This is a genomic window from Paenibacillus pabuli, from assembly GCF_039831995.1.
GTDB lineage: Bacteria > Bacillota > Bacilli > Paenibacillales > Paenibacillaceae > Paenibacillus > Paenibacillus pabuli_C.
Genome location: NZ_JBDOIO010000004.1, coordinates 1,325,921 through 1,383,591, shown reverse-complemented (window position 1 = coordinate 1,383,591; position 57,671 = coordinate 1,325,921). Strand labels below are relative to the sequence as shown.

61 protein-coding genes and 1 riboswitch (2 of these 62 running past the window's edge) are annotated in these 57,671 nt (G+C 46.8%); of the genes, 7 read left to right on the top strand and 54 right to left on the bottom strand.

Annotated elements, in window-relative coordinates; genetic code table 11:
- The 24 genes from ABGV42_RS25875 to ABGV42_RS25760 form a co-directional block, all read right to left on the bottom strand.
- Window positions 1-1,245, bottom strand: partial view of an ATP-binding protein gene (locus ABGV42_RS25875; RefSeq protein WP_347384287.1) — the 5' portion only. Its footprint begins 240 nt before the window's first position; the window shows 1,245 of its 1,485 coding nt (coding positions 1-1,245); it begins with the start codon at window positions 1,243-1,245; its stop codon lies off the left edge, out of view.
- Complete coding sequence (locus ABGV42_RS25870; protein WP_017687664.1) at window positions 1,214-1,930, bottom strand: response regulator transcription factor; 717 nt, start codon at window positions 1,928-1,930, stop codon at window positions 1,214-1,216. Before ABGV42_RS25870 ends, ABGV42_RS25875 begins: the two co-directional genes overlap by 32 nt.
- 141 nt (window positions 1,931-2,071) lie before the next feature.
- Window positions 2,072-3,334, bottom strand: a complete 1,263-nt coding sequence (gene ccsA / locus ABGV42_RS25865) for a cytochrome c biogenesis protein CcsA (RefSeq protein ID WP_347384286.1) — start codon at window positions 3,332-3,334, stop codon at window positions 2,072-2,074.
- Entirely contained in the window at window positions 3,331-5,004 is a 1,674-nt protein-coding gene (resB, locus tag ABGV42_RS25860; protein WP_347384285.1) for a cytochrome c biogenesis protein ResB, read from the bottom strand. The genes ccsA and resB overlap by 4 nt, the downstream gene beginning before the upstream one ends.
- A 14-nt stretch (window positions 5,005-5,018) precedes the next feature.
- Window positions 5,019-5,546: a redoxin domain-containing protein gene (locus tag ABGV42_RS25855; RefSeq protein WP_347384284.1), complete on the bottom strand. Its 528-nt coding sequence runs from the start codon at window positions 5,544-5,546 to the stop codon at window positions 5,019-5,021.
- 132 nt (window positions 5,547-5,678) lie between these two features.
- Window positions 5,679-6,428, bottom strand: coding sequence for a pseudouridine synthase (locus ABGV42_RS25850; RefSeq protein ID WP_095290531.1), 750 nt, complete (start codon window positions 6,426-6,428; stop codon window positions 5,679-5,681).
- A 228-nt stretch (window positions 6,429-6,656) separates the two neighbouring features.
- On the bottom strand, window positions 6,657-7,475 hold the full coding sequence (locus ABGV42_RS25845) for a S1 family peptidase (RefSeq protein WP_347384283.1): 819 nt from the start codon (window positions 7,473-7,475) through the stop codon (window positions 6,657-6,659).
- Between the two features lie 66 nt (window positions 7,476-7,541).
- Window positions 7,542-8,075: a spore maturation protein gene (locus tag ABGV42_RS25840; RefSeq protein ID WP_095290528.1), complete on the bottom strand. Its 534-nt coding sequence runs from the start codon at window positions 8,073-8,075 to the stop codon at window positions 7,542-7,544.
- A gap of 7 nt (window positions 8,076-8,082) precedes the next feature.
- Window positions 8,083-8,688: a nucleoside recognition domain-containing protein gene (locus tag ABGV42_RS25835; RefSeq protein WP_431523696.1), complete on the bottom strand. Its 606-nt coding sequence runs from the start codon at window positions 8,686-8,688 to the stop codon at window positions 8,083-8,085.
- Between the two features lie 93 nt (window positions 8,689-8,781).
- On the bottom strand, window positions 8,782-9,972 hold the full coding sequence (locus tag ABGV42_RS25830) for a D-alanyl-D-alanine carboxypeptidase family protein (protein ID WP_347384282.1): 1,191 nt from the start codon (window positions 9,970-9,972) through the stop codon (window positions 8,782-8,784).
- A 133-nt stretch (window positions 9,973-10,105) separates the two neighbouring features.
- Window positions 10,106-10,591, bottom strand: a complete 486-nt coding sequence (gene ytfJ / locus ABGV42_RS25825) for a GerW family sporulation protein (RefSeq protein WP_347384281.1) — start codon at window positions 10,589-10,591, stop codon at window positions 10,106-10,108.
- A 192-nt stretch (window positions 10,592-10,783) separates the two neighbouring features.
- Window positions 10,784-11,503 carry a DUF2953 domain-containing protein gene (locus ABGV42_RS25820; protein ID WP_347384280.1) on the bottom strand — a complete coding sequence of 240 codons (720 nt, stop codon included), beginning with the start codon at window positions 11,501-11,503 and terminating at the stop codon, window positions 10,784-10,786.
- Window positions 11,504-11,695: 192 nt separating this feature from the next.
- Window positions 11,696-12,361, bottom strand: a complete 666-nt coding sequence (gene scpB / locus ABGV42_RS25815) for an SMC-Scp complex subunit ScpB (protein WP_347384279.1) — start codon at window positions 12,359-12,361, stop codon at window positions 11,696-11,698.
- A complete protein-coding gene (locus ABGV42_RS25810; RefSeq protein ID WP_347384278.1) occupies window positions 12,330-13,130 on the bottom strand; it encodes a segregation and condensation protein A in 801 nt (266 codons plus the stop codon). Before ABGV42_RS25810 ends, scpB begins: the two co-directional genes overlap by 32 nt.
- A gap of 102 nt (window positions 13,131-13,232) precedes the next feature.
- Window positions 13,233-13,700, bottom strand: a complete 468-nt coding sequence (gene ribH / locus ABGV42_RS25805; RefSeq protein WP_095290516.1) for a 6,7-dimethyl-8-ribityllumazine synthase — start codon at window positions 13,698-13,700, stop codon at window positions 13,233-13,235.
- A gap of 87 nt (window positions 13,701-13,787) precedes the next feature.
- Window positions 13,788-15,026, bottom strand: coding sequence for a bifunctional 3,4-dihydroxy-2-butanone-4-phosphate synthase/GTP cyclohydrolase II (locus tag ABGV42_RS25800; RefSeq protein ID WP_347384277.1), 1,239 nt, complete (start codon window positions 15,024-15,026; stop codon window positions 13,788-13,790).
- Window positions 15,027-15,065: 39 nt separating this feature from the next.
- Complete coding sequence (gene ribE, locus ABGV42_RS25795; protein WP_347384276.1) at window positions 15,066-15,734, bottom strand: riboflavin synthase; 669 nt, start codon at window positions 15,732-15,734, stop codon at window positions 15,066-15,068.
- 46 nt (window positions 15,735-15,780) lie between these two features.
- On the bottom strand, window positions 15,781-16,884 hold the full coding sequence (gene ribD / locus ABGV42_RS25790; protein WP_347384275.1) for a bifunctional diaminohydroxyphosphoribosylaminopyrimidine deaminase/5-amino-6-(5-phosphoribosylamino)uracil reductase RibD: 1,104 nt from the start codon (window positions 16,882-16,884) through the stop codon (window positions 15,781-15,783).
- A gap of 361 nt (window positions 16,885-17,245) precedes the next feature.
- Window positions 17,246-17,408: riboswitch (FMN riboswitch) on the bottom strand.
- A gap of 155 nt (window positions 17,409-17,563) precedes the next feature.
- Window positions 17,564-17,995, bottom strand: coding sequence for a peptidylprolyl isomerase (locus tag ABGV42_RS25785; protein ID WP_175395555.1), 432 nt, complete (start codon window positions 17,993-17,995; stop codon window positions 17,564-17,566).
- 216 nt (window positions 17,996-18,211) lie between these two features.
- A complete protein-coding gene (lysA, locus tag ABGV42_RS25780; RefSeq protein ID WP_347384274.1) occupies window positions 18,212-19,543 on the bottom strand; it encodes a diaminopimelate decarboxylase in 1,332 nt (443 codons plus the stop codon).
- A 104-nt stretch (window positions 19,544-19,647) separates the two neighbouring features.
- Window positions 19,648-21,315 carry a spore germination protein gene (locus ABGV42_RS25775; RefSeq protein ID WP_431523678.1) on the bottom strand — a complete coding sequence of 556 codons (1,668 nt, stop codon included), beginning with the start codon at window positions 21,313-21,315 and terminating at the stop codon, window positions 19,648-19,650.
- 26 nt (window positions 21,316-21,341) lie between these two features.
- Window positions 21,342-21,770, bottom strand: coding sequence for a stage V sporulation protein AB (locus ABGV42_RS25770; protein WP_347384273.1), 429 nt, complete (start codon window positions 21,768-21,770; stop codon window positions 21,342-21,344).
- Window positions 21,751-22,407, bottom strand: a complete 657-nt coding sequence (locus ABGV42_RS25765) for a stage V sporulation protein AA (protein WP_347384272.1) — start codon at window positions 22,405-22,407, stop codon at window positions 21,751-21,753. Before ABGV42_RS25765 ends, ABGV42_RS25770 begins: the two co-directional genes overlap by 20 nt.
- 460 nt (window positions 22,408-22,867) lie before the next feature.
- Window positions 22,868-23,719: an AraC family transcriptional regulator gene (locus ABGV42_RS25760; RefSeq protein ID WP_347384493.1), complete on the bottom strand. Its 852-nt coding sequence runs from the start codon at window positions 23,717-23,719 to the stop codon at window positions 22,868-22,870.
- Between the two features lie 150 nt (window positions 23,720-23,869).
- On the opposite strand from ABGV42_RS25760, the gene ABGV42_RS25755 reads away from it, so the two are divergent.
- Complete coding sequence (locus ABGV42_RS25755) at window positions 23,870-24,820, top strand: EamA family transporter (RefSeq protein WP_347384271.1); 951 nt, start codon at window positions 23,870-23,872, stop codon at window positions 24,818-24,820.
- Window positions 24,821-24,890: 70 nt separating this feature from the next.
- Here the strand turns inward: ABGV42_RS25755 and sigF are convergent, their stop codons facing one another.
- The 11 genes from sigF to ABGV42_RS25700 all read right to left on the bottom strand — a co-directional run bounded on the left by sigF (window position 24,891) and on the right by ABGV42_RS25700 (window position 33,902).
- Window positions 24,891-25,646, bottom strand: a complete 756-nt coding sequence (gene sigF / locus ABGV42_RS25750; RefSeq protein WP_095290500.1) for an RNA polymerase sporulation sigma factor SigF — start codon at window positions 25,644-25,646, stop codon at window positions 24,891-24,893.
- 11 nt (window positions 25,647-25,657) lie between these two features.
- Complete coding sequence (gene spoIIAB / locus ABGV42_RS25745; protein WP_347384270.1) at window positions 25,658-26,113, bottom strand: anti-sigma F factor; 456 nt, start codon at window positions 26,111-26,113, stop codon at window positions 25,658-25,660.
- The gene (gene spoIIAA / locus ABGV42_RS25740; protein ID WP_036663380.1) at window positions 26,110-26,463 is read right to left on the bottom strand and encodes an anti-sigma F factor antagonist; all 354 of its coding nucleotides are present in this window, start codon (window positions 26,461-26,463) and stop codon (window positions 26,110-26,112) included. Before spoIIAA ends, spoIIAB begins: the two co-directional genes overlap by 4 nt.
- Before the next feature lie 143 nt (window positions 26,464-26,606).
- Window positions 26,607-27,728, bottom strand: a complete 1,122-nt coding sequence (locus ABGV42_RS25735) for a D-alanyl-D-alanine carboxypeptidase family protein (RefSeq protein WP_347384492.1) — start codon at window positions 27,726-27,728, stop codon at window positions 26,607-26,609.
- A 665-nt stretch (window positions 27,729-28,393) separates the two neighbouring features.
- The gene (locus ABGV42_RS25730) at window positions 28,394-29,218 is read right to left on the bottom strand and encodes a purine-nucleoside phosphorylase (RefSeq protein WP_347384269.1); all 825 of its coding nucleotides are present in this window, start codon (window positions 29,216-29,218) and stop codon (window positions 28,394-28,396) included.
- A 183-nt stretch (window positions 29,219-29,401) separates the two neighbouring features.
- Window positions 29,402-30,292 (bottom strand): tyrosine recombinase, encoded by an 891-nt coding sequence (locus ABGV42_RS25725; RefSeq protein ID WP_347384268.1) that lies wholly within the window; start codon window positions 30,290-30,292, stop codon window positions 29,402-29,404.
- A 74-nt stretch (window positions 30,293-30,366) separates the two neighbouring features.
- Entirely contained in the window at window positions 30,367-30,609 is a 243-nt protein-coding gene (locus ABGV42_RS25720; protein ID WP_347384267.1) for a DUF4227 family protein, read from the bottom strand.
- A 155-nt stretch (window positions 30,610-30,764) separates the two neighbouring features.
- On the bottom strand, window positions 30,765-31,232 hold the full coding sequence (locus tag ABGV42_RS25715) for a Fur family transcriptional regulator (RefSeq protein WP_024630961.1): 468 nt from the start codon (window positions 31,230-31,232) through the stop codon (window positions 30,765-30,767).
- A 107-nt stretch (window positions 31,233-31,339) separates the two neighbouring features.
- Window positions 31,340-31,969: a stage II sporulation protein M gene (gene spoIIM, locus ABGV42_RS25710; RefSeq protein WP_127537951.1), complete on the bottom strand. Its 630-nt coding sequence runs from the start codon at window positions 31,967-31,969 to the stop codon at window positions 31,340-31,342.
- 131 nt (window positions 31,970-32,100) lie between these two features.
- Entirely contained in the window at window positions 32,101-33,315 is a 1,215-nt protein-coding gene (locus ABGV42_RS25705; protein WP_347384266.1) for an endonuclease Q family protein, read from the bottom strand.
- Between the two features lie 2 nt (window positions 33,316-33,317).
- On the bottom strand, window positions 33,318-33,902 hold the full coding sequence (locus ABGV42_RS25700) for an NUDIX hydrolase (protein WP_347384265.1): 585 nt from the start codon (window positions 33,900-33,902) through the stop codon (window positions 33,318-33,320).
- A 121-nt stretch (window positions 33,903-34,023) separates the two neighbouring features.
- Here ABGV42_RS25700 and ABGV42_RS25695 point away from each other — a divergent pair, with 121 nt between their 5' ends.
- Window positions 34,024-34,158 (top strand): Z-ring formation inhibitor MciZ, encoded by a 135-nt coding sequence (locus ABGV42_RS25695; RefSeq protein ID WP_347384264.1) that lies wholly within the window; start codon window positions 34,024-34,026, stop codon window positions 34,156-34,158.
- Window positions 34,159-34,288: 130 nt separating this feature from the next.
- On the opposite strand, the gene ABGV42_RS25690 is transcribed toward ABGV42_RS25695, so the two are convergent.
- On the bottom strand, window positions 34,289-35,422 hold the full coding sequence (locus ABGV42_RS25690) for a M20/M25/M40 family metallo-hydrolase (protein WP_347384263.1): 1,134 nt from the start codon (window positions 35,420-35,422) through the stop codon (window positions 34,289-34,291).
- A gap of 85 nt (window positions 35,423-35,507) precedes the next feature.
- Here ABGV42_RS25690 and prli42 point away from each other — a divergent pair, with 85 nt between their 5' ends.
- Complete coding sequence (gene prli42, locus ABGV42_RS25685; RefSeq protein WP_095290480.1) at window positions 35,508-35,609, top strand: stressosome-associated protein Prli42; 102 nt, start codon at window positions 35,508-35,510, stop codon at window positions 35,607-35,609.
- Window positions 35,610-35,634: 25 nt separating this feature from the next.
- Here prli42 and lipB read toward each other — a convergent pair whose 3' ends face one another.
- The 5 genes from lipB to lpdA all read right to left on the bottom strand — a co-directional run bounded on the left by lipB (window position 35,635) and on the right by lpdA (window position 41,516).
- Window positions 35,635-36,342: a lipoyl(octanoyl) transferase LipB gene (gene lipB / locus ABGV42_RS25680; protein WP_347384262.1), complete on the bottom strand. Its 708-nt coding sequence runs from the start codon at window positions 36,340-36,342 to the stop codon at window positions 35,635-35,637.
- 117 nt (window positions 36,343-36,459) lie between these two features.
- The gene (locus ABGV42_RS25675; RefSeq protein ID WP_347384261.1) at window positions 36,460-37,863 is read right to left on the bottom strand and encodes a dihydrolipoamide acetyltransferase family protein; all 1,404 of its coding nucleotides are present in this window, start codon (window positions 37,861-37,863) and stop codon (window positions 36,460-36,462) included.
- Between the two features lie 70 nt (window positions 37,864-37,933).
- A complete protein-coding gene (locus ABGV42_RS25670) occupies window positions 37,934-38,920 on the bottom strand; it encodes an alpha-ketoacid dehydrogenase subunit beta (RefSeq protein ID WP_095290475.1) in 987 nt (328 codons plus the stop codon).
- 2 nt (window positions 38,921-38,922) lie between these two features.
- Window positions 38,923-39,951 (bottom strand): thiamine pyrophosphate-dependent dehydrogenase E1 component subunit alpha, encoded by a 1,029-nt coding sequence (locus tag ABGV42_RS25665; RefSeq protein ID WP_347384260.1) that lies wholly within the window; start codon window positions 39,949-39,951, stop codon window positions 38,923-38,925.
- Window positions 39,952-40,091: 140 nt separating this feature from the next.
- Window positions 40,092-41,516, bottom strand: a complete 1,425-nt coding sequence (gene lpdA, locus ABGV42_RS25660) for a dihydrolipoyl dehydrogenase (RefSeq protein ID WP_347384259.1) — start codon at window positions 41,514-41,516, stop codon at window positions 40,092-40,094.
- Between the two features lie 232 nt (window positions 41,517-41,748).
- Between lpdA and ABGV42_RS25655 the strand changes: the two genes are divergently transcribed.
- Window positions 41,749-42,066, top strand: a complete 318-nt coding sequence (locus ABGV42_RS25655) for a DUF2627 domain-containing protein (RefSeq protein WP_347384258.1) — start codon at window positions 41,749-41,751, stop codon at window positions 42,064-42,066.
- Between the two features lie 161 nt (window positions 42,067-42,227).
- Window positions 42,228-42,575, top strand: coding sequence for a potassium channel family protein (locus ABGV42_RS25650; protein WP_347384257.1), 348 nt, complete (start codon window positions 42,228-42,230; stop codon window positions 42,573-42,575).
- Between the two features lie 8 nt (window positions 42,576-42,583).
- Here the strand turns inward: ABGV42_RS25650 and ABGV42_RS25645 are convergent, their stop codons facing one another.
- On the bottom strand, window positions 42,584-42,796 hold the full coding sequence (locus ABGV42_RS25645) for a hypothetical protein (RefSeq protein WP_347384256.1): 213 nt from the start codon (window positions 42,794-42,796) through the stop codon (window positions 42,584-42,586).
- Between the two features lie 177 nt (window positions 42,797-42,973).
- Here ABGV42_RS25645 and ABGV42_RS25640 point away from each other — a divergent pair, with 177 nt between their 5' ends.
- Window positions 42,974-43,567, top strand: coding sequence for a thymidine kinase (locus tag ABGV42_RS25640; protein WP_347384255.1), 594 nt, complete (start codon window positions 42,974-42,976; stop codon window positions 43,565-43,567).
- 179 nt (window positions 43,568-43,746) lie between these two features.
- Here ABGV42_RS25640 and ABGV42_RS25635 read toward each other — a convergent pair whose 3' ends face one another.
- Window positions 43,747-44,223, bottom strand: coding sequence for a hypothetical protein (locus tag ABGV42_RS25635; RefSeq protein ID WP_347384254.1), 477 nt, complete (start codon window positions 44,221-44,223; stop codon window positions 43,747-43,749).
- Between the two features lie 534 nt (window positions 44,224-44,757).
- Entirely contained in the window at window positions 44,758-45,396 is a 639-nt protein-coding gene (locus ABGV42_RS25630; RefSeq protein ID WP_347384253.1) for a hypothetical protein, read from the bottom strand.
- Window positions 45,397-45,598: 202 nt separating this feature from the next.
- Between ABGV42_RS25630 and ABGV42_RS25625 the strand changes: the two genes are divergently transcribed.
- Window positions 45,599-46,372, top strand: coding sequence for a FlxA-like family protein (locus ABGV42_RS25625; protein ID WP_347384252.1), 774 nt, complete (start codon window positions 45,599-45,601; stop codon window positions 46,370-46,372).
- Between the two features lie 91 nt (window positions 46,373-46,463).
- On the opposite strand, the gene ABGV42_RS25620 is transcribed toward ABGV42_RS25625, so the two are convergent.
- The 10 genes from ABGV42_RS25620 to ABGV42_RS25575 form a co-directional block, all read right to left on the bottom strand.
- A complete protein-coding gene (locus ABGV42_RS25620) occupies window positions 46,464-47,498 on the bottom strand; it encodes an NAD(P)/FAD-dependent oxidoreductase (RefSeq protein WP_347384251.1) in 1,035 nt (344 codons plus the stop codon).
- Window positions 47,499-47,652: 154 nt separating this feature from the next.
- Window positions 47,653-49,632, bottom strand: a complete 1,980-nt coding sequence (locus ABGV42_RS25615) for a helix-turn-helix domain-containing protein (RefSeq protein WP_347384250.1) — start codon at window positions 49,630-49,632, stop codon at window positions 47,653-47,655.
- A gap of 104 nt (window positions 49,633-49,736) precedes the next feature.
- Window positions 49,737-50,642 (bottom strand): GGDEF domain-containing protein, encoded by a 906-nt coding sequence (locus tag ABGV42_RS25610; protein ID WP_347384249.1) that lies wholly within the window; start codon window positions 50,640-50,642, stop codon window positions 49,737-49,739.
- Between the two features lie 97 nt (window positions 50,643-50,739).
- Window positions 50,740-51,606, bottom strand: a complete 867-nt coding sequence (locus ABGV42_RS25605; protein ID WP_347384248.1) for an EAL domain-containing protein — start codon at window positions 51,604-51,606, stop codon at window positions 50,740-50,742.
- A 274-nt stretch (window positions 51,607-51,880) separates the two neighbouring features.
- Window positions 51,881-52,696, bottom strand: a complete 816-nt coding sequence (gene spo0A, locus ABGV42_RS25600; RefSeq protein WP_347384247.1) for a sporulation transcription factor Spo0A — start codon at window positions 52,694-52,696, stop codon at window positions 51,881-51,883.
- A gap of 193 nt (window positions 52,697-52,889) precedes the next feature.
- Window positions 52,890-54,221 (bottom strand): SpoIVB peptidase, encoded by a 1,332-nt coding sequence (spoIVB, locus tag ABGV42_RS25595; RefSeq protein ID WP_347384246.1) that lies wholly within the window; start codon window positions 54,219-54,221, stop codon window positions 52,890-52,892.
- Between the two features lie 102 nt (window positions 54,222-54,323).
- Window positions 54,324-56,060: a DNA repair protein RecN gene (recN, locus tag ABGV42_RS25590; RefSeq protein WP_347384245.1), complete on the bottom strand. Its 1,737-nt coding sequence runs from the start codon at window positions 56,058-56,060 to the stop codon at window positions 54,324-54,326.
- A 53-nt stretch (window positions 56,061-56,113) separates the two neighbouring features.
- Complete coding sequence (gene ahrC, locus ABGV42_RS25585; RefSeq protein WP_095290448.1) at window positions 56,114-56,563, bottom strand: transcriptional regulator AhrC/ArgR; 450 nt, start codon at window positions 56,561-56,563, stop codon at window positions 56,114-56,116.
- A gap of 37 nt (window positions 56,564-56,600) precedes the next feature.
- A complete protein-coding gene (locus ABGV42_RS25580) occupies window positions 56,601-57,089 on the bottom strand; it encodes a hypothetical protein (protein WP_347384244.1) in 489 nt (162 codons plus the stop codon).
- 82 nt (window positions 57,090-57,171) lie between these two features.
- Window positions 57,172-57,671, bottom strand: the 3' portion of a protein-coding gene (locus ABGV42_RS25575; RefSeq protein WP_347384243.1) for a TlyA family RNA methyltransferase. The gene runs 346 nt beyond the window's last position; 500 of the gene's 846 nt are visible here — the last part of the coding sequence; the start codon falls outside the window, past its right edge — the gene reads right to left on this strand; its stop codon occupies window positions 57,172-57,174.

Here is a 57,671-nt window from a genome sequence, read left to right as displayed (position 1 = left end):
AATGGACGTGCGATGATCTCCAGCCAATGTGGCCGCAATAATGACATTTTTGTCGGGAGGTGTATGACGAAATGCATTATCAAGCAGATTGGTAAATACCTGCTCAAGACGATCCTCATCAGCCTGCTGAAGCATAATGGTAGGCAGATTACATTCAAAATGAAGCCGGATATCCTGTTCTTTAGAACGTACGGAAAATTTCCGATACACCCGCTCCAGAAGTTCCACTAGATCGACTTCCTTCATTGCCATGTCCGTATGCCCTGCTTCCATCCGAGCCAGATCCAGGAGATCCTTGACCAATCTGCCCATACGGAGTGACTCATCATGAATGACCTGAATCAATTCTTCACTTTCCTCGGGAGAGGCTGCCATGCCATCCAGAAGAGCTTCACTGTAACCTTGCATCATGGATAATGGTGTACGTATTTCATGAGATACATTGGCAACGAAATCACGACGCATTTTTTCCAGACGAACCTCTTCAGTCACATCACGCAGAACAGCAACCGCACCTCGAACCACGCTATCCGCATATAGTGGCGTCATCTGCACAGACCATACTCCCTGCTGTACATGTACATTCGAGCTCTGATCGCCGCCATGCTCCATAACCAGTTTAAACAAAGGAACCAGCGGTTCAGGAACATCCCGGGAAGACACATCCCCCTTATTTACTTCCTGCCCCTCTTCATCCTGGGCCCAATCGAGGTCACACCAAGCCTGCATGATCTTCTCCCCTGGAGGATTCGTCAGAATGACTTTACCTTCACCATCAAAGGTAACCACGGCATCGGTCATACTTCGAAGCACGCTTGCCAAGTGTTCCTTCTCATGGTTCAGGTTCCGAATGTTGTCCTCCAGTTGAGCAGCCATGTGGTTAAATGTGTTAGCCAGTTCTCCAATCTCGTCACTAGTCACCAGAGAGAGCCTTGTCCCATAGTTTCCTTTGCGGATCGCATTGGCTGCCTGAATCAACTGCTGCATCGGCTGAGTGATCTTCGTGAACAGAAAGAGGGCGAAGAATGTCGTCAAACTAAACCCGATGATACAGACATATGTGAACAGACGCTTGATGTCCCTGGATTCCGACTCCGCAAAATTGGTATCAATATACGGTAGCAAAAAAAGACCCAGCGCGATGAGCACACAGCCCACGAGACATATAATCGTAATCCATAACTTCCCGACCAGTGATCTCCAGAAATTGAAGCTATTTCGGTACTTCCAGTTTATAACCCACACCCCACACTGTCGTAATCATAGCCGCTGATTCAGGAGACACCTTGTTCAACTTTTCACGAAGACGCTTGACGTGCGTATCCACGGTGCGGAGATCACCGAAAAACTCGTAGTTCCAAACATCCTTGAGCAATTCCTCTCTGGAGAACACTTTGTCTGGAGAGGTCGCCAGGTAATGTAACAACTCGTATTCTTTTGGTGTAAGACTTATCTCTTCCCCGCCCGCAGTTACCCGGTGAGCGTCATGCTCAATAACCAGGTGAGGGAATACGATATTGTTGCTTGAATTGCTTTCTTTGGACAGATATGCAGTTGCAGAAGAACGACGCAGGATAGCCTTCACCCGGTAAATCACTTCACGTGGACTGAAAGGCTTCACCACATAGTCATCTGCCCCTACTTCAAACCCCTGAACACGGTTAATTTCTTCACCTTTTGCAGTCAGCATCAATACCGGGGTTGATTTCACCTGGCGCAGACGAGTGCACACTTCTACACCGTCCATGCCAGGCAGCATGACATCAAGCAAAATCAGGCCATAGTCTCCAGCTGTTGCTTTTCGCAATGCCGTCTCACCGTCTTCCGCTTCATCAATTTCATAGCCTTCTTTTTCAAGATACATTTTCAACAGTCTGCGGATTCGTTCCTCATCGTCCACGACCAGTATCCGGTTCTCATGTTCTGCCATTCCACTCCAGCCCCTTTGCAATAACTCCAATCACTTCTATTATGTTCGATCTGGCGAACAATATTTGAATGCCCACTTTTAACGCAGGGGCAACGCATGGTTTCATGGATTTTCTCCAAAACTTCGGCGAAACTGCCTAAACTAGTCGGCTCCTGCATAAGAATGCAGTCCGGCAATGATCAAGTTCACACCTACCAGCGTAAACATGACAACCAGGAATCCGAGCACGGCAAGCCAAGCAGATTTTCGGCCCTGCCACCCTCTGGATAAACGTAAATGCAGGTACACACTATAATAAAGCCATGTAATCAGTGCCCACACTTCTTTGGGGTCCCAGCCCCAGAAACGGCTCCAGGCAATCTGAGCCCAAATCATGGCAAAAATTAATGCCCCTAATGTAAATATCGGGAAACCGATGGCGATCGCACGATAACTGATTTCATCCAAATCATCAGCATCAATGCCGTCCAGCATAGGCTGTAGAGCTTGTCCGAGCGGTCTTCTTACGATTAATCGTACAATTCCGTACAGAATCAAACCTACAATCAATGACCAGACTACGGTATTCAGTTTGCGTCCGGCGTTAACTCCGTTCATCCAGGATGGTGTCTCAAGCAGAGGTTCCTTCATCCCAAGAAACGGTGTCATGCTCTCCACTTCACTCTGATAAGGTGCAAAAATAGGAGGCATGCGATAAATCACTTTCTCTATTGTACTATCTTCCTGTACCTCTGTGTCAATGCTGGCCGTTTTCTGGACAAAAACCGTCTCGTACCCCGAGGCACGAAAGGCAAATACTGTTCCAATAAAACCGACTACAACGACAATCGTAATGAGTGTGAACTCCACCCAGCCGCGCTGGCGTCTGGACGATTTGTCTTTGCCACTGAAATCGACGGTACGGAGCAAATACATGAAGCCTGCTGCAAAGCCAACGGCGAAGAATGCTTCACCAAGGGCAGCAAGGGTTACATGGATTTTAAGCCAAATCGACTGCAATGCAGGGATCAAAGGCTGTACTTCCTGTGGGAATACGGCGGCATACGCCATGATAATAATTGTAAGTGGTAATGCAAACAGTCCAAGCAAGGACTTGCGGTAGATGGCATATACTACAATGAATGCGACCATGATCATCATGGATAAAAAAGTCATGAATTCATACATGTTACTGACTGGGATGTGACCTGCTCCAGCCCAGCGTGTAAAAAAGAAAACGAAATGCGCGGCGAGTGCAACGATCGAAGCTATAAATGCTCTTTTCCCCCATCTGTCTACATGAGCCTGAGGATCTCGATTGCTCCACTTCTTGCCCATAACAGCAACAGCGTATAACAAAAATGCAGCACAGTACAGAAAAAAAGATACGATAAATGCGTCGCTGCTGAAATCCAATAAACTCATGCTTGGTTCCCCCCGTTATCCAACGACTTCTCATCCACTTCCAGATTCATCTGTTTTAACACGGCTGATACTTCACGTCTAAAGCCGAACCAGTTTTTGTTGGTGTGTCCTCCCAGCGTGAGCTGACCATCATCAATTCGGATCCAGATACGACGGTGATGCCAGTAGAAGCCCATGACCAGCCCCAGCATAACAATACCGGCTCCAACCCAGACAAAAGGCATTGCCTTATCTACACGGATATTCAGATAACTTACGGATTGTATGATATCGACTTTATCCATTCTGTCGACTTCAAGTTGCAGAGGAGTCTCTCCCCCTACCAGCTGCTGGTTAATCTCATCCTGTCTAAAACGCTGTTTATCCACCTGTTTTGCAAAATAAAGATATTGAATTCCTTCTTCAGGCAGCTCAGGTCCCTTAATCACAAATAAAAAGGCTGGTGCATTAGGTGAAGGCGATAAGGATTTGGGCTGACCATTCTCATCGAGTCCGAAATCCATGAACTTTTCTTTAACGGTAAGCGAATATGGACCTACCTCAAAGGTGGGCTTTGTATCCACCATGTCAATCTGGATTGAGCCGTACCTTTCTCCCGTTCTGGCATTTACCAAATCAGGAGTTACGGAACGAATGGTGGGTGTGAGGTCATAATCGAACTGATACGCTTTCAAACCATGATAATTCAATGGATGATTCACCCTTACATCATGTCTGGCAACCTCGTTTAATTGAGGTTTCTTCGACAGATCAGAGCAATCGGCGGTGCATTCATATAATACGACTTTGGTTTCAAACAATTTGGGAACAATTTTATTCAAGTTACGAAACTGTTCGGGAACTTCCTCTTCACTATAAAATTCAACATTAAACTGTTCATTTTTTAAATACATAGAGGTATTTGGGATTTTTTTAATCTCGCCTTCCGGAAAGGCAACATGTTCGTCCAAATTCAGGCCGGGAAGACCACGGGCCAAAACAGCCAGAAGAAAAATAATCAGACCAATGTGAATAACATAGGGTCCCCACCTGGCGAATCGTTGCTTCTCGGCCAGCAGTGCATTTCCCTCCGTATGCACACGATATCCTTTCTTCTTAAGGGGCGTAACCGCTTTCGTAATCCATTCTTCAGCCCCCTCTTCAATGGGACCTTGGTACACCAGACGCTGCCTCGTTAGAAACTGCATATGTTTGCGGATTTTTTGCTTGTTAAGTGCTTTGTAGAGCGGGAGCACCCGGTCTAGACTGCATATGACGAGTGAAGCCCCGATCATGACAAGCAATAGGATGAACCACCAGGATTCGTATGTATGGGACAGACCCAGCAAGTAATAGATATGGCCCAACTGTCCATAGGTTTCTTTGTAATACACAGATGGATCAATGTTAAGGAATGTACTCTCTTGAGGATAAATGGTTCCCAGCATGGAACCTACAAGGGTAAATACAATCAGATAGACCGCGATCTTCACGGATGAAAAAAAGTTCCACACACGATCAATGAAATTCGGGTTGCTGCGCTGAGAACGACGGGCCATGCCATCATAGCGCATTTCCAGAACTTCTTTCGATTTAGCCTCAGCTTCCTGCAGCGGCTTACCGCATGCTTCACACAGTACAGTACCGACCGGGTTCTGATGTCCACATTCACATTTGGTATTCTGGAACACGACTAGACCTCCTGTCAGGGCTGCTTCGCCAGTTGTGAAATTTGAGCGTCAAGCGTGTCCAAATCAAGTTGGCCGATATGAATGGTAGAGATTTTGCCAGTATTGGATACGAAGAATGTTGTAGGCATCGGAGAGATTCCGTAATCCCGAATGGAAGTTTTGTCCCGGTCGAGCATAATTGGAAAGTCCACGCCCACCTGACGAACAAAGTTATCCACGGTCATTTGATCTTCTCCAGCATTGATGCCGATAAATTGAACACCTTGATCTTTCCACTTGTCTGCTTGAGCTTGAAGCGCTGGCATCTCTTTCACACAGGGCTCGCACCATGTGCCCCAAAAATTGATTACCATGGCCTTACCTTTGTATTCTTCAGACGTATGCACTTGACCATCCAGGCCCAGCAATTCGAAAGAAGGAGCCTTGTCCCCTTCTTTCGGCTTGCCGTTCGAGCCGGATACCGATGTGGTGATCGCATATCCGCCCAACACCAGGATCAATAACAAAATGACGATTTGCACCGTTCTTCTTGATTTCCCCATGTGCTGCTCCCCTTTGCAGTGACTGACTCGTAATTGTTCATGGTCTCTCCCAACTGTGAACATCCTATGAACAATTATAGCGAATTTCGTCACAAAACTGCGGCGGTTTTATGAAAATTATGTGTCCTCACATTACCTTTTTTTCATTTTTTTGGCGGGTTCCGATTTTGCGAGTGTAATCAAGTTGTTGACTTCCTCTTTGGTCAGATTACGAGTCAGTCCCCGTTTCAGGTTTTGCAGCAAAATGCCACCAAACGAGATCCGTTTCAAGCGCGTTACCGGATGGTTAATCGCCTCGAACATACGTCTTACCTGACGGTTACGACCTTCGTAAATGGTAATGGAAATGACAGCTTCATTGTTGGCTGTGTCCACATCCTTATACTCCACTTCTGCCGGAGCCGTCATCCCGTCATCCAGCATAATGCCTGTCTTTAATTTCTCCAGAGCGGTACCATGCGGAACGCCTTTGACCGTTGCCAAGTACGTTTTGGGTACATGGTGTTTCGGGTGCGTCAGCAAGTGGGCGAACTCACCATCATTGGTCAAAATGAGCAGACCTTCTGTGTCATAGTCCAGTCGTCCCACCGGATATACACGCTCTTTGACACCTTTAAGATAGTCGGATACAATTTTCCGTCCTTCTGGGTCAGATGCACTCGTGATAACACCTTTGGGTTTGTTCAACATCAAATACACTTTCTTTTCACTGCGAATCGGCTTTCCATTAACCGTAATCATATCCTCTTCGGGGTTCGCTTTTGTACCCAGTTCGGTTACGACCTCCCCGTTAACTTCCACTTTGCCGGACAGGATCAGTTCCTCGCTCTTGCGGCGAGATGCAATACCTGCCTGTGCGATAATTTTTTGTAATCTTTCCATGTTTGTCATGTCACCTCACACTAATGATACCCATCAAGGCGGGAAATCACAAGGATAATCCAAGGAAAATGTAAACAAGAGGCGAGATTACCCTTTTTCTGCGGCTCTCTTGTGCATTTTCAAGTAAAAAAAGCCCACCTTCCCACTTCCTGAACTTGACAGGAAACAACGAAGATGAGCATTTTTAATTTTGTGAATATGTATATTCACTTGGCGAAATGACACAGGTTAACTGGTTACTTTGCCTGCGACTGCAACTTGTTTTTTGGCAGGTGATGTGGTGTCTTTGATAAAAGACTGCAATGTTTTCGACGTAATATAATAGGTTTTCCCGCCATATACAAACGTCATCATACCAATGACCCGATTATTCTGATCCAGAACAGGACCACCAGAATTACCTTGTGCCATGGCTTTCACAATACTCCCAATCCCTTTTTTGCCCGGCACATCCGAAGCTTGATTACTGTATACCCGGCTTTTGGCAATCGTATTATAGGTTGAAGGAAATTCTTCGTCAAGCAGTACAAGATCTCCAGCAGGATTTTTCGGGAATCCAATCGTATATACAATCTGGTTATCCCTCGCGCTTGCGAACGTAACCGGCTCTGCATCCATATCCTTGTCCAGCTTCAGTAAGGCCATGTCCGTTACGGGGTCTGTCTTGATAATCTTTGCTTTAATGGGACGTTCCAAGTGACCTGGACTCGCTACGGTTAAAGTACCTTCATCTCCATCCTTCAATTCAGCAAACTCCTGAATAACATGGTAGTTAGTAAGGACTTCATCCTTGGAGATCAGTATGGAGGTTCCCACATCGTAGTAAACCATATCCGGCTCATCCTGTTTGACCAGACGAACGTTCACCACAGGAAATGAATCCGCCGTGACGGCCATCTGTGCACGCAGTTGTTTGTCAAAGTAACCTGTAAAATGGATCGTACTCACTGCCTGAGCAGCTGCCATACCTGTCTGTCCAGCAAGCAAAGAAACGGCAATGATGCTTGACATCCCTAAGCGGAGCATTTGTTTTATCCTTTTATGCATTTCTCACTCTCCTCCTCCGCTACCATTCTAGCATATCTAGTATATCGGAAGGAGAGTCGTTATGTTTTAACCAAAAACAATCAAACAAATGGCCAGAGCGGCGATAAAGCCAACCAGGTCGGAAAACAACCCGACTTTGAGTGCATATCTCCCATTTCGTATACCAACGGCTCCAAAATATACAGTCAAAACATATAATGTCGTATCTGTACTCCCCTGAATCGTGGAAGCCATACGTCCGATCATGGAATCCGGGCCATATGTTTTGATCAGATCGGTTGTAAAAGCAAGGGAGCCTGTCCCGGTTAGCGGACGTAAAATGCCAAGTGGCAGCACTTCTCCGGGAACGCCCATCCAGGATACAAGCGGAGCGAACAGACTGATTACATAATCCAACGCCCCAGAAGCCCGGAAAACACTGATCGCTACCATCATGCCTACCAGATGCGGAATAATGCTGATCGCCGTGGAAAATCCATCTTTTGCTCCATCAACAAAGGATTCATACACCGGAACCTTTTTAGTAAACGCATATAATGGAACGAACGCGATAATAACCGGAATGGCCCAGACGGAAATCCAGTTGATGAAGGTTAACATGATGGACTCATCCTTTCATGCTGGAATTACCACTCTTCACTACACGTGGCGGTCTGTTTAAGGTCCTGTTCCTATACCAGCGATCTGCCATTATTGCAGCGAGTGTGGCGATAATGGTTGCCATCAGTGTGGTGCCGACAATCTCTGTTGCATTGGCTGAATGGTAGTTCAAACGAATGGCAATGAGGGTTGTCGGAATAATGGTTATACTTGCCGTATTCAGTGCAAGCAATGTACACATGGCAGGAGAGGCCGTTTGTTTATCAGGATTAAGCTCCTGAAGCTGCTGCATGGCCTTAATTCCCATAGGAGTTGCCGCATTTCCGAGACCAAGCAGGTTAGCACTCATATTGGATAGAATATAGCCCATCGCCGGATGATTCCGGGGGACATCGGGAAACAAAAAGGCAACGACCGGACCCAGCAGCTTGGCTATTTTGCCAAGTAACCCCGCATCCTCTGCCATTTTCATCATCCCCATCCAGAACACAAGCACACTAATTAATCCAAAACATACGGTTACACCCGTTGCTGCCCCATCAAAAGCCGCCTGGGTAACGACTTCAATATTCCCTTTCGCCGCTGCAAACCCAAACCCGACAACAATCATCATAAGCCAGATTACGTTAATCAAGACGTTAACCCTCCTCCGGAAGCACAGTTTGCATCATGTACCACGTTAACAATGCACTATGCTCCCTGATGATTATGGAGATAACAAATGACTGAGCACCGCCCGCCATGCAGTTGCCCATGTGGAAACTTCACCTACTACGCCACCCCATGCCTCATCTTCCGTCTTCGGCTCAGGGGGAATGTAGCTGCCTTTGCGATACACCGGGATTGAACCAATAAATTCCCCTTTAAGCTCCATATCAATGCGCCCAGCGAGGCCGAAGGACGGATCCATTTGCTCGTCTGTCTCATCGCTTCTGGCCTCTGTTTGATTGGTCATTAACACCAGCTTTTTGGTTACAGAAGACTTCTCACTCTCCGCAAGTGGATAAGCAAATCCACGTCCAGTAACAACGTCCGTGTTAGCCACGGGCTGCTCTTTTTTGGCTACCTCCACCAAAGGAAAATTCTCAAAACCAAAATCGAGCATGCGTGCATGATCATTCCAGTCATTGCCATCATTCAGCGTTACGGCTGCAAGCTGCTGTCCATTTCGGGTTGCGGAGCTAACCAGGCATCTGAACGCCTTTTTGGTATACCCGGTTTTCACCCCATCTGCGCCTTCATACAAACGCAGCATTTTGTTTTTATTGTGCCATGAGTACTCCCAACTCTCATTCGGATTAGGCGCCGACTTGTCCTCGGTAGCAACGATTCGTTTAAATACAGGATTGTGCAGCGCATAAGCCGTTAAACGGGCCAAGTCGTTGGCTGTGGAATAGTGTCCGTCTGCATCAAGACCGTGTGGATTCATAAAATGCGAATGGACAAGTCCGATTTCCTCTGCCTTTTTGTTCATTAACAATACAAAACCTTCTTCCGAACCTCCCACATGCTCGGCAATAGCAGAAGCGGCATCATTGCCTGATCTCAGCATCAAACCGTATAACATGTTTTCCAATGTCATCTCTTCTCCCAATTTGAGATACAGGGATGACCCTTCCTTGGCAAAAGCGGTTGGAGATACTTTCACTTTGTCATCAAGTTTTCCTTGCTCAATGGCGACGATTGCAGTCATGATTTTGGTCAAACTGGCTATGCGCAGTTCCTTATCCCCGTCCTTGCTGTATAGGATTCGTCCCGAAGTCACATCAATGAGCGCTGCACTCTGTGCATGGGTTGATGGGCCAGGGATCGTTCCTTGGGCTTCTACAGCCTGTGAAAAAGGCAGCAGAAGCAAGGGTACAAGCAAACCAATCATTACTTTCTTTAACATTCGCATCAATTCATTCCTCCGGGTCACTGGAATCTTGTACTAGCTTATGTTCGGACAACCTAAAGTATGTCCCATCCATTTAAAACAGCAAAAATCCCTATCACAAAGGTTCTGTGATAAGGGATCCAGATGTAACTGCTTAGCTGTAAGTGGTATGATCCGGTGTATTTTGTACGCCAGAGTTATCTTGTTGCGATGTATTACGCTGGAACATTCCCTGAATTCTGTCGAGAACATAAGGAGTAGAATCAATGAGTTTTTCAAACAGATGAGTAGAGTTATCCAGTGGTACGATGTGCACGCCTTGTTTTCCAACAACAAGGAAGGCAATCGGGCGGATCGATACGCCACCCCCACTGCCTCCACCGAATGGTGAAGCAACACTGGCCGAATGAGCACTCTCCGTCTTTGCACCAGGAACGGAGCTGCCTTCTTTGCTCTTTCCATCATTCACATGAAAATCGCTGCCTCCAGCGGCAAATCCGAAACCAACTTTACTGATAGGCAGAATAACTGTGCCGTCTGGTGTTTCTACCGCATCGCCAACAATGGTATTAACATCCACCATGGCCTTGATATTCTCCATTGCGGTTTCCATTAAGCCTTGAATTGGATGATCTGACATTTGAATTCCCTCCAGTTTCAATTTGAACTAGGTTTGATCTAACCATATCATCCCCAAACCTGAGCAGACTATGTAAGTCTCCGTGCAGTACAATCAAGGAAACACCACCCAACCATCTTGGAAGACACTTTACTATTTCAGAACAAAAGCAACCGAAATACAGTATATAACTGCGTTTATCCTCGATTAGCCTTAGCCTTGTTGCCCTTTCAGTTTTTGCTTGTGTCTGCGCCGTTGTTCCCGTAATATTCTCAGCCACATCCGCCATCCGCCATCCACTTCAAGAACCCGTGTCATCAGCCTCACTCCAGCCAGCATAACCGCCGTAATACGAATTTTCATTTTGCAATCCAGCTCCGTTTGAAACTCCATCTCATCTTCCCAAACAGGAACCACTTCAAGCATGGGCGTACGCTTAAATCGGATCTGATACGATAAGAACCCGATAATAATCGACTTGATGCTCCATACCCAGCCTGTGAGAATAGCCGTGTATGCGGCATCCCCGATGCCTATTCGGGTGGACCAGGACAGCTGGGTCATATGTACACGGCTTAGCGTTTCCTTAGCCCATATTTTGAGTGCATCCGTAGCCCTCATCATGACCTTTACGTCTTTTGCCCACTTTTTGACTTTACGTTTGTTTACACGCTCGTGCCCCTCTGCTTCTCCGTGCGTATGATTGACATGCTGTTCGGTTTTCACCAGGAAACCTTCTTTCATGTTACGAAAGACGATACTTGGTATTTCATAGTTAATTCGTACAATTCCGTAGAGGAGACGAACGTTAATCCGCGCGAAATCATCGCTTTTATGTTTACGGAACGTAAAATGCACATGAACATTCGAGATGAGAACAGCGGCAAGCAGCAGTGCGGCGAACAAGCCGATTCCTCCAAGCCAAATCCACACAGGCCTTACCTCCAAGCCCTCAATTCTTTACACGTCTAGTATGGCACTCTATATAGGAAAAAATTCACGGCTGACCTGAAAATTCCATTCTAGAATTCGAATTCCCTGCTTTGTTGAGGGATCATGGCATGAAAAAAAACCGCCACCTTATCAGGCACCGGTTTATCACTGTTTCTTATAACGATTCGATTTTTACGAGTCCAAATCCTCATCATGAACCGCATGGTTGTTGTCCATATTTTCGTGATCAAAATCATTCTGATCCGTGCTTCCCAAGTCCGCCTGTTGTCCATCCAGTTTGTTGAACAGCATTTGTGTCTCTTCTTCCAGATTCTCAGAATCTTCAAACAAGCCTGGTTCCGGAAGATCTTTAAGTGAAGCAAGGCCAAAATAGTCGAGAAACGACTTGGTTGTTCCATACAGTATAGGTCGTCCAATTGCCTCGGCTCGTCCTACTTCTTCGATCAGATCCTTGTTGACCAGTGTATGGATGGCCCGTTCGGATTTCACACCGCGAATCTCCTCGATCTCCACCCGTGTAATCGGCTGACGATAGGCCACGATGGCCAGTGTTTCAAGCGCAGCCTGAGATAACGAGGTTCTCGCAGGAGAGTATGCCAGCTTTTCAAAATAAGCAGCATGCTCCGGCAACGTCCCCAACTGGACCACTCCCGCAATTTTGAGGATTTGAACGCCTCGCCCCTGGTTCATGAAGTCAGCGATCATCTCCTCCACTGCATCAGACACCAGTTCCACCCGCTGATCCACGATCTCGGCAATTTGTTTGATGCTTAGACCTTCCTCTCCGGACAAAAAGAGCAGCCCCTCAATAATCGACTTCAATTTCGGAAAATCCATGATTCCTTGCTTCCCCTCTCCACTCCATAACGATATCCTCAAACATCCGCTCCTGGTAACAAACGATCTGTTTCATCTTCATCAGTTCCAGTACGGCCAGAAATGTGACAACAATCTCATGCCGATAAATCTGATCATCCAGCAATTTGGAAAATAACAACCTTCCTCCCGGCCCCATACTCTCCAGCGCCCCAATCACATCGCGTATTCGATCCTTCACCGAGATCTCATCGCGCTGAATTCGTGTAACCGTCGTACGCTTCTCTGCCTTACGCAGTGCCTTCTGAAAAGCTGCAATCAGATCCGAAGTATGCAAACCCTCTACCGGATTTGATTGGGTCTCCACAGGCATATAAGGCCTCAGGTCCTCGGGCTCTTTGGAGAAAATAAGGCTGCGTTCCCATTCGCGCTCATGCAGATGACGAGCTATTCCTTTGTATTTGCGATATTCTATCAGACGTGCAATCAGCTCCGCACGTGGATCATAATCTTCCTCTTCCATATAATCATAATCCTCAAAGTCTTCAATCACCGGTGGTTTGGGCAGTAAAAGTTTGCTCTTGATGGACAGAAGTGTTGCTGCCATTACCAAAAACTCACTCGTAATATCCAGCTCCAGTTCCTGCATCGAATGCAGATACGCCATATATTGATCGGTAATATCGCTGATGGGAATATCCTGGATATGAATTTCTGCCTTATCGATCAGATGAAGCAGCAGATCCAAAGGCCCTTCAAAAGTTTCCAGTTTATATGTAACTACCGTCACTAGACGAATCCTCCCGCCAGAAAAATACAAAACCCCGCTAAGCCGCCGGATTCGGTCTCCCGAATTCGTCTGCGCAAAGCAGGGCACTACATTAAATAAGCACTATTTTAGCTGTTTCGTCAAGTTCGCCATTTCAATTGCAGCCGTGGCAGCATCCCAACCTTTGTTGCCAGCCTTCGTCCCAGCACGTTCAATCGCCTGTTCAATATTCTCCGTTGTAACCAGACCAAAGATCGTAGGCACGCCCGTTTTGAGGTTGATGGCTGCTACCCCTTTTGCCATTTCGTTGCACACATAATCATAATGAGTTGTTGAGCCACGAATAACGGTTCCCAGTGTAATGACAGCATCATATTTGCCGCTCTCCGCCATTTTCTGCGCAATCAGAGGGATTTCGAATGCTCCTGGAACCCAGGCTACGTCCACTTCACTGTCCTGCACACCGTGACGTTTGAAAGCATCGAGTGCTCCACTGAGCAATTTGCTCGTGATAAATTCATTAAAACGTCCTACAACCACTCCATATTTTAAACCTTCCGAAACCAAATGTCCTTCAAAAAAGTTCGGCATTTAAGTCATCTCCTCTAATGTATAATAGTAATGTAATTAACCGATTATAGAGCATTCATTTTTCCATAAATTACATAAGCAGAAAGATTAGTTTTTCTCTTCGTTCTGTTCGATATCATCGAACTTCAACATATGCCCGAGCTTCTCCTGCTTGGTATGCAGGTAAAGTGTATTATCCTCGTTCTCTTCCATCTGGATGGGAACACGCTCCACCACTTCAAGACCATAACCTTCGAGGCCTTTGATTTTGCGGGGATTGTTCGTTAACAGACGAATTTGGCGAACCCCGAGATCCTTCAGGATCTGTGCACCTATGCCATAATCACGCAAGTCGGCGGCGAACCCCAGTTTGAGGTTGGCATCCACTGTGTCCAGGCCTTCTTCCTGCAGCTTATACGCTTTGAGTTTATTAATCAGCCCGATCCCCCGGCCTTCCTGTCTCATGTAGAGCAGAACGCCATTGCCTTCCTCATGGATCTGCTTGAGTGCTGCATCGAATTGCGGCCCACAGTCACAGCGATGGGAGTGGAAGACGTCGCCTGTAAGACATTCGGAGTGAACACGTACCAATACAGGTTTGGAAGAGTCGATTTCACCTTTGACCAATGCCACATGCTCTTTGTTGTCCACTGCATTCGTATATGCCACCGCTTGGAATTCACCAAAATCCGTCGGCATGCGGACAGCTACTTCACGTTGAACCAGCTGCTCTTTCTCATTACGGTAACGAATCATGTCCTGAATGCTAATCAGTTTCAGATCATGCTTGCGGGCAATCTCCTGCAGATCAGGAAGTCTGGCCATTGTGCCATCTTCCTTGATGACCTCACAGATTACGCCAGCAGGATAGGAACCGCACATGATGGCCAGATCCACAGCGGCTTCTGTATGCCCGGCACGGCGGAGCACTCCTCCGTCTTTGGCAATTAACGGGAACATGTGTCCCGGCTTGCGGAAATCACTGCTTTTGGCTTCCGGATCAATTAGTCCCTTCACCGTAATGGAGCGTTCATGTGCAGATATGCCTGTAGTTGTATCCTTGTGATCCACGGAAACCGTAAATGCCGTTCCATGGAAGTCCGTATTTTGCTGTACCATTGGTTTCAGATTAAGCTCATCCGCACGCTGCTGCGTAATCGGAACACAGACCAGGCCTCTGCCCTCGGTAATCATGAAGTTGATCACTTCAGGTGTAGCTTTCTCCGCCAGCGCGATAAAGTCCCCTTCATTCTCCCGATCCTCATCATCCACAACGATGACAGGTTTGCCGCGCATTAAATCGTAAATTGCTTCCTCTATGGGATCTAGTATAGATTGATCTGACATAAGTTCCCCTCCAGTCTCTCTTTAGAATCGTTGTCTTTGTTATGCAAAGCCGTGATTGGCCAAAAACTCTTCACTGATGCTTTTCGGTTTGCCGGCACCCGTTTCGGGATGCCCCTTGCCATACTGGAGCAGATGATCCACATATTTCCCCAAAATATCACATTCGATATTTATGGTATCTCCCGGCTTTTTCACTTGAAGCACCGTTTCTCCGATGGTATGAGGAATAATCGATACGGTAAACGAGGCTTGTGTCGTCTTGACCACAGTCAGACTTATGCCATCCAGCGTTACCGACCCTTTTGGAATCAAATATTTGAACAGTTCGTGGTCGTCCGGTTTAATTTCAAAAACAACCGCATTCTGATCACGTGTGATACTGCCAATAACTCCCGTGCCATCCACATGTCCTTGCACAATATGTCCGCCAAAACGTCCACCCGACTGCATGGCCCGTTCCAGGTTCACTTGGCTGCCTGATTGCAGCTGACTCAGATTGGTATGACGGTAGGTTTCAGGCATGACGTCTGCGGTAAATCCTCCGCTTTCCAGCGTCGTTGCCGTAAGACATACTCCGTTTACAGATACGCTGTCACCAATCTTCAAATCATCCATGATGGCGGAAGCTCCGATGTTCAGGACCAATGCTTCGCCTTTTCGACCGATACGCCGAATTTGACCGACTTCTTCCACCAAACCGGTAAACATGCCGCCGCCTCCTTAGGTTTATATCTTGCCTTGCACCTTCGCTCCGTTATTCAGGCCAGACAGGGATTCCGCCGATACTGATATTATCCCCAACTTGCTCGATTTCCAGCTGATTCAATTGAATGGCCTGACTCATACGCTCAACACCTTCAAATCGGAAACTTCCCGGTGTGTCATACCCGCCCACAATTTTCGGGGCAATAAACATCAACAGCCGATCGACCAATTTGGCTTCTAGCATAGCTCCATTCAACGTGCCTCCGCCTTCAAGCAGGATGGAGCCCATTTCTCGTTCCCCCAGCTTGCTAAGTGCACTCAGCAAATCCACACGAGGTCCAGGTCCACAGCGTATAATTTCCACACCGTAGGCTTCCAGACGCTCGGCGGCCTCAGGGCTCGCCTCATCGGTCGTAAGCACCCATGTTGGTGCAAGCCCGTCCTTGACCATTTTGGATCCTACAGGGAGACGCAGCTTCGAATCTACAACAATTCGCACAGGGCTGATCCCTTCCACTTGAAGACGGGTCGTCAGCTCCGGATTGTCTGCGATAACCGTATCTACGCCGACCATAATGCCCTGATGACGATGGCGGAGTGCATGTACGATTTCGCGCGCAGGCTCGTTGGAGATCCATTTGCTGTCTCCGCTGCGAGTCGCAATTTTGCCATCCAGCGTGGACGCCGTTTTTAAGGTGACAAACGGCAAACCGGTGGTAATGTACTTAATGAATTTTTCATTCATACGTCTTCCGCGATCGCGCAATATGCCAACTTCCACTTCAATCCCTTGTTGACGCAGCATGGTGATTCCTCTGCCGGATACCTGCGGATTCGGATCCTCACAACACACCACAACGCGCTTCACTTTCTCGTGAATCAACCGTTCGCTGCATGGCGGCGTTTTGCCGTAGTGGCTGCAAGGCTCCAGCGTAACATAGACTGTGCTGCCTTCGGCATCGCTGCCTGCCATATTCAATGCGTGCACCTCGGCATGGCCTGTCCCCCGCTTGAGGTGACTTCCCAGACCTACGACCCGGCCTTCTTTTACTACAACACATCCGACGACAGGGTTAATCCCCGTTTGTCCCTGTGCACGTTCTGCCATATCTAACGCAAGCCCCATATAAAATTCATCATTGATCATTTCCAAGTCCGGTCACCCCACGGTTAGAATCTTAAGTTATAGGCCTCCCTTCGAGCAGAGAGGCGGTTATACCATATCCAAAATAAAAAATCCCCACCCGAACAATCGTTCGGGCGGGGATGATGAGAGACATGTGTCACCAGCAGAATGTCATTGATACGTTTGCCAACAGCACTCCCCCATAATTCCATTTCAGGCAAGTGAAAGCAAACACATACCTAATGAACACAATGACAGGTAAAGAGCTTCTATGATGTGGCATATGTATGGAAACTGCCGGATAACCGACATTCCCTGCACAGAAATAAACCTCGCCTAATACTGTGCAGCAACGCATCTGCGGAATGCAGTCCGATTGGGACTGCATCCTCTCCTTCTCCCATCCAGACTATACTGTCGGTTCTGGAATTGCACCAGATCAGCCATCTGCCACAGGCAGACAGGTCACGGACTTTGCAAAAGTGCTGGATAGATACCCTCACAGATGCATCACCGCCGGTAGGGAATTGCACCCTGCCCTGAAGGATCGCTTTCGTTATTAATTGGATGTTAGCACTTTAACGTCAAAAAATCAATTGTTTTTTGTTCCTTTTTGTCACATACTAACTTTTAATAAGCAAAACCATACAAAAAAACCGCTTCGTTTTATAAACGAAACGGCCTTTTTTATTGATTAGGATAACAATTAAACTTCAACGACTTCAACTGTTTCCATTTTGTCGCGACCTTCGAAAGCATCTACGAACTCCATACCTTTGGTTACTTTACCAAATACGGTATGTTGTCCATCCAGATGCGGCTGTGGCTGGTAGCAGATGTAGAACTGGCTTCCGCCTGTGTTACGGCCTGCGTGTGCCATTGCGAGTGTTCCACGCTCATGTTTGTTCGGGTTGATTTCACAGTTGATTGTGTAGCCTGGGCCACCTGCACCAGATCCGTTAGGGCATCCGCCTTGTGCTACGAAGCCTGGAATTACGCGGTGGAATACAAGACCGTTGTAGAAACCGGAGTTAGCCAGTTTCTCAAAGTTTGCCACTGTGTTTGGAGCTTCTTGATCGAACAGGTCGATCAGAACTTCTCCGCCGTTTGCCATTTTGATTTTCGCTTGTTTCGCCATATGTAAATGACTCCTTTCGTATTGACCATCGTTAATGGTGCCATCCTGCATGACCCTGGGCCAAGCTCTATAGCACTTTTCTTAGTGTACACCGAAATGAGTCCAACCGCAAAATAATCAGCAAGTTTTTTCGAAAAATGTAGGGCCCAGATGCAAAAAGAAGACAAAAAGGAAGGTTCCTTTTTGTCTTCTCCATTCTTTTGGTATGCCTTCCCATTAACGGGTTACAGGCTGTTTAGCGATACGCTCAGGCACGAGGTCATTCTGAATGATGTCCTGATACGTTTCACGACGTACAACAACATCACCTTGGCCGTCTTTGACAAACACGACTGCCGGACGGCGAATTCGGTTATAGTTGCTTGCCATGGAGTAGTTGTACGCACCCGTGCAGGCAACAGCAAGCAGATCACCGCTCTGAACTTTAGGTAGGTCCAGATCCCAGATCAACATGTCGCCGCTCTCGCAGCATTTGCCGGCAACCGATACGGTCTCTTGGGCAGACTCATTTGCACGGTTGGCGAGTACAGCTTCATATTTGGAATCATACAGTGCTGGACGCGGGTTGTCCGTCATGCCGCCATCCACTGCGACATATTTGCGCACACCAGGGATGTCTTTGCTTGTACCTACAGTGTACAGTGTCGTACCTGCTTCACCAACGATACTGCGGCCTGGTTCTACCCAGATTTCCGGAACGTCGTATCCGATTTGGGCAAAATGATTTTTGACTGCATCTGTAATGGCTTTCACGTACTGCGCTACTTCAAGCGGAGTATCCCCTTCTGTATAGCGGATACCGAATCCGCCGCCCAGGTTAACCACTTTGAACGCTACGTTAATACGCTCATAGACACTTGCAGCAAATTCAGCTACACGCTGAATCGCCATCTGGAAGCCTTCCACCTCAAAGATTTGAGAACCGATGTGGGAGTGGACACCCAGCAATACCAGGTTGGACTGTTTGGAAGCCAGCTCGATTGCTTCAAAAGCTGTTCCATTACCGATATCGAATCCGAATTTCGAATCCGTTTGACCTGTGGAAATATATTCATGCGTATGCGCTTCAACACCTGGCGTTACACGCAGAAGGATGTTTACTTGACGATTTTTCTCTGCGGCTACAGCCTGCAGCAAATGCAATTCATTGAAGTTATCTACAACGAAGCAACCGATCTCGGCATCGAGAGCCATTTCGATCTCTTCCAGTGTTTTGTTGTTGCCGTGGAAATGGATGCGTTCAGCCGGGAATCCTGCTTGCAGTGCTGTAAACAATTCACCGTCCGAAACAACATCCAGGGAAAGTCCTTCTTCTGCAGCAAGTGCACACATCGCCATAACGCAAAACGCTTTACTTGCATAAGCAACCTGGAAACCCAGTCCGGAAGCGCGGAATGCATCCATGTATTCTCTGCAGCGATCGCGAACCAATTGCTCGTCCACAACATACAGTGGTGTTCCAAATTGTTCTTTCAGGTCTGTTGTATCTACTCCGCCAATCTCCAGATGGCCTTGAGCATTTATTTTACTTGTACCATGTAAATACATAATCAGCATTCCTCACTTTTTTATATACTGGAACAGTTTCTATTCCAATGATTTTACACCAGTATATCAAATTAGTCAGCGAGAAGAATGGATTTTTAGGCAGATCATTTGTGTTTTTTACTTTTTCGCTTTTCACCGTCTGGATCATCGGACATTTTTGTGTTGTCTCTTGTTTTGTTGAATGATGGACGTTTTTTACTTTCAAGCAGAGGCATGCGGAACAGGAAGTTCCCCAGAGCCTTTGCATTAAACGGTATAAACGGCCACAAGTAAGAGGAATTATAGGACCGGTGTATGGTCAGCGCTATAATCAGCAATGTTGTACCGACCACAAACCCTGGCACCTTGAAAATGGCAACGGCGATTAGCAGAAACAGCCTCACCAGCCGATTGGCAAGCCCAAGCTCATAGCTTGGTGTGGCAAACATACCGATGGCGGCTATAGCCATGTACAGCACGACTTCATTGACAAAATATCCTGTTTTCACAGCGATATCCCCAACCAATATTGCTGCAATCAAGCCCATCGCTGATGCCAGGGGTGTAGGCGTATGAACTGCAGCCATACGTAACAAATCGACCCCAAGCTCAATCAGAAGGAACTGCAAAATAATCGGGAGCTTCACATTCTCCTGGGGACCTATAAAATCCAGCCCCATCGGTTTAAGCGCAGGGTCAATAACCATCAGCATCCATAGCGGCAGCAAAAACAACGAGATTAAAATGCCGGCAAAGCGGACCCAACGCAGGTAAGTCCCCATAAACGCAGTCTGTCTGTTCTCTTCTGCATGCTCACACAGGTCAAAGAAGGTTGTAGGCAAAATCATCACACTAGGCGAAGTATCGACAAATATGACGACCCTGCCTTCAAGCAGATGAGATGCCGTAACATCGGGCCGCTCCGAGTAGCGTACCAGAGGAAAGGGATTCCATCCCTTGTTGATGATCGCTTCCTCCAGCTGTTTATCCGCCGCAGGTATGCCGTCGATATCCACTCGCTTGATTTTTTCCCGAACCGAATCCACCTGTACTTTATCCACAATATCATCGATGTACACCACGCAAACATCCGTTTGAGTTCTCCGGCCCACCTGCATGATCTCGAACTTCAATCCAGGGTCGCGAATCCGGCGTCGTACCAATGTCACATTGGTCAGAAGCGTTTCGGTAAAGCCATCCCGTGACCCCCGAACAACTCGTTCGAGAGAGGGCTCTTCGGGTGAACGTACCGGATAACTCCGTGTATCCATCACTAATACGGAGCGGTCCCCTTCAACAAACAAAGCGCTCATGCCCGTGAGAACCTTGTTGATGACTGCACTCATTTTATCGACTCTCTCTACCTGGATATGTGGGATGTAACAATCAAAATAAGCCTTGAGCGCATGTCCTGATACTTGATCCGGGGTAAGGTAGGTCAGCCTTTTTAACACTTCCAGCAAAATGCCGTCTTTTGCAAATCCCGTCAGCATCAGCAATCCAACATTTTTGCCTCCCATGACCATCTCCCTCATATTGACGTCAAAGGACTCCCCAAGGCCCAAAACCTGCTTCAATGTATACTTGTTCTCACTCATGCGGGAGGAAATATCATCACTGTCCTGCCAGTATTGCACCGATTCTTCAACACTATCGGACATTTCATCCTGTTTCTTTTTTTCGTACGCCCTGCGCTCCTCTTCCTTTTGAATGTCATAAGGCGTTTTGTTCATTAGCTCTTCGGGTACTTCCTCACCTGGACCATGTCCGGCATTGTCAGACCTTACATCCATTTTCCTTCCTCCTTCGGCTCCTTGACCTAACGTTGGTAAACAAAAAAGTCAAACAAGGAACCTGTCATTTTGCCCAAAATCATGGCCAGCAGCAGTCCAAACAAATACGATTTCATGCCCAGACGTTTGGCAAGTACAGGCAGCACATTCAGCACCTCGGTCAGTGCCGCGGCAAGCAGGCCAATAAACACACCGCAAAACAATCCGATGATCGGGCTCAGGATTAGTATTCCATGTACCTTCCAATGCCAGAAATCAGCGATGGTTCCGACGAGCGACCCTCCAATTAATGCTCCTTCATACCAATGCGTCTTGTCATAAGATCGGGTTAGCTGTGCCAATCTGGGGATCATATCGAGCACGAGTATGAGGGCAATCACGCCACTTCCTACGGCAACGCCTCCTGCAATCCCAAGTACGATGCTGATTGCTCCGTTAAGAACGCTCATCGGCATTCATCTCCCCGCGTTCCTGCTCATGCATTCGTTCGGTTTCTTCAATGACGACAAACTTGTCTACATTTTGCTGATATAAAAACATTTCCACTTCAAGTGGAGTAGGTTCTTCATTCCACTTTTTCTTGAATAAATGATTAAAGAATACGGCCATACCAAACCCGATTCCGATGGAGTATGCCACCTGAAACAAATAAGGATGCTCGTCCCTGCGTCCCGTAATCATCTCAACGATTCGAATCTGAACTTCCTGCATGTTCACATCTGCATGGAAATTCATGATGGTCAGTGCCGATCCAAAAAACAACAGCAGCCAGACCAGGATGAACAGGGATTTGGAAGGTTTTCCACTTCCCGCAATGACCTCCACCAGCGTATGCCCCGAACCAATCAGTTCGACAGTAACCTCCGGGAACATGCGCCGTATTTGAGGGATGATCTGCAAGATGTCAATCAGGATCAGATTGCCGTCCTCCGGTCCGGGGCGCAGCAGTTCAAGCTCAAGCAGCCTTCGTTCCCCGTCTTCCGGAGAGGTTAACACGTGAGCGATATCGCCAAGTTTGACGCCTCTGCCCCTCTGGATGCGGATACGGCTGCGCAGACGAATGTAGACCGTTGGAGTGGGTGTCAGAGACATCCGAAACACTCCTTTACTGCGTAATTTAGGTTAGTATTTGAAGAATGTGCAAATTTATTACATTCGTGTTGGAAAAAGGTTCGGGGAACCTGCGGACGCTCCGGGATGGATCGGTCACTGGCCGCTGTTCTTCGAATGTTATTGAGAAAATTACACGCGGGCTCTTCGGCGGGAGACCTACCTTCGATCGCTGTTGTCTCCAAATTTCCCTTATTGAATCTCTGTTGTAGAAGTTCGGAAACAAACGCGAACGCTTCGCTCCTTTAACCGATTCCATCCCTCCGCTGCACGTGTCCCCGCTTTCCAAAAGACCGAAAAAATATGGGGAGGGGGTAGTCGAGAGGGAAACCGGTTATGTTGATCAACACTTAACAGGTAGCCTATTCAGAACAAAAAAAGCCGCCATGTGGCGACTTAACTTGATAACCTGGCACAAATACTGTTAATCGATTCGTTCCTCTTATTTCTTCTCCGCGACCTCTCTTCTGAATCGTAAAGGCGTCTTCTTCACGTTTTTCCGAAACTGGTTAATGTAATAGCTCGTGCTGTTGAAACCGACCTCATACGCGATCTCGGTAATGCTGCGGTCGGAGAGCCGCAGAAGTTCGATGCTTTTTTGGATGCGGTAATCCATGACATATTGCATGGGTGTGGTTCGCAGTATTTGCTTAAAATAGCGACATGTCTCCGATCGACTTAACTGCCCCGTCCTCGCAATATCCTCTAACCTGACAGGATCGGCGTAGTTCAGATGAATCCACTGCAGCATATCCTTCATTCTTCTGCTTTTGTTCATCTCGGATACATCATGCTCCAACACATATCCGTTCTTAATGAGAAGCGTCCACAAGCTTAGCAGCGTTGAAGCAACATTCAATTCATAATAGGGAGCTTGACTCACAAGCTCCTTTCTAATTAGCCTGATGGCATCCAAAATCTGCGCCCCCCAGGTAAGGACTCCATCTATATAGAGAAAAGGCAAATTGGTAGCCGTCATATAAGGGTGCACGTACTTTAGGTACAGATCTGATGGCGCTACAAGCTGCGGAGTCAGATTCAGACAGAGATATATGCAGTTATCATTCCCTCCGTTATCTTGCGCCATATGCATGACTCCACTGTTAATAAAAATCCCATCGCCTTTGGGTACACTAATTTTCTGGTCGTTGATATGGAACAACGCTGTACCCTGGAGAACCGCAACAAACTGCAATTCATCATGCCAGTGTAGGGGGATGTGTCCATGTACATTCTGCTTAATGGTTGTTTCATAACAGGCCACAGATAAGGTATCGGTCCGGTGCTCCGTCATTTCCTTCAGATTCTGATCAATGGTAAATCCAGTCTTTTGCAAAGGCCTCATCTCAATATATTTATATTTTTGTGTGTGATATTGATATTAATATATCGTATTTCTCCTTAATATAGCACTATTCTTATATTTAAGGTGAGGCGATCAAGAGTGACAACTTCTGCAAGTTCCAAGCTATCAGGTATCCTGCTCGTTCTAACAGGAGCCATCTGCTGGGGGATCGGAGGAACCGTATCCCAAAAACTGTTTCAATTGAATGGAATTGAAGTCAATTGGTATGTAACCGTTCGATTGCTGAGCGCAGGCTTTCTACTTCTGGTTATTCAATCCTGTACACAGGGTAGGTCTCAGATTATCGATGTATGGAGAAGTAAGAAGACAGCAGTACAACTGATCATATTTGGATTAGTAGGTATGCTAGCCGTACAGTATACGTATATGGCATCCATTAAACACGGCAACTCCGCGGTTGCCACTCTCCTTCAGTACCTTTCCCCCATCATGATCATGATCTACATCGCGCTGCGGAAGCAGTCTTTACTAACACGCAAGGACCTTGCATGCGGCATCCTCGCTCTCGTGGGCTGTTTTCTACTGCTGACGAATGGTTCGGTTACACAGTTATCCGTCTCCTGGCATGCGGTGATATGGGGGTTATTATCCGGGGTATCCGCTGCATTTTATACGCTTTATGCAGTACAGCTGGTTAAAAAATTCGATTCACTTGTTGTCGTTGGCTGGGCCATGATCATTGGTGGTTTGGGACTTAGTTTGATCCATCCGCCATGGAAAGCGGACTTTGCCAGTATCTCGACGGAAACGTACGGGTATTTGATATTTACGATCATCTTTGGCACAATGATTGCTTTTTGGTTCTACATTGCGAGTTTAAAAAGTCTTACACCAAATGAGACCAGCCTGCTCGGAAGCGCTGAGCCTCTGGCTGCCGTTGGAACAACCGTCGTATGGCTCCATGAACCCTTTGGTTTCTATCAATGGATGGGCACTGCATGTATTATCGGGATGATTCTTATCATGCAATTCAATCGTTCAGGATCCTGTAGACGGATGAACGACAAACAACCTCCATCGCTTAGTTAGCGCGATAAAAGGTTGTTAGTTGTCGTATATTGGCGATTCTACACCCATGTTGGATTCTGTAATCCAGAATCTACTGCGCGATTTGATCGCGAATGGATTGAAGTATTTTTTTCTCCAGCCGGGAAACTTGAACTTGAGAAATTCCCAGCCTTGTAGCGACCTCCGACTGCGTCTGATCCCGGTAATACCGAAGATATACGATCAGTCGTTCCCGCTCACTAAGGCCGCCGATCGCTTCATTCAAAGCCAGCTTGTCAAACCAGCGTTCCTGGGACTCGTCGGCGATCTGATCCATCAATGTAATCGGATCCCCGTCGTTCTCAAACACGGTCTCATGGATAGACGTCGGCGGTTTGTTCGCTTCCTGGGCAAAGACAACCTCCTCTGGGGTCACCCCCAGCTGTTCAGCCACTTCCTTGATCGTTGGCAGACGGTCAAGGTGTTTGGACAGCTCGTCCCTTTTTTTGCGGACTTTATTCGCCATCTCCTTCAAAGAACGACTAACCTTGAGGGTTCCGTCATCCCGCAGGAAACGTTGAATCTCACCGATGATCATCGGTACCGCATAAGTAGAGAACTTCACATCGTAACTCAGGTCGAATTTGTCCACCGATTTGAGCAGGCCGATACAACCAATCTGGAACAGATCCTCCGGTTCATATCCCCTGTTCATAAAGCGCTGAACGACAGACCAGACAAGTCTGATGTTGCAGTTCACTAGCGTATCCCGCGCGACATGGTCACCCGACTGACTGAGCGCAATCAGCCGTTTGACCTCGGCATCGTCCAAATAGGTCTGTGAAGACTGTTTCACTTCAGCATCCATTAGACCAACCCCTAATTATACATTGCTTTCTTGGATTCAATCCTCTTCTTCATCTTGATGGAGGTGCCTCTGCCGGGCTCGCTGCTGACTTCGAATTCATCCATGAAGTTTTCCATAATGGTGAAGCCCATGCCCGATCGCTCAAGTTCGGGTTTGGACGTATATAGCGGCTGTTTGGCCAGTTCCAGATCTTCGATTCCTTCTCCGCGATCTTCCACAATGATCGTAATCATGTCTTCGCGAATTTGCGCCTGAATGGACACGACACCCTCGGGATTGTTGTTATACCCGTGGATGATACTATTCGTCACCGCTTCCGAGACAACGGTCTTCAGATCGCTGAGCTCGTCCATCGTGGGATCAAGCTGGGAGATAAACGCCGCGACAGTCACCCGTGCGAACGATTCGTTCTCCGACTTGGCCGCAAATTGCAGATTCATGAAATTTGTTCCCGTTCCTTCATTCATGAGACGACCTCCAGACCCGAGAGAGCTGTTCCCTCATTTTCGTAAATCGGCATGATCTTGAACAAACCCGACATTTCCAGCAAACGATAGACCGGCGGATTAACATCACATACAACCATCTTGCCGCCTTTATTTTTAATGAGTTTGTATCTGCCCAAAATGACACCGAGACCTGAACTATCCATGAATTGAAGATCTTTCAGGCTAAGCACCAGATGTTCGCACTGCCTGCGCTGGATGGCCTCATCCATTTGCATTCGTACCATATCGGCTGTATGGTGATCCAGCTCCCCGGATAATCGCACAATCAGAATCCCGCGGTGATGCTCCATTTCCACATGCAAGTTCACGTTTGCTCACTCTCCTCCCAGTCTTGAACAAGGATTTCTACGTTTCCGAAGGCTTTTCCTGCCCCCCGACAAAACTAGAAGAAAACCCCTATTTAACTACAAAATACGTTCAAGGAATGTATGCAGAACGCGCAAATCAGCGCTTAATCAAACAGGTTGGATGTCGTCCGTTTGAACAGTTTCCACCAGCCAGCCTTATTCACATCCTGAGGAGCCTGGATATCGAACTCCTTGATAACCTCGTTCCCTTGATAAACGACAAGCTTACCTACGCTTTGACCAGCCTTGACGGGTGCTTTCACTTCTTTTGCCATTAACAGCTCATGACGAAACTCATCGGATTTGGCGCCTTTACGCATCAGTACACTATAATTTTGCGTAGCCGTCAGCGGCAACTCAGCAACTTCCCCTTTTTCAATTTTCAGACTGCCGAGCTGATCCCCTGCTTTGTACAAAGGCTTCATTGTGTATTGTCCAAATGCATAGTCAAACATCGAAGACACTTCAGCATTCCGCGTTTTCGTATTCGGTTCACCCAGCACCACAGCAACCGTACGCAGCCCGTCCTTCATAGCCGTAGCGGACAAGCAGAATTTTGCTTCAGACGTATATCCCGTTTTCAAACCGTCTGCGCCTGAGTAGAAGCGAACCAGTTTATTCGTGTTCACCAGCCAGAAAGGTTTTTCCGTATCTTTACGAAGGTAGTCCTGGTATGCTCCCGTATATTTCGTAATGCCTGAATGCTTCAGCAATTCACGACTCATCAGCGCAATGTCATGTGCGGAGGAATAATGATTCTCTACAGGCAGTCCATTACAGTTGGCAAAATGAGTATCTTTCATGCCCAGCTCTTTGGCCCGTTCATTCATCAGCTGCACAAAAGCCTCTTCCGATCCGGCTATTTTCTCTGCCATCGCAACAGATGCATCATTACCTGAGGCCATGGCGATTCCTTTTAACATATCATCCACAGTCATCTCTTCACCAGGTTCGAGGAAAATCTGTGAGCCGCCCATGGATGCCGCATATTCACTCGTTCTCACCTTATCCGTCAGCTTCAGCTTGCCGGAATCAATGGCTTCGATCGTTAGCAGCATGGTCATAATCTTCGTAATGCTCGCCGGTGGCAGCTGATCATGACTGTTTTTCTCAAAAATAACCGTCCCCGTATCTGCATCCATTAAAATGGCAGAACGCGCTGACGGGGCAAGATCTGTCCCCCCTGCCGTTTTGGGTGCTTCTTCAGCCAGCGCTGTTGATGCCATAAGGGGTAGCAAAATACATAGGGTCATGAACGATGCCATTATTCGTTTCTTCACTAGGGTTAACCTCCTCAAATGACTTGCTTTCTGCATGCTCCATGCATGTACTGCTAATCATTGTCGGCGCGTTTGCAGTAAATTATTCCATCCCATGAATGATTTCCCGAACTTTTTCTTTTATCGAACCCATGTACAAAAAAACGTGCCCCCATGTTGAAAGGAGAACACGTTCATTATCGGACTAAATTAGCGAAAGGCGGGACTCATCCTCCTAAATCCCATGAATAGATATTCCAGAAGATAAGAAACGAAGTTAATACGACAGATAACCGGATGTTCCACTTTGTCGGAGAGGTATAGGTTTGATAAATCATAATCAAAACGATAATTATACTGGCGGCCAAAAACGCAATATTCGTTTTAAAAAAGAATAGCAGTAACAACACTCCAATGTGGACTATTCCTATGACACGGTCAAGATTCATATCAGACCTCCTTACAATGAGGTGTAAATAGCTACAATGAATGAATTCCCTTTTTACAGATAAGTTCCATGTTACCCTCTAATTATTTTCGAAATTCCACTTTTTTGTTATAAAAACAAAAAAAGACAACCTCACGAATGGTCCCGAAGGAACACAAAAGGTTGTCTTACTGAAGTTTAGAATTTACATTTGCGGAATGACGGCCAGAACAAGCGCAAGGAACGATTCACGAACACGCTCTGTCGTTTCCATGACTTCATCATGGGACAACGGCTGATCGAGAATTCCGGCTGCCATATTACTGATGCAGGAAATGCCGAGCACTTCCAGACCCGCATGACGTGCCACGATCACCTCGGATACGGTAGACATGCCGACCGCGTCCGCACCGAGTGTACGCAGCATCACGATCTCAGCAGGTGTCTCATAGTTGGGACCCAGCAAGCCAGCGTATACGCCTTCACGCACGTTAAAACCTTGTGAAGCTGCTGTGTCCTTCGCCAGCGCGCGCAGACGGCGGCTGTAGGCTTCAGACAGGTCAGGGAAGCGCACGCCCATAGCCGGGTCATTAGGCCCGATCAACGGATTTTTGCCCGTCATGTTCAAGTGATCCGAGATCAGCATCAGATCCCCTGGCTCGTACGAAGTGTTCACACCGCCAGCGGCGTTTGTTACGAGCAGTGAAGATACGCCCAGCTCTTTCATGACACGTACAGGGAATGCTGTAAGCTCAGGACCATATCCTTCGTACATGTGGAAACGGCCTTTCATCATAACGACCGGACGCCCTTTAATTGTTCCGACCAGCAGTTCTCCTTCATGCCCCTCTACAGTGGAGACCGGGAAGTGAGGGATATCCTGATAGGCAATGCTTACGCCATCTTCAATAAGGTCGGCCAAAATGCCAAGACCGGAACCCAAAATCAAACCGACTTCCGGCTTGATGGAGCTTTTGCTTTGAATGTAAGATGCAGCTTCCTGAATCATCTGTTGCGTTAATGCTGTCATTTCGATGTTCCCCCTTGAGTTGAAACTTCCGTCTGTGTCAGCTAGATGCATCATTCAGGAATTTTTTCTCCCGACTGATGCATTCGCTTATGTATAACGGCGTTTAAATGTGTACAGTTTATTTTATCCTAAATCAGCTAGATGTTCCGCATCTTTTATTGAAATTTTATCGTTAAAATCCAACTATTTTGCTCGCGGATGATGCGTTTCATAGATTTCTTTCATCGTTTTGCGGCCATGTTGCCCATATTGTTGTCCCGGCTGCTCCACATGGCCCAGCATATCCTGCACCGCCCTTGTATCTGCCCCGCTTGCTATCAGATGGGCAGCAAAGGAATGCCGCAGCGTATGCGGCGTGATCTCTTCTGAAATCCCAGCATCCACTGCCGCTTTTTTGAGCAGCTTCCAGAAGCCCTGGCGGGTTAAACGTCTTCCGGACACATTGACGAACAGTGCCTGCTCGTCCGAGTCGGTTTTGAGCAGATGGTTACGAAAATCGTTAACATACACACTTGCCCAATGTGCTGCTGGTGCACCAATCGGCAGAATCCGTTCTTTGCCGGCACCTCCGCAGCGAATAAACCGCATACCGGGTTGAACATCCCGTATATCCAGTGCAATCAATTCCGAAACCCGAATTCCGGTAGCATACAGAAGCTCAAGCATGGCACGATCACGCACCCCTTGGGCAGAGTGAGTATCGGGCGAGGCCAGAAGGAGTTCAATCTCATTCACGGTTAACACCTGTGGCGGCGTTTTGTCAGCTTTCGGAGCCTCGACATCAAACGTTGGGTCCTGCAGAATCTCGCCTCGGCGCATTAAAAAATGAAAGTAAGAACGCAAGGATACAACGCTGCGAGCAATGGTCGCATTGGCACGCCCCGCCTGCTTAAGTTTGCCGATAAACAAGATAACATGCGTACGACGCACCTGCGCTGCATCACGGATACCATATTCCTTGTCTGCAAATTCGATGAACTTGTCCACGTCCCGAAGATACGACTCCAGCGTGCTGCTTGACATCCCTTTATCTTCTTCCAAGTATAAGGCATAGGCGTGTATCGTCTGTCTCATGCACAACGCTCCTCATCTGTCAGAATTGCCGAACTGGCAACCTGCTTCCGTATTTGCATCCCTGGCTGTCCGGGCTACTCCCCATACCAATAAAACAAACGGAGTCTCTCCGCCAGCGTAAGACGTGCTTCTCCATTGCCTGGCCAATCCGTCTCCTGAAATACTTTAACCGCATTTCCTGTTGGCATCTGATACTGATCCACTGGTGAGATCCAGCCGTTGAACAAATCCAGAACATGATAGAACAGATAAACCAATCCTGCAAATAATATAATAAATCGTATAAAACGAAGCCCTCGCCGCAGTGAAATAATCATGGGTTGTCCCCCTCCTGGTTTGAATCCGATTCATCTAGAATCAGGGTATGACGACAAACGCAGAAATATGACATTAGGGATAACCTCACATCACGTGCTGGACCAAAAAAGCTCTCCCGTCAAAACCGCCGGTGAGAGCTTGAAGATATGCTATGTTATTCTTCATCTTTGGGCTTCTGGTCATTTTTAGCTTTGCAACGGTAACAAATCCCATGAAAATCCAGTCGGTGATCTACTACCGAAAAGTTAAATTCCCGCTCCAGACGCTCTTCAAGCGGTCCAAGCCAGTCTTCACGTATTTCATCCATACTTCCGCATTGAACGCAGATTAAGTGATGATGGTGATGCTTGGATGTATCTCCGCGCAGATCATAACGCGCTACACCGTCGCCGAAGTTGATTTTCTCTACAACATGCAGCTCACTCAGCAGTTCGAGGGTACGGTACACGGTTGCCAGACCGATTTCGGGAGCTTTCTCTTTAACGAGCATGAATACGTCTTCCGCGCTTAGATGATCTTCTTCATTCTCAAGAAGTACTCTTACGGTGGCTTCCCGCTGGGGCGTTAATTTATAACCTTGGGACTGTAGTTGCTGCTTAATTTTATCGATCCGTGCTTCCATTTTCTCCCTCCCCCTAGGAAATCACTGCACACTGCAACTTAACCCACTTCTTTCATTATAGGGGGAGTGCGTAATTAAAGTCAACATTTTACACTATCCAGTTGGCGCTACGCCGGCAGCAGCATTGGCGTGACCCAGCGCATCATGGCGGGTGTTACCCAGGTTTCAAAAGAAGCGACGCCTAACAGCAGTCCAGCCATAACCAAAGTCAGCAGCACATAAGAGGCAAACGGTCTTTGTCCACCTGGAGCCCGCTGCATGAGAACGCGATTCCGAATGATATATAAGGAAAAGGTCATGGCCGACACACTGCAGATCAGTAATACCGGAATGACGAACAGATTATGCGGCGCGACAGATACCAGGGCAAACAGCAGCCCTTTCCAGGAATACTGTCCGACGAGATATCCAACGGTAAATCCGATCAGCACTCCTTTTAGAAAATCCAAAACTAATATACCCGGCAATCCGATAACGGATAGGCCCAGAATCCAGATGAGTCCAACCCATTTCAGATGAAGTATCGCTATATCCCAATAAGTTCCGGATTCAACGATCTGCCCGCTATGCTGGACTGTCATGAAAAAATTGCCCAGATAGCCCTCCAGATCCTGACGTTGTTCAAGAGACAGGGCATTAACCATCAAGGCACCAAAAATGACACCGACCAGAAACAAGACAGCTACAAATACATATAACGAGGTTTGACCTTTGAACGTGAAGTAGGAAGAACGCATACAGGTACGGGTCCCCTTTCCGGTTATCATGCTGCAGGATCTCTAAGAAATCCACACAGTCATTCTATGAACCGGAGTTCGTAGGTATGACTCCTTGTCCAGATACGTCCTATACTTCCTGTCTGCCAGTATTAGTCCATTTCTTTTCCAGCGACCTTGCCATAGGTTCCCCCGCCTCCAGATGACAACTCCAGTCGACCGTTTCGCGCAGCAACGATAAGACTAGCCAGAACGGGTCCAACAACACTTGCAAGCTCTTCTTCACTTGTACGATGAAGCACATTCATTTCCGTACCAAAGTGTTCCAGCAGCTGACGCAGCTTTGCTTTGCCCAAGCCTGGGATAAACTCAAGCGGCACCTGATAGTGATAGGGTGGCCTGAATTCAGGAACGTGAGGGCTCTCCCGATCTGCTATGGCCAGTATACGGTCCAGGACGCCCTGCACCAGCTTCATACTGCCACAATAGGGACAACGTTCCGCTGACATTGCCTGTTCATCCATGATGCTGCCACAGGCTGCGCAGTACGTGCGATGGTATTTGCCAAGCCTCGGATTCAAGCCGTAATTGGCCTTGATTTTTCTACCTTCCTCACCTTTCAGTGCCATGCTGAATTCGTCAAAAGAAGGATGAGCTATGTGCAGCTCATTATATTCCCTTCCGATTTTGCCAAGGGAATGCGCATCCGAGTTGGTTAGAAAAGGGAGCCGGTCAAGCTCCTGAATGTAGCTTGCCATGGATGAATCCGAGCTTAATCCCAGCTCCACGGCATCGATCAGGCTTGTATCCAGCACATCCGCCATACGCGGAGCTGTGCTGCCATAGATGCCTTTGTGAGGTGTGAAGGCATGTGCAGGGACGATGAGTCCTCCACGGGCCTTAATCTCGCCCTGCATTTCAAGGGAAGAGACATATACACGTTGTGAGCTGAGATTCACATTTTTCATATAACGTTTCATCCACTCCGTGAATGACTTCATCGTTTTCAAATCACGGAAGTAGGCAAGCATGTGATATTCCCGCATCTCCGGTTCGCGCAATTCGAGTTCAGTCCCGAGCAGAATCGTGGTGTCCTGGTAAGAAATGCCTCCATCCTCCAGTTCGGTCATCGTGCCATTCTCGAGCAACTGCTCGATATCCATCTGCACCACCGGTGAATGGCAGTCTATAACACCAAGCAAGTGAATTCCTTTTCGCTCTGAAGCTTCACGAGCAATATTCTCGAAAGTCAGGTCCCGGCTGCCGCTGATTTTAACGGCTTCACCACGGGACGTACGCCCAATATGGATATGCAGGTCTGCGTAACAAGAATCCCACGTGTTAGACGTTGTCTGCTGATCTGCCATCGTTAAAACCGCCCTGTCGTTCTGTACAGATCCCATGCGTACACAGCCATCATCGTTTTCGCATCACTGATCCGGTTCTGATCCATGAGCTGATACGCTTCCTCAAGCGTGATTTCAGATACTTCCAGAAATTCATCTTCATCCAGCGCCATGTCTCCGGCTTCCAGTTCCTCGGCGATGTACAAGTGAATGATCTCGTCCGCGAAGCCTGGTGACGTATAGAACGAACGCAGATGACGCAGCGACTTGGCTGCATAGCCGGTTTCTTCCCGTAATTCACGTGCAGCCGCAACCTCGGGCTCTTCTCCCGGATCGAGTTTACCTGCAGGTATCTCCACTTCGGTACGCCCCATCGCCTGACGATACTGATCAACTACCAGCATACGGTCTCCGTTCAAAGCAAGTACAGCTACCGCTCCAGGGTGACGGATGATCTCACGTGTTGCCGTCTGTCCATTAGGCAGCTTCACGGTATCGACCTGGAGAGAAATGACTTTCCCTTCGAAGATGGGCTGCGTAGAGACCGTTACTTCATCCAGCTTGGGATTAGACGGGTGTTCAGATCCAGTTTGGTTGGTTGGATTCATATATGATCAACTCCACTTTTTGAGATTTTATACACACGATACGTATAATCCCCAACTTTTTGGCATATCGTGAGCCTATAGCATATTCGAAAAATATAAAACAAAATCAGGGGGATATCCAATGAACAGTTATGTGACGCCGCAATCGGTACATGTGGTCGGACAAGCAAGGCAAGTCCAGCTTATACTCAAACAATGGCTGCGAGAATGGGGTCCTGATGCTAAACTAAGTGAATTGATTGCGGGACGAAAGTAATCCGTATTGGCTTCCCCTTCTCCCATGAAATATAACATGAATTCACAAAAAGTCCGAATCCGATGCTAACCGGGTTCGGACTTTTGCCAAGAGAGGTACCTGCTACCAAGGAATTACCTCTATACTATTCTTACTTGGTGCCAGAAGCCGTTTCCTGAATGATGGCTACGACAACCTGGGACAGTTTAACGATATCTTCGGCACGGATTCGCTCTTTCGTTGTATGAATGTCTTCATAGCCTACCGCCAGATTGACCGTCGGAATATTGAAGCCGTTAAAGATGTTGGCATCACTCCCACCACCAGAAGCGAAAGTACTTGTTTCCAGACCCAGGCCGCGAATGGCACGCTGTGCGAGTTGGACAACCTCATGCTCATCATGGAACCCAAAGGCAGGATACAAAATTTCGCTGCGGAATTCAGCCGTCGCACCATATTTGCGGCAGGTTGTTTCCAGCGCTTCACGCATCTGTGCAATTTGCTTTTCCACTTTTTCCTGCACGATACTGCGTGCTTCCGCTTCAATTTGTACAAAATCACATACAACGTTCAGTGCAGATCCGCCTTGGAACTTGCCAATATTGGCCGTGGTCTCATCATCGATCCGTCCCAGTGTCATGGCTGCAATGGCTTTCGCCGCCACTTGGATGGCACTGATGCCGTCTTCGGGGTTAACCCCTGCATGTGCAGATTTTCCATAAATGTTCATCTGAATCTCGGCTCTCGCCGGAGCAGCCACACAAATTGTTCCTACTGCACCATTGGAATCCAGTGCATAACCGAATTCAGCCTCAATATCTTTTGGATTCATTGCACGGGCACCAACCAGGCCGGATTCTTCGCCGACGGTAATGACGAACTGAATTTTTCCGTGTGGAATCTTGTTCTCCTGGATAGCCCGGATCGCTTCCAGCAGGGCTGCAATGCCTGCCTTGTCATCTGCTCCGAGGATCGTTGTGCCATCGCTGCGGATCCAACCGTCTTCCCCAAGCTCGGGTTTGATTCCCTGTCCAGGAGTTACGGTATCCATGTGGCAGGTAAAAAAGATCGGCGCAGCCTCCGGTGCACCATCCGCTTCCCAGGTCACGACCAGGTTTCCTGCTCCATGTCCGGTCTTCTCCATCGTGTCGTCTTCATATATGCTGAGACCCAGCTGGGTAAACTGTTCTTTCAATAGGTTAGAGATGTTATGTTCATTCTTCGTTTCACTGTCGATCTGCACCAGTTCCATAAACTGATGTACGACACGATCCTGATTAATCATAGGACTTTCCTCCCTCTCGTGGATACGGTACAATACAATTAATATGCTTGTTTATTTTTCATTTGTTGAAAGGAGTTCTCTCTTCATGCAAAAAAAGAAATGGTTCAAAATCGTGATCTATCTCATGCTGATTGCCATGATTGGGTCTACCCTTTTCATCGCTCTTGAACCTCTACTATTCGGATAGAATCTGAAGCCTTTGACTGTCTGAACTAGGGACGGACAATGGCTTCTTTTTCGGTTGTCCAGGTCATCTCATATGGAAAAATGCGTCCGAAGTATGGGACAATCTGCTGGGCAACTTGCTCTACGGTGTAGTTTCTGTCGGTGATGTCCTCCAGAGAGGTTACGCCGTACTGCTCTATGCCGCAAGGGATAATTCCCTGAAACCCTTCATGCTGAATGCCTGAAGTAATGTTAAACGCAAAGCCATGACTCGTCACGAATCCGCGCCGGTGTTTACAGCGGTTGAATTTCACCCCGATGGCAGCGATTTTCATATCTCCGATCCACACACCGGTGTATGCCTCTTTCCGGCCCGCCTCAATCCCCTCATCCGCCAGATAATCAATGATGACCTGTTCCAGACTGCGCAAATACCCATGTAAATCGAGAGCTTCATCACGGCCCAGTACCAAAAGTGGATAACCAACAAGCTGGCCTGGACCATGATAAGTAATATCACCGCCACGATCAATTTGAAACAAGGTAATTCCCTTTGCCTCCAGCTCGTCCTTGCTGAGAAGCAGATGCTCCGGATGATTCTGAGATCCGATTGTATAGGTGGGAGGATGCTGCAGCAGAAGCATCTGCTCAACTCCCTCACCTTCGTCCAGCTGCTGTACAATTGCTTTTTGGCGGTTCCAAGCCTGTTCATAATCAAGCATCGGTATGTATGTAACATCCAGCGGCTTGTTCATGATTCCCCCACACCCTTCTGCTTCATTGTCCATAATCATATCTGAGCGTTTAACCGCAGACAGCGGGAAAAGTGCACGGCCTCCGGCACATACACTTTCCCTTGAGATCCTATTTCATTAATACACCTTTGTTTCCATATTATAACCTTCAAGATTTTCTTTGACCCGCTGCAAGAACCGGCCGCAGATGACCCCATCCAGAATACGATGATCCAGAGACAGACACAGGTTAGCCATCGAACGAACCGCAATCATGTCGTTAATGACTACAGGCTTTTTCACGATAGACTCAAACGTGAGGATTGCAGCTTGTGGATAGTTAATAATCGGTTGCGAAAGGATGGAACCAAAGGATCCGGTATTGTTGACCGTAAACGTACCGCCTTGCATATGATCCAGCTTCAGGGTGCCTTCACGGGTTTTGCGGGCCAAATCTTCGATTTCACGGGCCAGACCCGCGATATTACGCTGATCGGCATGCTTGATCACAGGTGTCAGTACAGAGTCCTCCGTACCTACTGCCATAGACAAGTTAATATCACGTTTAACGATAATTTTGTCGACAGCCCAAACCGAGTTCATGATCGGATAATCCTTAATCGCATTGACAACACCCTTCATCATGAAGGAGAGGTACGTCAGATTAATGCCTTCCTTACGCTTGAACTCATCCTTGAGCTTATTGCGCAGCATGACCAGGTTGGTGACATCCACTTCAATCATGGTCCATGCGTGAGGAATCTCCGATACGCTTTGACGCATATTCCGGGCAATCGCATTACGTACAGGGGTAACATCGATAAAATATTCCGATCTTCCCTGGCCGCCACCTTCCACTTCAATCTGCGGGATTTTCGGTGATTCCGTCAAATGAATGCCTGAATGTCTCACTGGAACGCCTGCATCCGCCGCAGAAACTGCTTCTCTTGCGGAAATTCCCGTTTCTCCACCGCTTTTGTTCAAACCGCTAAACGGTGAAGCAGATGGACTAGCCTCAGAGAAAGTTTGTGTGGACGGTATTCCTGTTTGGCCTCCTTGAGCAATAACAGCAAGTACGTCCTTGCGTGTGATGCGTCCGCCTGCTCCTGTGCCTTGAATGCCCTGCAAGTTGAGACCATGCTCTGCTGCAAGTGACTGTACCGCAGGAGAGTACCGATTACGCATAGGCTGATTGGCATCATGACCTGCTGGAGTCACTGCTCCTTGCTGTACACTGTTCTGGTGGGATACTTGTGCCGCTTGCTCTGCCACTTGCTCATCATCCGCAGCTGCTACCTGCATACGGCAGATGGCTTCGCCAACAGCAATCGTGGTACCTTCTTCGACCAAAAGGTCACCCATGATTCCATCAACCGTCGACGGAATCTCTGCATTGACTTTATCGGTGATTACTTCACAGATTGGCTCGTATTGTTCAACCCGGTCGCCCGGTTTTTTTAACCATTTTCCAATGGTAGCCGAGACCAGCGATTCTGCCAGCTGCGGCATAATGACCTCGATCCATTTCATACGTTCAGCCATTTGTTATATCACTCCAAACTTTGCTTTTAACCTTTTTTTGAATAGATTGTCGAAACTTATGATCAACCGATTAATACTCCGCAAGTGTGCGCATGGCTTCCTTCGCTTTATCCTTGCTGAGCATGTAGAATTTCTCCAGTGTTGGACTGATCGGCATTGCAGGCACGTCCGGTCCACATAGGCGCTGAATGGGAGCATCCAGATCGAACAGGCACTCCTCGCTGATAATAGCCGCAACTTCGGCACCAACACCACCTGTTTTGTTGTCCTCGTGAACAATGAGCACCTTGCCTGTCTGACGAGCGGAAGCAATAATCGCTTCACGGTCCAGTGGCTGCAGCGTACGCAGATCCAAAACGTGGGAAGTAATGCCTTCTTCTCGCTCCAGCTCTTCCGCAGCCTGCATTACAAAATGCAGTGGCTGACTGTACCCGATAACCGTAATATCCGCACCTTCACGAAGCACGTTAGCTTTGCCGATCGGGACAATGTAATCATCCTCCGGTACGTCTTCTTTAATCAGCTTGTAACACTTCTTATTTTCGAAGAACAGTACCGGATCCGGATCACGAACGGCAGCTTTCAGCAAACCCTTGGCATCGTATGCCGAGTAGGGAGCAATGATTTTCAAACCAGGCGTCCCGAAGAAAATCGATTCCGGACATTGCGAATGATACAATCCTCCGAAAATCCCTCCGCCAATTGGCGCACGGATGACAATCGGACAGCTCCAGTCATTGTTGGAGCGATAGCGGATTTTGGCCGCTTCACTGATGATCTGGTTGGTTGCCGGCAGCATGAAGTCTGAATATTGCATCTCGGCAATCGGCTTCATACCGTACATGGCCGCCCCAATGGCTACCCCTGCAATGGCCGATTCGGACAAAGGCGTATCCATCACACGCATCTCGCCGAACTGCTCTTGCAAACCTTTGGTTGTGGTAAACACGCCGCCTTTCACACCGACGTCTTCACCCAGTACAAAGACATTCTCGTCTCGCTCCATCTCTTCTTTCATCGCAAGACGGATCGCATCAATATATTCCATAACCGCCATGATTACCGTCCCCCTTCTTCGCTGTCCGCATAAACGTGCGTCAGAGTGTCCTCAGGTTTTGGATATGGCGCGTTGTCTGCATATTCAGTCGCTTCTTTCATTTCCAGCGCGAGCTGGGAAGCCAGATCCGCATCCCGGGCTTCGTCCCAGATGCCGCAATCGATCAAATAGTTTTTCATCCGAAGGACGCCGTCCTTCTTCCAGTTCTCGTCAACCTCTTCCTTGGTCCGGTAAGCCAGATCATTGTCGGAAGTGGAGTGAGGAGACAAACGGTACATCATGGCTTCAATCAGGGTAGGGCCTTCACCGGCGATTGCACGGCGGCGCGCTTCTTTGACAGCAGCATATACTTCCAGCGCATCATTGCCGTCAACCCGTAGTCCAGGGAAGCCGTACCCCAGTGCGCGATCCGATATCTTGCCGCTAAGCTGCTTATGGACCGGAACCGAGATGGCGTACTGGTTATTCTCACACATAATAATAACAGGCAGCTTGTGAACTCCAGCGAAGTTAGCTCCTTCGTGGAAGTCTCCCTGGTTGCTTGAGCCTTCACCAAACGTAACAAAAGAAACAAATTCTTTTTTCTGCATTTTTGCTGCCAGTGCAAAACCTACGGCATGCGGTACTTGCGTAGTAACCGGGCTTGAGCCCGTAACAATTCGCAGCTTTTTATGACCAAAATGCCCCGGCATCTGACGGCCGCCGCTATTCGGATCTTCCGCTTTGGCGAACGCAGAGAGCATTAGCTCGCGAGGCGTCATGCCTACGGCCAATACGAAGCCGTAATCGCGGTAATAAGGTAAGTAATAATCGTGATCCCGGTCCAGTCCAAAAGCAGCGCCAACTTGCGCAGCTTCCTGACCTACACCGGATACGTGGAAGTTAATTTTGCCGGCCCGCTGCAAGAGCAAGCAACGTTCATCGAACTTGCGTGCAAGCAGCATGTATTTGTACATGTCCAATACTTCTCCATCGCTAAGTCCCAGCTGTTCATGCCGGTGGACCGCATCTGCAGTACCTTTTGAACTCATATGAGGTACCTCCTTTTAATCAGAGCCTTTGCCCGTCTTACAACCCGATCTTATAACCTGGTACTAAGACTTGGCTTAACCTTATTATAATCCCTTTTGCCCAAAAAAGGAAAGGACCTTTCTCATAAGTCTGTCCAGACTTACATTCCAATCGCCATTCCGTCTACGGCCAGCATGGCTTCACCCATAATTTCGGACAATGAAGGATGTGGATGGATCGTCTGGCCCACTTCCCATGGGGTCGCGTCCAGCATTTGTGCCAGCGAAGCCTCTGCAATCAGTTCCGTCACATGGGTACCAATCATATGTACACCCAATATATCATTCGTCTTGGCATCGGCGATTACCTTCACAAAACCGTCCCGGTTTCCATGAACCAACGATTTGCCAATCGCCTGAAACGGAAACTTGCCGGTCTTGACATCGAAGCCTTGCTCTTTCGCTTCACGCTCCGTGAAACCTATGCTTGCTGCTTCAGGACGAGTGTATACACACCGCGGAATGCGATGGGATTCGATCGCATGAACGGTTTCGCCTGCCAGGTGATTCACGGCCAGAATACCTTCATGACTCGCAGCGTGTGCAAGCTGTAATCCCCCAATACAATCCCCAATCGCATAAATATGTCCTTCACCGGTCTGCAGATGTTGGTTTACCGCGATGAATCCACGGTCCAGCTTGATATCCGTGTTTTCGAGTCCAATATTTTCGACATTAGCCTGACGGCCGACCGATATCAACATTTTGTCCGCGCTGAGCGTCTCCTGCTCATCGTTACTGATCTGAACATCAATTCGAACGCCTTCTTGACTAGCTTCATATGTCTCTGGCATGATTTTAGCCTTCGTCAGGAAGCGTACTCCACGCTTGCCAAGCAACCGCTGCATCTCCCTTGCCACGTCTTCGTCTTCCGCGGGTAATACATGATCGGCAGCCTCGACAACCGTTATGTCAACGCCGAAGTCATTCAGCATGGATGCCCATTCCAACCCAATGACGCCACCACCCACGATGATGAGCGATGTTGGCAATTCATCCATCCTCAGAGCTTCGTCGCTGCTCATGATGTATCGGCCATCCGGCTCCAGCCCCGGAAGTACACGCGGCCGTGACCCGGTAGCAATGATGAGATTGGTTGGCACAACCGTGTCCATCTCTCCATCTTCGAACTCCACAGCTACCGCTCCGCTTTGAGGTGAGAAAATGGATGGTCCGATTACACGACCTTTGGCGTATACGACCTGAATCTTATTTTTTTTCATCAGATATTGAACACCTTGATGCAGCTGCTCCACAATGGCATCCTTGCGTGCCTGTACCTTGGGAAATACAAGCGTTGCTCCAGCTGTTTCGATTCCGTATGATTCGCTCTCCTGAATCTCTGCATACACTTCGGCGCTTCTCAGCAGCGCCTTGCTAGGAATACATCCGCGATGCAAACAGGTACCTCCAAGCTTGTCCTTCTCGATAATGACAACCTGTTTACCCAGCTGGGCAGCACGAATCGCGGCAACGTAACCTCCGGTCCCTCCTCCGAGAATGGCAACATCACATGTAATTGGCATCTTTTATGTTCTCCTCTATCGATATGATTTCGTTATGAATGAAACGATGATGACTAGGATGATATCTCTATTGCATAACATTTCTATATTCCATTGTACTCCCCTTGGGCAGTCAACTCAAAGTTTGTCCCATGACACATGGACAGCGCGCAGAAACCAAGCTATGATGGAATCAGGCATGACCTGTAAGCGCAACCTTTATTTTACGTCGACATTTGGCAGAAGGGGTTAAATGGTGATGAATACTAGACTGGTCTTTGCACGGTTTTTGGCGATTTTGGTACTGGTTATTCCCGGACTGATGGCCATGAAAGGCTTTTTGATGATGAAAGACGCCCTTTTCCTATACTACGCTGAGCACGGGAATGATCAGATCTCACCAGGTTTTCAGTGGCTTTCCTTTGGAGGCGGGCTTCTCCTGTTTGCTGCAGGCATGAGCTTTCTGGGAGGCTGGATTTTATTCCGTGACCGGAAACGCAATTATGTGGGTCCCCGTTTCCGTTCCAAAAACATAACCGAACAGGCAGAGACACCCGGCAAGCCTTCATGAGTCCGGGCTTTTTTGCTGTTCCGCCTAGCTTTATCATTCAAGCAGGATCAGGTATAATGCTTATTTATTCACATTCCCATGGATATCTCTGCATCATTCGGAACGTGACTCGAAGAAATCATACGAAACATTGACATCAAAAAAAGACAGGATGATTTAACATGGTATCGTTTCTCATGACGCTTCAAAGATTGCTCAAGGGCATTTTCCACGCGTTCAAGGACCCCAAGTTTCTCGCGCTCTTCACCTTAACCATGGCCACGCTTCTCTCAGGAACACTGTTCTATACCCGAGTTGAAGGCCTTCACTGGATCGATGCGCTCTACTTCTGTGCGGTAACCCTGACCACAGTGGGTCATCCTGATTTTGTGCCTACCACCGGATTCAGCAAAGCATTTACCGTGATCTACATGTATGCTGGCATTGGTCTTACCTTTGCCATGATTGCCAGAATTACAGCAGGTATTCTATTTCCCCGCAAAATGCAGACAGAAGAGAACCCGGAGTAATCTCCGGGTTATTCGTATAATGCGTCCCTCAGCTTCGTTGACATACGGGACTCTTTGGAAGAAGATTTCAGAATGGTTCTGCGCAGGGTTAGATTGCTGGTCTGCAGCCGCTCTACTTCAGCAAACAGATCGGCAATCAGAGCCTCAACGCCTTCATCAAGAACTGCTTGTTCCTTTAAACGCTCATATCGCTGCTGCAATTCATTTATCGCTTCATTCACTTGTAAACACCTCTTTTCAAATACTACAGCTTCACAACTGCCGTTACCAACAGTGTAATAATCCATATAGTAACACAAAGCAGCTTGGATTAGTTCTAGCTCTGACCGGAGATTTTGTGGTACTCTGTAATGGTCGCTTTTTTTGTTGAATCCGTATGTGAGAGGAGTAGCAGCACCGTGCAAACAGGACGTATTACTGTAATTACTGGACCCATGTTCAGTGAAAAATCCGGTGAGCTCATTCGCCGTTGTCAGAAATTGATTCAATTTGGCCGTAAAAAGGTCGTTGCTTACAAACCAGCCGAAGATGATCGGTTTGCCCAGGACGAGATTGTCAGCCGAATCGGCTATCGTCTTCCTGCCCATTCCATTCCCCGGCAGTTGACTCCGGAATCCGTGGACATGATTCTTACTCAAACCAAAGATGCTGATGTGGTTGCCTTTGATGAAGTTCAATTTTTCAGCAGTGCCATTATGGATCTGGCCTCCGAGCTTGCCTATTGCGGTAAACACGTGATTGTGGATGGTCTAAATATGGACTACCGAGGCAAGGAATTCGGATATATCGGCGGTCTACTCGCTATGGCAGATGACATTGAGAAACTCTCCGCATTCTGTGCGGTTTGCGGAAGCCCTGATGCGGCCTTCACTCAACGTATTGTAAATGGAGAACCCGTTACCCTGGGCCCGGTTGTCATGATTGGCGATTCAGAAGCCTATGAACCACGCTGCCGCTGCTGTTTCATTCCTCCTCACAAAGTAGAATGCTAGTTCAGCACTTATTATACATTTGGCAGGTCCTTCGAAGCAGAACTCTGAGCCAGACCTGCCTATTCTTAAAAAGCCCTGAAGGGCTTTTTTGCGTAACAACTTCGATTTGCACGGCTTGGTACAATTTTATTACAAAAAAGCACCGCTTCTCAGCGATGCTCTAATTCGTAGCCTCCCCACTAGTCACGGGAAACAAAATATTTGTTGGTCATGTAGTAAGCGTCGCCGCGGGACGTTTCTACCATTCCTTTTTTGGCATCCAGAAATACAATCTCTTTACACTTCGTACAATACCATTTGGTCCGCTTATATGGAGACTCCGTTACATATGCCGTACCGCACTTGCAATCAATTTTCATCAATAGCTCGGTTGATTTATATGCACTGGACAAGCGTTCCAGATTATCCTGCTGTTGTGTGGGCATTATGGTCTGTTGATAATCGGATAAATGATTTTGAACTTTGAAATCTGCCACGAGGGCTGCATTCAATCCAAAGAACTCTTTCCCAATCTCGGTCACGAAGCGCTTCTCATTTCTGTAGCAATCCAGCCACTCAACAATCTGCTTATTAGACAGTGGAACCGTACCCTTGATACCGCTGTTTAAGGTGTAGGTCATGATGTATAAAGTATCGTCTTGTCTACCTGAGTACATTAGAATCCTCCTTCGAATACATTTGCTAATGTACTACAAAAATGCTCATAAATCAAAGCAATGTTATTTCCTGAGCACGATTCTTTCTATTAAATGGGGAACATTCCACGTTCATCCGCCAATAGCTTACAGGAACTGCATACACCTGCAACATTTCCCTGAGGAGCTGCATAATGAACGACCGATTTTACTTTTTTCTTGCAAATGGAGCAGTGGTGCCTCCTTTCTTTTTTGGGGGTGTAGTCCGATAGCTTCACTACGTTTTGTTTGCGTCTAAATCCGCGTAAGAAGCGCAGCCATTTCATCTCACTTTCACTCTTTCTCCAGACTAGATTGTAGCCATTCTTGGTAGTTCTCCGGTCAAATTGACTTGCCGGTATTATGTATACTCTTCCCGGTTGTGCACGTCTATCTCATAATCTATTCGACGTTTTAGAGCCTATTCCTGTCTTTAATCGGTACACATATCAAAAAAACCGACAAAAGCTATCCTCCCTACGGAGGGCCAAGGACAGCCATGTCAGTATTGATTCTTCACTTATAAAAGGTACCCAGCACTTCCAGCTCAGGTGAACGCTCAATCCGGAACGGATAGATGTATCCTTGATTGAATCTGGTAAACCTTCTGCTCCACAGATCCAGCCCGGAGGTGAATTGATAGGCCTGATATACAAATTTCGAGCAATAATTTCGTTCAATGCTTCGAAGATTGGTCTGCAATCGATAAAACTTAACTTGCTTGTAATGTTCATGCACCCACTCCGCCGCACGATGTCCAGCCTGGTTCAAACGTGAACGAAATACAATGAAGCGATCCCCTTCATAGAATCGGGTAAGATACCATTCCAGCGAATCCGCAAACACGGGTCCATACGGATGAACATGATACACTTTGCCGTCGAGGCCGATAATCCCCATGTGTCCTGCATAATAGGTTGACTCCGAACTTGGCGTATAAACAATATCTCCTGGCTTCAGCTTCATTTGACCAAGTTCTGCAACCGGAAGATCCTGCTGCAGCCGTTTGGCTGCAGATCGTTCACGCCTGCCTTCAACCAGCAATCGATGTAAAGCACCGGCAACAGCAAGATAGATCGCTGCGTATTTGATTCGTTTCTTTCCTTTGGTAACCCTGAGGACAGAGGAAATGAAACTCCGAAACAATTTAGACATACCTCACCCCGTATTCTCCACTCTGTCAGATTCATTCGTCTATTTAACATATTATAGTTTCCGCTGTGGAACTGATCAAACTGTCATGCGTTCTTAGCTGCCGCATGTTTCAGTGCCCCTTAACAGAATAACCCAAAATTCCGATATTATAATAAGTATGATAAAAAAATCATGCGACTTTCAAACCTAGGAGGAATCCCATATGCTATCCGTTTCATCATCAAACAGAAGCACTGGATCAAACCAGAGTAGCAGTAATACAGCTTCTAAAACGGACAAGATTATTCAGGATCTAATGAAACAAAAGGCAAGACTAAGCGAAGAAATGCAAACCGTAAGATCCAATGAAAAACTGGACACAAAAACGAAAATGCAGCGCATCCAAACCTTGTCCTCCAGTATTCAGGAAATCGACGCTCAAATTGCTCAAATCAAAGCAGAAGAGATTCAGGAAAAAACACGTCAAAAAGAGACTGATACACCCAAAACCTCTGAACCTCAACCTGAAGACACCGTCTCCCTTGGTTCTATAATCAAAAATAGCAATACATACGATCAATTGGGAAAACTGGTTGGATCCCGTGAGAAAATGCAAGGTTCTATCAATACCCTTGAAGGGGGCGTTCGATTTGATCGCACCTTATTAGACAGCAATCCTCATGGAGATAGCGGAAAGTCCGCAATGCTCGAAAATGCAGAGCATACCGTTTTTCAAATGAAGCGTGAAATGGTTCAGGAAGTTAAATCCCACATTAGAAGTACGGATATGAAAATAGGGGAATTACTCAAAGATATAAACGATACGGCTCCACGCAATGAACAGACTGCCGAGAAAACTTCTACCGAGGATGTGAAAGCGGAAAAAGACAATAAAGACCGTAAACCTGCGGATAACAACGAGGTTAAGGACAACGACAATCAATCTATTTTACCAGCAATTTTAAACCAGAATACATCGATTGACCTTTTAGTTTAATCATTTTAGAACACACAAACAAATAAAACCACAACCTTAATACCTAATATTCAATCAAGGTACACAAGGTTATGGTTTTTTATTTATTTTACTATTCTACAACACCCAGAGCTTTGTTTTTCTCTTTGAATCGGCTGTTATGAGAAGATACATAGGCCACTTTTTCCGCCTCAGGATCCATGTATAGTTTGGCGCTGTTAACTGCTAGGGCAGCATCCGTAAATGTTCCTGCAATCAGATATAGCTTGCTGCCATAATCCACAAAGTCGCCTGCTGCGAACACGCCCGGAATATTGGTTTGCAGCTTCTCTGTTGTGGTTACATGCCACTCTCCAAGATCCAATCCCCAGTCGCGGATCGGTCCAAAGTCACTCTTCATGCCGTGATTAACGATAATTGCATCGACTTCCAGTAGTTCACTTTCTCCTGTTTCCACATGGGATATAGTGACTTGTTCAATCACTTCGCCACTAACACTGTGCAGGGTATTCACAGCATATGGTGTACGAACATCCACAGAGGATTCTCTCATGCGAATTACATTCCGCTCCAGTCCGCCGAAGTGGTCGCGTCGATGTACAACCGTGACTTGTTCTGCCAGAGCTTCAAGCTCGTTGGCCCAGTCTACTGCTGAATCGCCTCCACCAGAGATAAGGACACGTTTGCCCCGGAAAGGTTCTAATTCCTGCACCGTGTAGTGCAGATTCGTTACCTCGTAACGGTCAGCTCCTTCAAGTTCCAGCTTCGCCATTTTATATATTCCGTAACCAATCGCCATGATGACGGTCCGAGTCCAATGTTTCTCACCTGTAGCAGAAGTCAGAATAATTGTACCGTCCGGCTGACGTTCAAAACCTTCAATCTGCTGTTCAAAGACAATCGTAGGATCAAATGTTCTCGCCTGTTCCTCCAGCTGTTTAATCAGATTTTCGCACAGAATCGGTGTTACACCACCCACGTCCCAGATCATCTTCTCTGGATAAAAGAGCATGCGACCGCCAAGTCTGTCCCTAGCTTCAATCAATTTGGTTTTCATATCCCGCATACCGCTATAAAAGGCCGAGTACATCCCGGCGGGACCTCCGCCGATAATGGTTACATCATATAGTTCCAACTGCTGATCCATATAAAAGTTACCTCCGTTAATTCGATACATAACATCGAGTATTTGATATCGATTCTCATTATCACTTAATCCCTAGTTTAATGGGAATCTTATCAAAATACAATGGATAAAAACAAAACAATTTTTATACAAAACAAAGATTATCCAAAAAGGGTTATTTTGCTTTTACTGTATCCAATAAATGTTCTACAACATAATCGAGCTGTTTATTGATGGAATATATATCCGAATAATAGAAGAAATCAAAGTCAATTTCAATTAAACGTCCTTCTTTTACCGCGGGTACGCTGCTCCATACCGGATTATCCGACAGATTGTCTGCTCCTTCATAGACAGAACGGAACACATAGTCCCCTAAATATTCGGGAAGAACTTCCATGGATACAGTTGAGCCTGCAGCTTCGGTTACCGTATCAATTTTTTGCTGAACCATATCTGGTGCTTTCATGCCCAAGTACTCATAAATCACCTGAGAACCTCGGCCATATTGCTTGCTTTCTGCAACGGACATCTCTTTCAGACCACCTTCGACGATGGAAACCGTTTTGTCCAGTATGCCTGCATCAGCAAGTTTTTGCTTGCCAATTTCAACTTTACTGTTCAGCTCTGTAATTAACTTCTCCGCTTCCTGCTCTTTGCCGAAAATATCTGCGATATTCCGAAGTCTTTCTTCAGTGGTCATTTTTTCGTATGGAATGTAAACAGTTGGTGCAATATCTTTTAATAGCGTATACGTTGCTTCCGAAGGAACAATAATCAGATCAGGGTCCAGATCAATGACAGCTTCCGCATTTGGTTCAAACCAGCTTCCCAGTGAATTAACACCTTCAAGTTCATTCTTGTAAGCTGCTCCATCAAATACTTCCGAGGTGCCGATCGGTTTAACACCGAGAGCAACAACATCTCCCTGAAGATAGAGCACAACAACTCGTTTAGGATTTGCCGGGACAACGACATCTCCTTTTACAGTAGAAATTGTGCGCGTTTCATTGTCTTGGTTCGATTGGCTGCCTGCTTCCGAGGATGAAGATCCCGTAGTACTGCTGGTATTAGAACTGGTACCCGTGCCTTCGCTGGCAGCTGGCGTTGTTCCTGATCCTGCACCACATGCGGCTAGCAGCATGGTCAGACTTAACAAAGCAATAAATATCATGTTGGAGCTGACTTTTCTTTTTTTCATTGATGTAGACCCTCCGTCTATATATTGATAATGATTCTCATAATCAATATATCTCCGCTTCGATCTCCCGCCAATGGACAATTCAGAGACTTGTAATGGACGATCCTCTGCCCATCCCTGCCCTCGTATCTCTCTCTGGTAATGAATCGGGGACAGACCCGTATGTTTTTTGAATATGCGACTGAAGTAGTAGACATCTGAATAACCGACTTCCGCTGCAATCTCACTTAAGGTTGCATCAGATTGAATGCGTAATTTTCGGGCCTCGGCCAGTCTGATTTGAATTAAATAGTCAATCGGGCTGGAACCTGTCTTTTGTTTGAATTGCATGGATAAATGACGGGAGCTGAAATTGAACTGTTCCGCAAGAATATCCAAGGTCATGTGCTCCCTATAATGAGCATGTATGTAACGAAGTACCTGCTTCACAGGGTCTGGACGAGCGGTACGAATTTCTTGCTCTGCCATTTGAAACATAAGTTCATGGACAAATTGATAAAATAGGCTTTTCACTTGAAGCTGACCCATAAGGTTTGCTTGAATCCAAGCCTTCTCCATCTCACTTAAATAACGCAGCAATACAAGCGGCCTGTCCGGTATAAACGTATATTGAAGAGCAAACGGTGCAAGTGAAGTTTGTTCCAATCGCCATATGTTTCGGGGTTTCGGGAAGGCAAGAAATGCTCGGTAAAATAGCAGTACATATTCGAATTCATCTCTAGCTTCAATATCAAGTCTTGACCCCTTACTTCCATGCTGCATATGAAACCCCTTTGCCTCATGCTTTTGTCCATCCATTTCAACGAAAGCGGTCCCCCGCAATACATAAATAAAGCTGTTGGCCGGTAGATAATAGGCTTGAATTCGTTCACCTGCCTCCAGAACAACCCGGCGTACGTCCAAAATTTTGACTGCAGCCTGATTCCAAAGTTGTATCTGTTCTTTTGATTGCATCACATTCTCCCCAATCTTGCCTTTCGAGTGCAACTTCTAACTGATTCCCCCCATTATAAATGATAATAATTTTCATTATCAATATAAATATTGTTCAAATATGCTTAAACTGCATCCTCATTTCCACAAATAATGCTGCCAGAAATGGATTTACATACTTTCTTAATTCGGGTAGCTTCACTTACAATCTGATCTATACTTTCGTACCTCTGTCTGACATTAGTCACAACAGCTATGGAGACCGAGACCAGTGGAATTGGTCGATGAAGTCCGGAACGGCCTTCTCCCAACACATATTGGTTATCCAAATCCTCCTGATTGTAAAACGTTCTCTTGATCTTCTCAAATCCAGCGATGACCTCTTCACTTACCTGCCTGAAGCCATGATGGTTTAGAATGGCAATATAATCATCACCACCAATATGACCAAGAAAGGCTTCTGGAAAAACAAAATACTGACGTAAAAGATTTGCCGTTGCCTGAATAAGCTGATCGCCCATTTTGAACCCATAGCTATCGTTATAGGATTTAAAATAATCCAAATCGATATATAGGACGCTGAACTGTTCCAGTTGGAGGGCCTGAAAAAGGCGATCATCGATGATTCGGTTTCCTGGAAGTCCTGTTAACGGATTCATGAAAATGGCCATTTCGGCTCGAACGTCTGCCACCGCAAGAAGTAAACGTCGAATACTTACAGCTCCGACCAAGCGGTTTTCTGAGGTAATTAGCACTAGATCATATAATTCCTCTTCGGCACGATTCATCGCTTGAACACTTACATCGGTAATCAATTCCGAATAATCCACAACCAGTGCACGAACATTTACCACGAGTTCAACCGGCCGACCCATATACAAATTATAGCCATATTGGGTACCAATTTGCTGAAAGAAACGCGCCCGCATCATTAGCGACACCGTCTCTTCTCCGACAACAGCCAAACCTTCCAGATTGGGATTTGATTTAAAAATATGATAGACGATATCGCACTTTGTTCCAGCTGTCACGACAGGAATGCTCTCTGCTATTTCACCTATTTGCGTAAAAATATCAATCTCCCCCTATCTTCATGGTCAACCTATGTTAAGCAATGTTTCTCCGTTTTTAAACGATCTTAGAAACAGGCATTAGAGGACATCTTAGTTCAACATTAGGTCTTCCAATTGCATATCCCTGACCATATTTGATACCTGCACTTTGGAGAAAATGTATTTCTTCTTCACGCTCGATTCCTTCAGCTATGATGTGTGTGGCGGAGTCCGCTGCATACTGTTTCAGAATACGTACAATGTGCTGCTGATCCGCCTGCGTATCTACATGATTGATTAGCGCCCTGTCCAATTTGATAAAATCAGGTTTTAAACTGACAATGGCCTTAAGACTACTGTATCCAGAGCCCGCATCATCAATGGCAATTCTAAAACCTTGGGATCGGTAGTTGGAGAGTATGCGTTCAAACTCCACATAATCGTGAACAGCCTGCTTTTCGGTTAACTCAAAAACAACTTGTTCAGGTGATAGACCATAGCTGTTCAGAAGCGTAATGGTTTCGCCATTACGATAAGTGGAGTCAGCCAGAACCTGAGGGTGGATATTCAGAAATATCACTGTATTCTTGGGATACTTTTCATTTATCAGTGAAGATTGAAAACGTTCAATTGAAAGCTCACGGCAAAACCGTTCAAAGGCAAAGACATGATCCGTGTCACCGATAAACTCGTAGAAAGATTCGGTATTGGGAAATAGCGGGGATACAGGTGGACGGTTGAGGATTTCGTAACCCAAACAATTTCCATCCTGTAAATTGATAATTGGTTGAAAGTAGGTTGTAAGCATTTTATGACGTATGATTTGTTGTAATCCAGAGAACTGCTTGTAATGCAGAAGTGATTTTCGGAACGATTTGTGGAAATACCTAATTAAATAATACAGATTGTTTTTGTATGTATTCGGGGAAACTGTGCTTTTCATTCAAAATTCCATCCTTTATACCTATAATTGAGCTTTGTCAGTGGTCACATCGTACCATTTTCCCACTAAAAAAGCGTTAACTGTAGGTAAAATATGAAAAGATATCTTTCGAACAATCTATGCACAACAGAATTTTGTTAAATCTGGTTTTGTAATCTTATTCTTATAAAGAAACAAAAAATAATGCCGCAATCATTAGGTCGTTAACTGACCATAAATTGCGGCATTGAGTAATGCTATCGCTCTCATAATTACCTAATTACTCCCGATCCTTTCAAGACACCTTATGCTCAATTCTCAGCTTGTCGGCAACCATCGCGATAAACTCGGAGTTCGTCGGCTTCGACTTGCTGATGTTGATTGTATAGCCAAACAGGTGGCTGATGCTGTCGATGTTTCCGCGTGTCCATGCCACTTCAATCGCATGGCGGATAGCCCGTTCAACGCGGGACGGCGTTGTTTTGAATTTCTCGGCAATGGCAGGGTAGAGCGTTTTGGTGATGGCACCCAAAATTTCGATATTGTTATACACCATGGTGATCGCTTCGCGCAAATACTGATATCCTTTAATATGCGCAGGAACGCCGATTTCATGTATGATGGACGTGATGCTGGCATCCAGATTTTTGTGTTTGCCCATAGGCACCACATTGGATTTGTTCATAAACATAGATGAACCACTGCTTGTGCTTGAAGAAATAGTCGTCTGGGAGCCCACAAGCTGACGAACCCGATTAGCGAGCACTTCCATGTCAAACGGTTTGAGGATGTAATAAGAAGCTCCGAGTTGCACAGCACGCTGTGTGATGTTCTCTTGACCGAATGCCGTAAGCATGATCACTTTCGGTTGTGGATTCAGGTTCAGGTTGCGCAGGCGCTCCAACACACCCAGCCCGTCCAGATGAGGCATAATAATATCCAGAATCAATACATCCGGCACATCCCGGCTTTGCTCCAACAATTGCAGCACTTCTTCGCCGTTGTAGGCAATTCCGGTAACTTCCATATCTTCCTGCTCGGATATATATTCGGCAAGCAAATTCGTAAATTCACGATTATCATCAGCCAGCAATACCTCAATTTTTTGCAAAACGGTATCCTCCTTTAGTTTAACCACTGTTTCGTACATTTCCTTACAGGTTAAATTTTCGACACAGGCGAGGAAATTCCTTCTGTCGAAAATTATTTTTCTTTATTTTTTTTTCGCATTGCTATATAATAAATAATTTATTTCATTATGTGATAATTATCTTTTCCATTCGACAAAAAAACCTTAAGGCGGTTTAACCAGCCTTAAGATTTTTTGCTTTTTCCTTTTTGATCATAACGCCGGCATCCTGTAACATCCACTCAATAAAACACCCGTAACCTGATTTAGGGTCATTGACAAACACATGCGTTACAGCTCCGATCAGCTTGCCATTCTGAACGATTGGGCTGCCGCTCATTCCCTGAACGATCCCACCCGTTTTATCAAGCAGCTTCGGATCCGTAATGCGAAGCACAAGACCTTTTGTTGCAGGCTCCGATTGATCGGCCACATGAACAATATCAATGGAGAAACGTTCAACCTGCTGACCATCGACAACAGTCAAAATCTCTGCAGGCCCTTCCTTCACTTCATGTGAGAAAGCAACAGGAATCCCTTTGGAATATAAGCTGTGGTCGGGATTGTCAGACATTTTACCGAATATGCCAAAAGACGTATTACGCTCAATATTGCCTAAAATTTTGCTTTCTTTAAGAAAATGTGCACGCTTCTCTCCCGGATCTCCGGATTCACTTTTGGATATAGACGTGACATTCGACTGAACAATCTGTCCACTGCCTACGACAATCGATGTTTGAGTATTCATATCCGTGATGACATGTCCCAAAGCTCCATATACGCCTTGGTCTGGTGCATAGAACGTTAACGTGCCTACGCCAGCAGCAGAATCACGAATATACAATCCAAGCCTCCATGCCTGATCCTCGGCATCATAAGCTGGTGTGAGTCGTGTCTTAACTGTTTCCTTCCCACGTTTCAATACGACATCGATTCCTTTTTTGCTTTTTCCCGCTTGCTCTACAGCTTCTGCAACACCAGCAACGCCATCCAGACGTTTGCCATTCATATGGGTTATGAGATCCCCAAGTTTAATTCCTGCTGCTTCTCCTGGAGAGACTCTTTGCTCTCCTTCTGCACGGACCAAGTGATGACCTACAACCAAAATCCCAGCGGACTTCACTTTTACGCCAATGGTTTGACCCCCGGGTACAACTCGCAAATCCGGAATGACGTTCACATTCACCGTTTTGACCGGAATTTTGCCCCACAGCTTCAAGGTTAATTTCGCTTGCCCTGTCTGCTGAGGATGGAGATGCAACGGTTGCTGCTTCGTGACATGCACAGCATGCTCCTGTCCATCCAAACCAACAATGTCGGGCCGGTCTACAACGGCGCTGGACGCAGCCGGTACAGCGAGTCGCACATCTGCTTGCCTGCCTGCAAATACCTGTAATTCGTCAGGTAAAGAGGCATAACTCTGCACAGGCTGAATGGCCTGGCTGATCACACATAGAAAGAAGGCAAATAAAAGACCTAGCAATTTCTTCCTGAGGGGGGAATTCAATGGCTGTCACACTCCCTTTGCTTCTTTCGCTTGACGAAAGGTGGTCGCCAATTGCGTACCTATAAGATAACCTTGCCCCCAGGCTTTTATTACTGTCAATCATTACGCCGGCCGCTCGTTTCCTCCTTTTTTGGCTTCCGCCAAATTCAGCATTTCCTGTGCATGATGCAGCGTTTTTTCTGTAATTTCAACACCGCCGAGCATACGTGCCAATTCCTTCACCCTTCCCTCGTTTGACAGCGATTCCACCTGCGTCATTGTACGTCCGTCAACGACATGTTTTTCAATGAGGTACTGGTGATCTGCCATACAGGCAACTTGTGGCAAGTGTGTAATCGAAAATACTTGGCAGGTAGAGGATAAACGGAACAATTTCTCCGCAATAGATTGAGCCGCACGTCCGCTTACCCCAGTATCGACCTCGTCAAAAATTAGTACCGGGATTCGGTCATGACGGGCGAAAATACTCTTCATGGCAAGCATTATTCTTGACAGCTCACCACCCGAGGCAATTTTACCCAGTGGACGCAACGGTTCGCCCGGATTCGGCGAGATGAGAAACTCCGCATTATCCGCTCCCTGACGACTCAAACGGAGCCTGCGTCCGTTCCATTCAATCCCCTTCGGATCTTCTGATGGCGTTATTTGCACACGCAGCGTTGTGCGCTCCATTTGAAGATCCTTCAGCTCACTCTCCACCTGAGCGGCGAGTTCCTCGGCACACTGCTTGCGTACACGGCTCAGATCCTCTGCAGAATCCATTACCAGAACCAGCAGCTTGTCTCGCTCTGCACGCAGTTTCTCCAGGCGCTCGTCCTTGTTTTCCAGCTGGTCTGTTTCATGGCTGATCTGTTCATAATAATTCAGAATAAGTTCAACACTATCCCCGTACTTCCGTCTTAGACCAGAGATCAAGTTTAAGCGCTGCTCAACCTCCTCCAGTCTGCCGGGGTTAAACTCTATTTTTTCACGGTAATCCCTCAATTGAAATGTAGCATCCTCCAATTGATAAAATGCGGACTGCAATTGCTCCACAATAGGCTGTAGTCCTTTGCTATCGTAACCAGAGATATCTTCAATGCGAGAGAGGGCAATGCTTACTGCCTCGAGCCCACGCTGGCCACTCAGCAGATCATATGCACCGGCAACGCTGTCCATCATTTTCTCGCTATGGGATAGTTTGACCCTTTCTTCACCGAGTAATTCATCTTCTCCACTTGTTAGACCCGCTGCTGCAATTTCCTCCAGTTGAAAACGATACATATCCAGCAGCTGATATGCGCGCTGACTCGATTCCTGAAGGGCACGCAGCTCTTTTTCAGCTGTAATGAACCGGCTATACCGTTCCTGATATTCCGATTTTACCGGACCAATAACAGCTGCTCCGTAGGTATCCAATAAACCCAGATGGCTTTCAGCACGCAGCAAACTTTGGTGCTCATGCTGACCATGAATATTAATCAGTTTTTCTCCCACTTCTCGCAGCATTGTCAGATTGACCAACTGACCATTGATGCGGGATGTACTCTTACCTTGGGTATTCAATTCCCGTCTAATCACGAGGTGTTCTTCTGGTTCACATTGGATACCAAGCTTCTCCAGTGTTTCCCACACCGGGTGACCCTGTTCCATCTCGAAAAGAGCTTCCATCTCGGCCTTGTCACAACCATAACGAATCAGATCGGCCGAACTCCGCCCCCCTGCAATCAAACCGAGCGCATCAATAATGATTGATTTACCTGCACCTGTTTCCCCTGATAACACATGAAACCCCGCATGAAATACAACATCCACTTCTTCTACAACAGCCAGATTACGAATCGATAATGTAACTAGCATCGGCCAAAGCACCTCCGGATGACAAACTCAGCAATTATGTTTTGATTCGGATTTTAAGAAATGTAACCCATAATTCGATCGATAACCGTTACGCTATTATCTTCAGTACGGCAGATGATGAGAATCGTATCGTCACCACAGATCGTACCCATAACTTCTGTCCATTCAATATTATCCAGCAGTGCAGCAATGGAGTTTGCCGTTCCTGGAAGACACTTCATTACAACCAGATTGTTGGTATGGTCAATATGAAGAAAGTTATCCACTAATGCCCGTTTCAACTTCTGAATCGGATTATACCGCTGGTCAGTTGGCAGTGAGTACTTATATCGCCCATCATCCATCGGTATTTTGATCAGCAGCAATTCTTTAATATCACGGGATACCGTGGCCTGTGTCACCTGAAAACCGGCTTGACGCAGCGCTTCAACCAGATCATCCTGGGTTTCTATTTCATTTTGACTAATAATTTCACGTATTTTAATGTGTCGTTGTCCTTTCATACATGCCTCCAGTTTAAATAGTTGCCATTTTGATTCCCTAGCTCAGATCATCACCATCATATACATCTTCCTCATAATCCATCAATCGGATGAGCTTCACGCTGGACTCTTCCGTATCCACGTACAATAAACCTTCACACCCTGGATACAACAATAAATAGTACAAAAAACGGTCCCGTATGGCTGGACCTGTGAAATCCACCGGCTGTCTGCGCCTTGACGCCTTTACCAAATATCTGACCTCATCACGCTCAGCAACATAATCAACGAACAACCGACTATAAAAAACAGATTCATTGACCTCAAAGGCAAGCGGTATCTTCATTTTGCCTCCGATGACTTCATACCCCTCTGCTTCAAGCAGATCAACAACCGGGGAATGCTGTATTTCGGAATTCAGCTGCATGCCTGACAAACTTACCGGTACCGGTCGATTCAGCCAATTACGCAAACCGTAAAAGAGCCATATGATTAAAATGACAGCAAGTACACCAATAACGATTGTGTCGGATTGCCCATTCATCATCGTTCACCTCGAAGACTTATTCGAGGTCCGGCAGTCGATCTCCTGTTATTAGGATCACCTTTCCAGCGAAAAGAAACCCATCCTATGATGAGTTTCCCGTAAAAGTATGAGCAGCTTCCATAGCAACTTGATGGGCAAGTGCATCGAGTGAAGCCAGATCCTTCTCTTGTTGTGATGCATCCGGTTCTTCCAGACGCCAATGAGCGAGAAATTCGATATTGCCTTCTCCCCCCGTAATGGGAGAGAAGGTTAAGCCTCGAAGATTTAAACCAAGTTCACTCGCAAAGTGAAGCATGGTTTCCAACACTTCCTTGTGTACTTTTGGGTCCCGAACAACACCAGACTTACCTACCTTCTCGCGTCCTGCCTCGAATTGAGGCTTGATCAAAGCTACAATATCTGCCGGGTGCTTCAGAAGAGCAAGCAAGGGAGGCAGTATAATGCGCAGCGATATGAAGGATACATCGATGCTGGCAAAGTTCGGCTCAGGTCCAATTAAATCCTCAGGAGTGACATAACGGAAATTGGTTCTTTCCATAACGGTAACCCGGTCATCATTGCGTAATGACCAGTCCAACTGGT

Bases quoted from the DNA above. Each gene is read 5' to 3' on its own strand.
- ABGV42_RS25870 (WP_017687664.1), bottom strand. From the start codon at position 1,930: ATGGCAGAACATGAGAACCGGATACTGGTCGTGGACGATGAGGAACGA.
- ccsA (WP_347384286.1), bottom strand. From the start codon at position 3,334: ATGAGTTTATTGGATTTCAGCAGCGACGCATTTATCGTATCTTTTTTT.
- ABGV42_RS25855 (WP_347384284.1), bottom strand. From the start codon at position 5,546: ATGGGGAAATCAAGAAGAACGGTGCAAATCGTCATTTTGTTATTGATC.
- ABGV42_RS25850 (WP_095290531.1), bottom strand. From the start codon at position 6,428: ATGGAAAGATTACAAAAAATTATCGCACAGGCAGGTATTGCATCTCGC.
- ABGV42_RS25845 (WP_347384283.1), bottom strand. From the start codon at position 7,475: ATGCATAAAAGGATAAAACAAATGCTCCGCTTAGGGATGTCAAGCATC.
- ABGV42_RS25840 (WP_095290528.1), bottom strand. From the start codon at position 8,075: ATGTTAACCTTCATCAACTGGATTTCCGTCTGGGCCATTCCGGTTATT.
- ABGV42_RS25835 (WP_431523696.1), bottom strand. From the start codon at position 8,688: ATGATGATTGTTGTCGGGTTTGGGTTTGCAGCGGCGAAAGGGAATATT.
- ABGV42_RS25830 (WP_347384282.1), bottom strand. From the start codon at position 9,972: ATGCGAATGTTAAAGAAAGTAATGATTGGTTTGCTTGTACCCTTGCTT.
- ytfJ (WP_347384281.1), bottom strand. From the start codon at position 10,591: ATGTCAGATCATCCAATTCAAGGCTTAATGGAAACCGCAATGGAGAAT.
- scpB (WP_347384279.1), bottom strand. From the start codon at position 12,361: ATGGATTTTCCGAAATTGAAGTCGATTATTGAGGGGCTGCTCTTTTTG.
- ribH (WP_095290516.1), bottom strand. From the start codon at position 13,700: ATGCCGAACTTTTTTGAAGGACATTTGGTTTCGGAAGGTTTAAAATAT.
- ABGV42_RS25800 (WP_347384277.1), bottom strand. From the start codon at position 15,026: ATGTCAGATCAATCTATACTAGATCCCATAGAGGAAGCAATTTACGAT.
- ribE (WP_347384276.1), bottom strand. From the start codon at position 15,734: ATGTTTACCGGTTTGGTGGAAGAAGTCGGTCAAATTCGGCGTATCGGT.
- ABGV42_RS25785 (WP_175395555.1), bottom strand. From the start codon at position 17,995: ATGGCGAAACAAGCGAAAATCAAAATGGCAAACGGCGGAGAAGTTCTG.
- lysA (WP_347384274.1), bottom strand. From the start codon at position 19,543: ATGTATTTACATGGTACAAGTAAAATAAATGCTCAAGGCCATCTGGAG.
- ABGV42_RS25775 (WP_431523678.1), bottom strand. From the start codon at position 21,315: ATGGATGTAAGGTCTGACAATGCCGGACATGGTCCAGGTGAGGAAGTA.
- ABGV42_RS25770 (WP_347384273.1), bottom strand. From the start codon at position 21,770: ATGCCGATGAGCGTTCTTAACGGAGCAATCAGCATCGTACTTGGGATT.
- ABGV42_RS25765 (WP_347384272.1), bottom strand. From the start codon at position 22,407: ATGTCTCTGACACCCACTCCAACGGTCTACATTCGTCTGCGCAGCCGT.
- ABGV42_RS25760 (WP_347384493.1), bottom strand. From the start codon at position 23,719: ATGACGGAGCACCGGACCGATACCTTATCTGTGGCCTGTTATGAAACA.
- sigF (WP_095290500.1), bottom strand. From the start codon at position 25,646: ATGGATGCTGAAGTGAAACAGTCTTCACAGACCTATTTGGACGATGCC.
- spoIIAB (WP_347384270.1), bottom strand. From the start codon at position 26,113: ATGAATGAAGGAACGGGAACAAATTTCATGAATCTGCAATTTGCGGCC.
- ABGV42_RS25735 (WP_347384492.1), bottom strand. From the start codon at position 27,728: ATGGCATCAACAGCGCTGGCTGAAGAAGCACCCAAAACGGCAGGGGGG.
- ABGV42_RS25730 (WP_347384269.1), bottom strand. From the start codon at position 29,218: ATGACAGCATTAACGCAACAGATGATTCAGGAAGCTGCATCTTACATT.
- ABGV42_RS25725 (WP_347384268.1), bottom strand. From the start codon at position 30,292: ATGAGACAGACGATACACGCCTATGCCTTATACTTGGAAGAAGATAAA.
- ABGV42_RS25720 (WP_347384267.1), bottom strand. From the start codon at position 30,609: ATGATTATTTCACTGCGGCGAGGGCTTCGTTTTATACGATTTATTATA.
- ABGV42_RS25715 (WP_024630961.1), bottom strand. From the start codon at position 31,232: ATGGAAGCACGGATCGATAAAATTAAGCAGCAACTACAGTCCCAAGGT.
- spoIIM (WP_127537951.1), bottom strand. From the start codon at position 31,969: ATGCGTTCTTCCTACTTCACGTTCAAAGGTCAAACCTCGTTATATGTA.
- ABGV42_RS25705 (WP_347384266.1), bottom strand. From the start codon at position 33,315: ATGGCAGATCAGCAGACAACGTCTAACACGTGGGATTCTTGTTACGCA.
- ABGV42_RS25700 (WP_347384265.1), bottom strand. From the start codon at position 33,902: ATGAATCCAACCAACCAAACTGGATCTGAACACCCGTCTAATCCCAAG.
- ABGV42_RS25695 (WP_347384264.1), top strand. From the start codon at position 34,024: ATGAACAGTTATGTGACGCCGCAATCGGTACATGTGGTCGGACAAGCA.
- ABGV42_RS25690 (WP_347384263.1), bottom strand. From the start codon at position 35,422: ATGATTAATCAGGATCGTGTCGTACATCAGTTTATGGAACTGGTGCAG.
- prli42 (WP_095290480.1), top strand. From the start codon at position 35,508: ATGCAAAAAAAGAAATGGTTCAAAATCGTGATCTATCTCATGCTGATT.
- lipB (WP_347384262.1), bottom strand. From the start codon at position 36,342: ATGAACAAGCCGCTGGATGTTACATACATACCGATGCTTGATTATGAA.
- ABGV42_RS25675 (WP_347384261.1), bottom strand. From the start codon at position 37,863: ATGGCTGAACGTATGAAATGGATCGAGGTCATTATGCCGCAGCTGGCA.
- ABGV42_RS25670 (WP_095290475.1), bottom strand. From the start codon at position 38,920: ATGGCGGTTATGGAATATATTGATGCGATCCGTCTTGCGATGAAAGAA.
- ABGV42_RS25665 (WP_347384260.1), bottom strand. From the start codon at position 39,951: ATGAGTTCAAAAGGTACTGCAGATGCGGTCCACCGGCATGAACAGCTG.
- lpdA (WP_347384259.1), bottom strand. From the start codon at position 41,516: ATGCCAATTACATGTGATGTTGCCATTCTCGGAGGAGGGACCGGAGGT.
- ABGV42_RS25655 (WP_347384258.1), top strand. From the start codon at position 41,749: ATGGTGATGAATACTAGACTGGTCTTTGCACGGTTTTTGGCGATTTTG.
- ABGV42_RS25650 (WP_347384257.1), top strand. From the start codon at position 42,228: ATGGTATCGTTTCTCATGACGCTTCAAAGATTGCTCAAGGGCATTTTC.
- ABGV42_RS25635 (WP_347384254.1), bottom strand. From the start codon at position 44,223: ATGTACTCAGGTAGACAAGACGATACTTTATACATCATGACCTACACC.
- ABGV42_RS25630 (WP_347384253.1), bottom strand. From the start codon at position 45,396: ATGTCTAAATTGTTTCGGAGTTTCATTTCCTCTGTCCTCAGGGTTACC.
- ABGV42_RS25625 (WP_347384252.1), top strand. From the start codon at position 45,599: ATGCTATCCGTTTCATCATCAAACAGAAGCACTGGATCAAACCAGAGT.
- ABGV42_RS25620 (WP_347384251.1), bottom strand. From the start codon at position 47,498: ATGGATCAGCAGTTGGAACTATATGATGTAACCATTATCGGCGGAGGT.
- ABGV42_RS25615 (WP_347384250.1), bottom strand. From the start codon at position 49,632: ATGCAATCAAAAGAACAGATACAACTTTGGAATCAGGCTGCAGTCAAA.
- ABGV42_RS25605 (WP_347384248.1), bottom strand. From the start codon at position 51,606: ATGAAAAGCACAGTTTCCCCGAATACATACAAAAACAATCTGTATTAT.
- recN (WP_347384245.1), bottom strand. From the start codon at position 56,060: ATGCTAGTTACATTATCGATTCGTAATCTGGCTGTTGTAGAAGAAGTG.
- ahrC (WP_095290448.1), bottom strand. From the start codon at position 56,563: ATGAAAGGACAACGACACATTAAAATACGTGAAATTATTAGTCAAAAT.
- ABGV42_RS25580 (WP_347384244.1), bottom strand. From the start codon at position 57,089: ATGATGAATGGGCAATCCGACACAATCGTTATTGGTGTACTTGCTGTC.